57 protein-coding genes and 1 tRNA gene (1 of these 58 cut by a window edge) are annotated in these 56,455 nt (G+C 67.8%); 53 read left to right on the top strand and 5 right to left on the bottom strand.

From position 1 onward, the window contains the following. Positions 1-365, top strand: the 3' portion of a protein-coding gene (gene queD / locus AB1346_09615) for a 6-carboxytetrahydropterin synthase QueD (protein MEW6720695.1). The gene continues 16 nt to the left of window position 1, outside the view; the window shows 365 of its 381 coding nt (coding positions 17-381); its start codon lies off the left edge, out of view; it ends in the stop codon at positions 363-365. Between the two features lie 15 nt (positions 366-380). On the opposite strand, the gene AB1346_09610 is transcribed toward queD, so the two are convergent. After that, a complete protein-coding gene (locus tag AB1346_09610; protein MEW6720694.1) occupies positions 381-581 on the bottom strand; it encodes a DUF1858 domain-containing protein in 201 nt (66 codons plus the stop codon). A 42-nt stretch (positions 582-623) separates the two neighbouring features. Further along, positions 624-1,469: a menaquinone biosynthesis protein gene (locus AB1346_09605; GenBank protein MEW6720693.1), complete on the bottom strand. Its 846-nt coding sequence runs from the start codon at positions 1,467-1,469 to the stop codon at positions 624-626. 395 nt (positions 1,470-1,864) lie between these two features. On the opposite strand from AB1346_09605, the gene rsmD reads away from it, so the two are divergent. From rsmD to AB1346_09590, 3 genes are read left to right on the top strand one after another with little or no spacing between them, the layout of a single operon-like run. Next, positions 1,865-2,410 (top strand): 16S rRNA (guanine(966)-N(2))-methyltransferase RsmD, encoded by a 546-nt coding sequence (gene rsmD, locus AB1346_09600; protein ID MEW6720692.1) that lies wholly within the window; start codon positions 1,865-1,867, stop codon positions 2,408-2,410. 9 nt (positions 2,411-2,419) lie between these two features. Then, a complete protein-coding gene (gene coaD, locus AB1346_09595) occupies positions 2,420-2,914 on the top strand; it encodes a pantetheine-phosphate adenylyltransferase (protein MEW6720691.1) in 495 nt (164 codons plus the stop codon). Continuing rightward, positions 2,911-4,107 (top strand): pyridoxal phosphate-dependent aminotransferase, encoded by a 1,197-nt coding sequence (locus tag AB1346_09590; protein MEW6720690.1) that lies wholly within the window; start codon positions 2,911-2,913, stop codon positions 4,105-4,107. Before coaD ends, AB1346_09590 begins: the two co-directional genes overlap by 4 nt. A gap of 71 nt (positions 4,108-4,178) precedes the next feature. Here AB1346_09590 and AB1346_09585 read toward each other — a convergent pair whose 3' ends face one another. Continuing rightward, positions 4,179-4,592, bottom strand: coding sequence for an NUDIX hydrolase (locus tag AB1346_09585; GenBank protein ID MEW6720689.1), 414 nt, complete (start codon positions 4,590-4,592; stop codon positions 4,179-4,181). Positions 4,593-4,649: 57 nt separating this feature from the next. Between AB1346_09585 and AB1346_09580 the strand changes: the two genes are divergently transcribed. From AB1346_09580 to AB1346_09385, 40 genes are all read left to right on the top strand, one after another. Further along, the gene (locus tag AB1346_09580) at positions 4,650-5,315 is read left to right on the top strand and encodes a LysE family transporter (protein MEW6720688.1); all 666 of its coding nucleotides are present in this window, start codon (positions 4,650-4,652) and stop codon (positions 5,313-5,315) included. 33 nt (positions 5,316-5,348) lie between these two features. Beyond that, positions 5,349-7,847, top strand: a complete 2,499-nt coding sequence (locus AB1346_09575) for a sugar phosphate nucleotidyltransferase (GenBank protein MEW6720687.1) — start codon at positions 5,349-5,351, stop codon at positions 7,845-7,847. Further along, complete coding sequence (locus AB1346_09570) at positions 7,844-8,491, top strand: MBL fold metallo-hydrolase (protein ID MEW6720686.1); 648 nt, start codon at positions 7,844-7,846, stop codon at positions 8,489-8,491. Before AB1346_09575 ends, AB1346_09570 begins: the two co-directional genes overlap by 4 nt. Before the next feature lie 4 nt (positions 8,492-8,495). Next, complete coding sequence (gene coaBC, locus AB1346_09565; GenBank protein ID MEW6720685.1) at positions 8,496-9,698, top strand: bifunctional phosphopantothenoylcysteine decarboxylase/phosphopantothenate--cysteine ligase CoaBC; 1,203 nt, start codon at positions 8,496-8,498, stop codon at positions 9,696-9,698. Continuing rightward, positions 9,695-10,396, top strand: coding sequence for a uracil-DNA glycosylase (locus AB1346_09560; GenBank protein ID MEW6720684.1), 702 nt, complete (start codon positions 9,695-9,697; stop codon positions 10,394-10,396). Before coaBC ends, AB1346_09560 begins: the two co-directional genes overlap by 4 nt. Next, positions 10,393-11,586, top strand: coding sequence for a class I SAM-dependent rRNA methyltransferase (locus tag AB1346_09555; GenBank protein MEW6720683.1), 1,194 nt, complete (start codon positions 10,393-10,395; stop codon positions 11,584-11,586). Before AB1346_09560 ends, AB1346_09555 begins: the two co-directional genes overlap by 4 nt. Continuing rightward, positions 11,583-12,938 carry a nodulation protein NfeD gene (locus AB1346_09550; GenBank protein ID MEW6720682.1) on the top strand — a complete coding sequence of 452 codons (1,356 nt, stop codon included), beginning with the start codon at positions 11,583-11,585 and terminating at the stop codon, positions 12,936-12,938. The genes AB1346_09555 and AB1346_09550 overlap by 4 nt, the downstream gene beginning before the upstream one ends. Next, positions 12,935-13,711, top strand: coding sequence for a slipin family protein (locus AB1346_09545; protein MEW6720681.1), 777 nt, complete (start codon positions 12,935-12,937; stop codon positions 13,709-13,711). Before AB1346_09550 ends, AB1346_09545 begins: the two co-directional genes overlap by 4 nt. 13 nt (positions 13,712-13,724) lie before the next feature. Beyond that, complete coding sequence (locus AB1346_09540) at positions 13,725-14,963, top strand: SpoIID/LytB domain-containing protein (GenBank protein MEW6720680.1); 1,239 nt, start codon at positions 13,725-13,727, stop codon at positions 14,961-14,963. Continuing rightward, the gene (gene queA / locus AB1346_09535; GenBank protein MEW6720679.1) at positions 14,960-16,012 is read left to right on the top strand and encodes a tRNA preQ1(34) S-adenosylmethionine ribosyltransferase-isomerase QueA; all 1,053 of its coding nucleotides are present in this window, start codon (positions 14,960-14,962) and stop codon (positions 16,010-16,012) included. The genes AB1346_09540 and queA overlap by 4 nt, the downstream gene beginning before the upstream one ends. A 139-nt stretch (positions 16,013-16,151) precedes the next feature. After that, positions 16,152-17,261, top strand: a complete 1,110-nt coding sequence (tgt, locus tag AB1346_09530; protein ID MEW6720678.1) for a tRNA guanosine(34) transglycosylase Tgt — start codon at positions 16,152-16,154, stop codon at positions 17,259-17,261. Positions 17,262-17,286: 25 nt separating this feature from the next. Then, a complete protein-coding gene (yajC, locus tag AB1346_09525; GenBank protein MEW6720677.1) occupies positions 17,287-17,637 on the top strand; it encodes a preprotein translocase subunit YajC in 351 nt (116 codons plus the stop codon). A gap of 39 nt (positions 17,638-17,676) precedes the next feature. After that, positions 17,677-19,272, top strand: a complete 1,596-nt coding sequence (secD, locus tag AB1346_09520) for a protein translocase subunit SecD (GenBank protein MEW6720676.1) — start codon at positions 17,677-17,679, stop codon at positions 19,270-19,272. 20 nt (positions 19,273-19,292) lie between these two features. Then, a complete protein-coding gene (gene secF / locus AB1346_09515; protein ID MEW6720675.1) occupies positions 19,293-20,210 on the top strand; it encodes a protein translocase subunit SecF in 918 nt (305 codons plus the stop codon). A 13-nt stretch (positions 20,211-20,223) separates the two neighbouring features. After that, the gene (gene recJ, locus AB1346_09510; GenBank protein ID MEW6720674.1) at positions 20,224-21,987 is read left to right on the top strand and encodes a single-stranded-DNA-specific exonuclease RecJ; all 1,764 of its coding nucleotides are present in this window, start codon (positions 20,224-20,226) and stop codon (positions 21,985-21,987) included. Between the two features lie 38 nt (positions 21,988-22,025). Next, complete coding sequence (gene speB, locus AB1346_09505) at positions 22,026-22,910, top strand: agmatinase (protein ID MEW6720673.1); 885 nt, start codon at positions 22,026-22,028, stop codon at positions 22,908-22,910. 2 nt (positions 22,911-22,912) lie between these two features. Continuing rightward, on the top strand, positions 22,913-23,449 hold the full coding sequence (locus AB1346_09500) for an arginine decarboxylase, pyruvoyl-dependent (GenBank protein MEW6720672.1): 537 nt from the start codon (positions 22,913-22,915) through the stop codon (positions 23,447-23,449). Positions 23,450-23,463: 14 nt separating this feature from the next. Beyond that, positions 23,464-24,456 (top strand): beta-ketoacyl-ACP synthase III, encoded by a 993-nt coding sequence (locus AB1346_09495; GenBank protein MEW6720671.1) that lies wholly within the window; start codon positions 23,464-23,466, stop codon positions 24,454-24,456. Between the two features lie 34 nt (positions 24,457-24,490). Beyond that, on the top strand, positions 24,491-24,931 hold the full coding sequence (gene rimI, locus AB1346_09490) for a ribosomal protein S18-alanine N-acetyltransferase (protein ID MEW6720670.1): 441 nt from the start codon (positions 24,491-24,493) through the stop codon (positions 24,929-24,931). A gap of 299 nt (positions 24,932-25,230) precedes the next feature. After that, positions 25,231-26,046 carry a dihydroorotate dehydrogenase electron transfer subunit gene (locus AB1346_09485; GenBank protein MEW6720669.1) on the top strand — a complete coding sequence of 272 codons (816 nt, stop codon included), beginning with the start codon at positions 25,231-25,233 and terminating at the stop codon, positions 26,044-26,046. Then, on the top strand, positions 26,040-26,957 hold the full coding sequence (locus tag AB1346_09480; GenBank protein MEW6720668.1) for a dihydroorotate dehydrogenase: 918 nt from the start codon (positions 26,040-26,042) through the stop codon (positions 26,955-26,957). Before AB1346_09485 ends, AB1346_09480 begins: the two co-directional genes overlap by 7 nt. Positions 26,958-27,071: 114 nt before the next feature. Next, the gene (locus AB1346_09475; GenBank protein MEW6720667.1) at positions 27,072-27,560 is read left to right on the top strand and encodes a ribosome maturation factor RimP; all 489 of its coding nucleotides are present in this window, start codon (positions 27,072-27,074) and stop codon (positions 27,558-27,560) included. Then, complete coding sequence (gene nusA, locus AB1346_09470; GenBank protein ID MEW6720666.1) at positions 27,557-28,777, top strand: transcription termination factor NusA; 1,221 nt, start codon at positions 27,557-27,559, stop codon at positions 28,775-28,777. The genes AB1346_09475 and nusA overlap by 4 nt, the downstream gene beginning before the upstream one ends. 1 nt (position 28,778) lies before the next feature. Further along, a complete protein-coding gene (locus tag AB1346_09465) occupies positions 28,779-29,051 on the top strand; it encodes a YlxR family protein (protein ID MEW6720665.1) in 273 nt (90 codons plus the stop codon). A gap of 18 nt (positions 29,052-29,069) precedes the next feature. Continuing rightward, positions 29,070-31,640 (top strand): translation initiation factor IF-2, encoded by a 2,571-nt coding sequence (gene infB, locus AB1346_09460; protein MEW6720664.1) that lies wholly within the window; start codon positions 29,070-29,072, stop codon positions 31,638-31,640. 12 nt (positions 31,641-31,652) lie between these two features. Continuing rightward, the gene (locus tag AB1346_09455; GenBank protein ID MEW6720663.1) at positions 31,653-31,958 is read left to right on the top strand and encodes a DUF503 domain-containing protein; all 306 of its coding nucleotides are present in this window, start codon (positions 31,653-31,655) and stop codon (positions 31,956-31,958) included. Next, entirely contained in the window at positions 31,955-32,320 is a 366-nt protein-coding gene (rbfA, locus tag AB1346_09450) for a 30S ribosome-binding factor RbfA (GenBank protein MEW6720662.1), read from the top strand. The genes AB1346_09455 and rbfA overlap by 4 nt, the downstream gene beginning before the upstream one ends. Further along, on the top strand, positions 32,317-33,279 hold the full coding sequence (locus AB1346_09445; protein ID MEW6720661.1) for a bifunctional oligoribonuclease/PAP phosphatase NrnA: 963 nt from the start codon (positions 32,317-32,319) through the stop codon (positions 33,277-33,279). The genes rbfA and AB1346_09445 overlap by 4 nt, the downstream gene beginning before the upstream one ends. Next, positions 33,276-34,166 (top strand): tRNA pseudouridine(55) synthase TruB, encoded by an 891-nt coding sequence (truB, locus tag AB1346_09440; GenBank protein MEW6720660.1) that lies wholly within the window; start codon positions 33,276-33,278, stop codon positions 34,164-34,166. Before AB1346_09445 ends, truB begins: the two co-directional genes overlap by 4 nt. Positions 34,167-34,248: 82 nt before the next feature. Beyond that, complete coding sequence (gene rpsO / locus AB1346_09435; protein ID MEW6720659.1) at positions 34,249-34,518, top strand: 30S ribosomal protein S15; 270 nt, start codon at positions 34,249-34,251, stop codon at positions 34,516-34,518. Between the two features lie 37 nt (positions 34,519-34,555). Then, positions 34,556-36,730, top strand: a complete 2,175-nt coding sequence (pnp, locus tag AB1346_09430) for a polyribonucleotide nucleotidyltransferase (protein ID MEW6720658.1) — start codon at positions 34,556-34,558, stop codon at positions 36,728-36,730. A gap of 13 nt (positions 36,731-36,743) precedes the next feature. Further along, positions 36,744-37,988, top strand: coding sequence for a pitrilysin family protein (locus AB1346_09425; protein ID MEW6720657.1), 1,245 nt, complete (start codon positions 36,744-36,746; stop codon positions 37,986-37,988). Beyond that, a complete protein-coding gene (gene dut / locus AB1346_09420) occupies positions 37,985-38,440 on the top strand; it encodes a dUTP diphosphatase (GenBank protein MEW6720656.1) in 456 nt (151 codons plus the stop codon). Before AB1346_09425 ends, dut begins: the two co-directional genes overlap by 4 nt. Positions 38,441-38,455: 15 nt before the next feature. Beyond that, on the top strand, positions 38,456-39,772 hold the full coding sequence (purB, locus tag AB1346_09415; protein ID MEW6720655.1) for an adenylosuccinate lyase: 1,317 nt from the start codon (positions 38,456-38,458) through the stop codon (positions 39,770-39,772). Beyond that, positions 39,769-40,011 (top strand): phosphoribosylformylglycinamidine synthase subunit PurS, encoded by a 243-nt coding sequence (gene purS, locus AB1346_09410; protein ID MEW6720654.1) that lies wholly within the window; start codon positions 39,769-39,771, stop codon positions 40,009-40,011. Before purB ends, purS begins: the two co-directional genes overlap by 4 nt. Position 40,012: 1 nt before the next feature. Further along, entirely contained in the window at positions 40,013-40,714 is a 702-nt protein-coding gene (gene purQ / locus AB1346_09405) for a phosphoribosylformylglycinamidine synthase subunit PurQ (protein ID MEW6720653.1), read from the top strand. Further along, entirely contained in the window at positions 40,711-42,945 is a 2,235-nt protein-coding gene (purL, locus tag AB1346_09400; protein ID MEW6720652.1) for a phosphoribosylformylglycinamidine synthase subunit PurL, read from the top strand. Before purQ ends, purL begins: the two co-directional genes overlap by 4 nt. A gap of 10 nt (positions 42,946-42,955) precedes the next feature. Continuing rightward, positions 42,956-44,380, top strand: a complete 1,425-nt coding sequence (gene purF / locus AB1346_09395; GenBank protein MEW6720651.1) for an amidophosphoribosyltransferase — start codon at positions 42,956-42,958, stop codon at positions 44,378-44,380. Positions 44,381-44,417: 37 nt separating this feature from the next. Continuing rightward, positions 44,418-45,014, top strand: a complete 597-nt coding sequence (gene pyrE, locus AB1346_09390) for an orotate phosphoribosyltransferase (GenBank protein MEW6720650.1) — start codon at positions 44,418-44,420, stop codon at positions 45,012-45,014. After that, positions 45,007-45,633 (top strand): hypothetical protein, encoded by a 627-nt coding sequence (locus AB1346_09385; protein MEW6720649.1) that lies wholly within the window; start codon positions 45,007-45,009, stop codon positions 45,631-45,633. Before pyrE ends, AB1346_09385 begins: the two co-directional genes overlap by 8 nt. A gap of 10 nt (positions 45,634-45,643) precedes the next feature. Here the strand turns inward: AB1346_09385 and nadB are convergent, their stop codons facing one another. Beyond that, complete coding sequence (nadB, locus tag AB1346_09380) at positions 45,644-47,248, bottom strand: L-aspartate oxidase (protein MEW6720648.1); 1,605 nt, start codon at positions 47,246-47,248, stop codon at positions 45,644-45,646. A 96-nt stretch (positions 47,249-47,344) separates the two neighbouring features. Between nadB and AB1346_09375 the strand changes: the two genes are divergently transcribed. The 4 genes from AB1346_09375 to AB1346_09360 all read left to right on the top strand — a co-directional run bounded on the left by AB1346_09375 (position 47,345) and on the right by AB1346_09360 (position 49,856). Then, on the top strand, positions 47,345-47,920 hold the full coding sequence (locus AB1346_09375) for a lytic transglycosylase domain-containing protein (protein ID MEW6720647.1): 576 nt from the start codon (positions 47,345-47,347) through the stop codon (positions 47,918-47,920). Then, positions 47,917-48,510: a CDP-diacylglycerol--glycerol-3-phosphate 3-phosphatidyltransferase gene (gene pgsA, locus AB1346_09370; protein MEW6720646.1), complete on the top strand. Its 594-nt coding sequence runs from the start codon at positions 47,917-47,919 to the stop codon at positions 48,508-48,510. The genes AB1346_09375 and pgsA overlap by 4 nt, the downstream gene beginning before the upstream one ends. A 39-nt stretch (positions 48,511-48,549) precedes the next feature. Further along, positions 48,550-48,624 (top strand) — tRNA-Gly (locus AB1346_09365). 86 nt (positions 48,625-48,710) lie between these two features. Further along, positions 48,711-49,856 carry a threonine synthase gene (locus AB1346_09360; GenBank protein ID MEW6720645.1) on the top strand — a complete coding sequence of 382 codons (1,146 nt, stop codon included), beginning with the start codon at positions 48,711-48,713 and terminating at the stop codon, positions 49,854-49,856. Here the strand turns inward: AB1346_09360 and AB1346_09355 are convergent. Then, on the bottom strand, positions 49,786-51,108 hold the full coding sequence (locus AB1346_09355; protein MEW6720644.1) for a phenylacetate--CoA ligase family protein: 1,323 nt from the start codon (positions 51,106-51,108) through the stop codon (positions 49,786-49,788). The two genes, AB1346_09360 and AB1346_09355, sit on opposite strands and share 71 nt — an antisense overlap. A 305-nt stretch (positions 51,109-51,413) precedes the next feature. Here AB1346_09355 and AB1346_09350 point away from each other — a divergent pair, with 305 nt between their 5' ends. From AB1346_09350 to AB1346_09330, 5 genes are all read left to right on the top strand, one after another. Continuing rightward, on the top strand, positions 51,414-53,225 hold the full coding sequence (locus tag AB1346_09350) for an NAD(P)H-dependent oxidoreductase subunit E (protein MEW6720643.1): 1,812 nt from the start codon (positions 51,414-51,416) through the stop codon (positions 53,223-53,225). Positions 53,226-53,240: 15 nt separating this feature from the next. Further along, positions 53,241-53,945: a 2Fe-2S iron-sulfur cluster-binding protein gene (locus AB1346_09345; protein MEW6720642.1), complete on the top strand. Its 705-nt coding sequence runs from the start codon at positions 53,241-53,243 to the stop codon at positions 53,943-53,945. 1 nt (position 53,946) lies between these two features. Continuing rightward, a complete protein-coding gene (locus AB1346_09340; protein MEW6720641.1) occupies positions 53,947-54,495 on the top strand; it encodes an NADP oxidoreductase in 549 nt (182 codons plus the stop codon). Between the two features lie 12 nt (positions 54,496-54,507). Beyond that, positions 54,508-56,004 (top strand): Ni/Fe hydrogenase subunit alpha, encoded by a 1,497-nt coding sequence (locus AB1346_09335; protein ID MEW6720640.1) that lies wholly within the window; start codon positions 54,508-54,510, stop codon positions 56,002-56,004. Further along, on the top strand, positions 56,001-56,455 hold a 455-nt coding region (locus tag AB1346_09330), incomplete at its 3' end, for a hydrogenase maturation protease (GenBank protein MEW6720639.1). The genes AB1346_09335 and AB1346_09330, both read left to right, overlap by 4 nt.

The raw sequence follows: 56,455 nt of genomic DNA, 5'->3' as shown, positions 1-56,455 counted from the left end.
CGCTCACCATCCGGGGGTCGTTCGCCGCCGCGCACCGGCTGAAGGAATACCGCGGCAACTGCGAGCGGCTGCACGGGCACAACTGGCGGGTCGAGGTCACCGTCGAGTCCGGCGTGCTGGACGAGCAGGGGATCGCCATCGATTTCCGGGCGATCAAATCGGCGCTCGCAGAGCTGCTCGCCCGCTTCGACCACATGTACCTGAACGACGTCCCCCCCTTCGACGGGATGAACCCGTCGTCGGAGAACCTCGCCCGGCACCTGTTCGAGGAGATGGAGAAGCGGATGCCCGCGCCCGTGCGGGTCGCGCGCGTCGCCGTGTGGGAGTCCGAGGACGCCCGCGCGGAGTATTCCCGGGGAATCTGAAGGGCGGGGGCGGGGCTACTTCTTCGCCGCGAGCGCGTCGTTCAGCCCGGCCAGCAGCGCATCCAGGTCGATCCCGTGCACCTTGGCGCCGTGCTCGAGGTTTTCGAACTCGGAAAGCTGGCACTGCATGCAGTCGATCCCGAACCGCCGGAAGACGGGGATCGTCTGCGGGAACTTCCTCAGGATCTCCTCGATCTTCATTTCCTTCCGGATCATGGACGGTCTCCCTCCGGGAATCATCATGAATATTAACATGGCTTATGCCGGGCCGGGCTCAAGGAACCGGAGGGACGGGGCGAAGGGAATCCTCCCGTACTTCGCCGCCAGCCGGAAGAAGAGGGAGAGCCCCTCCGTTTCCTCGTCGAGATCGTAGGAGAGGCAGCGCCAGTAATCCTCCCGGAACTTCGCGGGGATCCATCCGGGGCCGCCCCACGGGTATTCCCCGCGGCGGATCGATTCCTGGACGGACCGCTTGGCGTCGATCAGCGCCGCGGCGAACCGGGAAAGCGGTTCCCTTGCCTGCCCTTCCCACGCCGCGCGGGAGGCGATCCACAGGGAGAAGACGAACGGCTTCCCGGTTTCCCGCGTCCACCATTCCCCCATGTCGGTGACGTGCGGCGCGGTCCCTTCGACGGCCGCGCGGATGGCCTCGTCGCCGATGGCGAGATACGCCGGGTGGGAGCGCAGCGCTTCCGCAGGCGGAAGGGACGTGGTCACGAGGGCGTTCCTGCGCCCGAGCGATTCGCCCAGCAGGATCTCGAGAAGGGCTACCGAAGTGGCGGACGCGCCCGTCACCGCGATCGGGTCCGGAGGGAGCTGCCGGAGCGGCCCGTTCGAGAGGAGGAGGACGCTCATCACGCGGGTGCGCGAAGCGACGGAGATCCCGGGGCAGAGGATGTACAGGTCGGGGCGCACGGCGTACTCGATGGAGGAGTTCGGAGAGAGATCCAGGCCGCCCGCCCGCATCAGGAGGTTCAGCTCGGAAGGGTGGCCGTCCACGAACAGGGCTTCGCCCGCGGCGCGGGAGCCCTGCAGCGCGTGGAAGATGGGTATGAGGTTCGCGTAGGGGATGCACCCGACGCGCAACGCGGTGATTTCGGCCAACAGCTCCTCGGACGGATCGCCGGATTTCCGGGCCATTGTAGCACGCGGCCGCGGAGGAGTCGCCGGCCCGCATTTCTCACCAGCGTCCGTAGCGAGGCGGTGGAGACGGGCGTGGGTCGCTCCCGGCCATCCTGGCCTCCGCGGCATACCGCCCTCCTTGGCGGCACTACAAGGCGTCGCGACCGAGCGCCCCACTCCCGGGAAAGAAACGCTCCCTGGGGTACCCCCGGACGCCGGCACCATCATGCCGTTCCCGGCGGGAGGGGCACAACGCAGTAGGTGTGCCCGTATCCGCCGCCGCAGCAGGAGGCTGGTGAGAAATGCGGGCAGGGACGCCTTGACGACCGCCGCCGAAATCCCAATAATGAGCCGAAAACGATGCGTTCGGGGCGGATTTGCGGGTCGTCGCCGGAAGGTGGAAGGGAAGGACGCTGCGCGCGCCGCGCGGGATGGCGGTCCGGCCGACGACCGACCGGGTGCGCGAGGCGGTCTTCTCGGTCCTGGGCGAGCGGGTCGTCGGGTCGAGGGTGCTGGACCTGTTCGCCGGGACGGGCGCCATGGCCATCGAGGCGCTCTCCCGGGGGGCCGCAACCGCCGTGCTGGTGGAATCGTTCCCCCCGGCGGTCGAAGCGGTGAAGGCGAACCTCGCTGCCGTCGGCGCCCCGCAGGCGGCATGCCTTTCCATGGATTACCGGAAGGCGCTGCGGAGGCTGGCGGCCGGGGGGGAGAAGTTCTCCCTCGTGTTCCTCGACCCCCCTTACGGAAAGGGGCTGCTCGAGCGGGCGGGGGAGGAGATCCGCCGGGCGGGGATCCTCGACCCCGGCGCGATCGTGGTCGCGGAAAGCGCCGCCAGGGAGGCGGCGCCGGCGCCGGGCGGATGGATCCGGGTTTCCGAGAAACGATACGGAGACACCCGCGTCTCATTTTTCGAGGTCCCTTGAGGAGGCCGGATGAGGACTACCGCCGTCTATCCCGGATCGTTCGACCCGCCGACCAACGGGCACCTGGACATCATCGAGCGCTCCTCGAGGATGTTCGCCCGCGTGGTCGTCGCCGTGGCGCTCAACATACGGAAGGACGCCATGTTCACCCCGGCCGAGCGCGTACGGATCCTCAGGACGCTGACATGCCGCTGGAAGAACGTGGAGGTCGACTCCTTCAGCGGCCTGCTGGTCGATTACGCCAGGGAGCAGGAGGCGCGCGTCCTGGTGCGGGGCTTGAGGGCCATCTCCGATTTCGAATACGAGTTCCAGATGGCGCACATGAACAAGAAGCTGGCGCCGGAGATCGACACCGTCATGCTGATGACGGGCGAGAAGCATTCGTACATCAGCTCGAACATCGTGAAGGAGATCGCGAAATTCGGGGGAAGGATCGACGACCTGGTGCCCTCCGAGGTACGGGATATCGTACTCCAAAAGATGAAAGGAGCAAGGCGCAGATGAAGCTCGCGAAGAGGGTCGGCAAGATCCAGCCTTCGGCGACTCTGGCGATCACCAACAAGGCCAAGCAGATGAAGGCCCAGGGAATCGACGTCGTCGGTTTCGGGGCGGGGGAGCCGGATTTCGACACTCCGGACAACATCAAGGCCGTCGCCAAGAAGGCGCTGGACGACGGGTACACGAAGTACACGCCGGTCCCGGGGTCCCCGGAGCTGAAGGACGCCGTCATCGCGAAGCTGAAGCGGGACAACGGCCTGACGTACCAGCGGGAGAACGTCATCGTTTCGGTGGGGGCGAAGCATTCGATCTACAACGTGGCCCAGGCGTTCCTCGAGGAGGGGGACGAGGTGATCATCCCCGCGCCCTACTGGGTCTCCTACCCGGACATCGCCCTGCTGGCGGGCGCAACCCCCGTGATCGTCGAGGCGAAGCAGTCCACGGGGTTCAAGATCACCCCGGGGCAGCTCACCAACGCCATCACGCCGAGGACCAAGCTCCTCGTGCTGAACAGCCCCTCCAACCCCACGGGCGCCGCCTACTCGAAGGCGGAGCTCGAGGCGCTGGCGCAGGTCGTCGTAAAGAACGACATCACGGTGCTGTCCGACGAGATCTACGAAAAGCTGGTGTACGACGGCTTCCGGTTCGTCTCCATCGCGTCGCTGGGCGAGGAGATCCGGAAGCGGACGATCCTCGTCAACGGCCTGTCCAAGTCCCACTCGATGACCGGATGGAGGATCGGATACGTCGCCGCGGAAAAGGACCTCGTCGCCGCGATGACCAACATCCAGTCCCAGAGCACGAGCAATCCCGTTTCGTTCTGCGACAAGGCCTCCATCGAGGCGCTCAACGGGCCGCAGGATTTCATGAAGCAGTGGATCGAGGAGTTCGACCGGCGGCGCCGATACATCGTCGAGCGGCTCAACGCGATGCCAGGCGTCAGGTGCCTGCTTCCGCAGGGGGCCTTCTACGTGTTCCCGGACTTCTCCGGCTGCTACGGGAAGAAAACGCCGTCGGGCAAGACGATCAACGGCTCGGCCGACTTTGCGGATTACCTGCTGGCGGACCACAAGGTGGCGTCGGTTCCCGGCGTCGCGTTCGGCGACGACGCCTGCCAGCGGCTCTCCTACGCCACGTCGATGAAGAACATCGAGAAGGGGATCGACCGGATCGAGGAGGCCGTCAAGGCGCTGTCGTAAGGCACGGGCGACAGAGGGGGACATACTTCGCTTCAAACGCGGGATGAAGGGGAAGTGTGTCCTCCGCCAGTTCACATCGGTCGCTTCCCGGTTTTTTTGAAAATGTAGTAATCGCGGAGAATCTTCGCGTGGTCGAAGGCGATGGGAGAGGGCAGGTCCCCCTCGCCGAACAGGCGCGCCTCCGCGGCGTCGTCGGCGCCGGCGGGGCTTCCTTCCGCCCTGCCGATGTAGACCGTCGAGATCGTGTGGAACCGCGGGTCCCGCGAAGGATCGGAGTAGACGCCGAGCAGCGCGACGAGCTCCACGGAGAGCCCCGTTTCCTCCAGGGCCTCCCGGACGGCAGCGGACTCCGCCGCTTCCCCTTCCTCGATGAACCCTCCCGGGATGGCCCATCCCTCGGGAGGGTTCTTCCTGCGGACGAGGACGATGCGGTCCCCCACCTCGATGATCATGTCGGCGGTGGGGAGCGGATTGCGAAACGCCATGAGTCCTCCCGCCTCGCGCCGATTTCGGCGCGGGTAATTTGTGTTATAAAACTTAATATGGATTTCGGCAATCCCGCAGCGATTTTCGTCTCTTCCTTCATCATCGCCTTGTCGGGGGCGCTGATGCCCGGCCCCCTGCTGGCCGTCACTGTCCGGCACGCGTCGCGCGGGAGCTTCTCCGCCGCGCCGCTGCTGGTCCTGGGCCATGCCGCGCTCGAAGGGGCGCTGGTCCTGTTCCTGCTGCTCGGCCTGACGGAATGGATCCGCGGGGAAGCGGCGACGATCGCGATCGCCCTGGCGGGGTGCGGCATGCTCCTCCGGATGGCGCTGGGGATGGCGCGGGAAGCCGCGACGCTGCGGCTCGACGCGGGGAACGCGGGTGCGGGAGATGCGGCGCCTGCCGGGAGTCTGCGCCCCTTCCTCGACGGGATCGTCACCTCCGTGTCGAACCCGTACTGGTCCCTCTGGTGGGCGACGATCGGGCTGGGCTACCTGCTGCTCTCACGCGGCCGGGGCCCGGAGGGGGTCCTCGCATTTTTCGCGGGGCACATCCTCGCGGACGCGGCATGGTATCTCTTCGTCGGGACGGCGGTCTCGGCCGGCAGGGGATGGTTCACCGACCGGGCGTACCGCGCCGTCGTCTGCGCCTGCGCCGCGTTCATCGCGTTCTTCGCCCTGTCTTTCGGCTATCTCGGCGTGACGCGTCTCATCCGTTTCCTGTAAGTCGTCGCAGACATCTCCCGGGGAGGACGGCGCATGAAGGCGGTCGTGATGGCGGGAGGCTTCGGCACGAGGCTTCGGCCGCTCACCGAGAAGCTTCCGAAACCGATGGCGTTCGTGGCGAACCGCCCGATGATGGAGCACGTCGTCCGCCTCCTCGCGAAGCAGGGGATCCGCGACCTCGAGGTGCTCCTGTACTTCTTCCCCGAAAAGATCAGCTCCTGCTTCGGCGACGGCTCCCCCTGGGGCGTCGCGATGAACCACGTCACCGCCGAGGCGGATTACGGCACCGCCGGGGCGGTCAAGGGGTCCGAGTCCCGCCTGACGGAAACCTTCCTGGTGATCAGCGCGGATATCATCACCGACTTCGACCTCACCCGCGCCGTCGCGTTCCACAAGGAGCGGCAGGCGGCCGTCACCATCGTCCTCACGCGCGTCCCCAACCCGCTCCAGTACGGGATCGTCATCACGGAAGATGACGGGCGCATCGTCCGGTTCCTCGAGAAGCCCGGCTGGGGGGAGGTGTTCTCCGACACCATCAACACGGGGATCTACATCATCGAGCCCGAGGTGCTTTCCCTCATCCCTCCCAAGAAGAACTTCGATTTCAGCAAGAACCTTTTCCCGACGATGCTCCAGCGGGGGGACCGCCTGTTCGGGTACGTCGCGGAAGGGTACTGGAAGGACGTGGGGAACCTCGACGAGTACCTGAACGTCCACCTCGACATCCTCGCGGGGAAGGTCCGGATCGACTTCGACGGAACCCGGGCGGGCGACAGGCCCGTCTGGATCGGGGAGAACTCCCGGGTCGATTACACGGCCGAGCTGGAGAACGTTCTGCTGGGCAGGGACTGCACGGTCGGCGCCGGCGTCACCCTGAAGAACGTCGTCGCAGGGGACGGCTGCGTAGTCGAGGACGGTTCGGTGATTCAGTCCTCCGTGCTCTGGCCGCGGGTCGCCGTGGGCAAGGGGGCGCGGATCCACGAGAACATCGTCGGCTCCGACGCCCGGGTCCGCAACGGCGCATTCCTCGCGGAGCGCGCGGTGATCAGCGACCATTGCAGCATCGGGACGGACGCGGTCGTCAAGGCCAACGTCAAGGTGTGGCCCCACAAGGTCGTGGAGGACGGCGCGGTCCTGTCCTCCTCCCTCATCTGGGGGGAGAAATGGGCGCGCTCCCTCTTCGGCGCCTACGGCATCGTCGGCCTCGCCAACATCGAGATCTCGCCGGAGTTCGCGGCGAAGCTCGGCGCCTCCTACGCGGCGACGTTCGGCCGGAAGGTGGTCCTTTCCACCAGCCGCGACAGCCACAAGGTCTCCCGGATGATCAACCGCGCCATCATGACGGGCATGCTCTCCGTCGGCGTCGACGTCCACGATTACGGCGTGACCCCGCTGCCGGTGGTGCGTTACCTCTCCCGGTCCCACCGGGACGAGCGGGGAGGCGTCCACACCCGGAAAAGCCCGTACAACCCTTCCTTCGTGGACCTCAAGTTCTTCGACGACTCCGGGCTCGACCTGTCCATGGGGGCGGAGAAGGGGATCGAGAGCCTGTTCTTCCGGGAGGATTTCGTCCGCGCCGAGATCGAGGAGACGGGAGTGATCACCTTCCCGGTCGGCGGATTCGACAGCTACGTCGACGGCTTCCTGAAGAGCGTGGACACGTCGGCGATCGCCGCCCGCCACTACAACATCGTCCTGGACTACTCCTACGGCTCCTCCTCGGTCATCTTCCCCCGGATCCTCGGACGGCTGGGCATCGAGACCGTGGCGCTGAACGCCATCCTCGACGCGTCGCGCATCACGCGGACCCGGGAGGAGTTCGACAAGGGGATCCATCACCTCGCGGCGATCGCCCGCTCCCTGAACGCCGACCTCGGCGTGATGCTCGACACCGGCGGGGAGAAGATCTTCCTCGTGGACGAGAAGGGGGACCTGCTCTCCGACGAGACGGCGCTCCAGGTGGTCTGCCTCCTCGCATGCCGGCAGGCGAGGCAGGGACGGGTGGGCGTCCCCGTCACGGCTTCTCGAAACATCGAGAAGATCGCCGCCCGGTTCGGGATGGACGTCATCCGGACTCGGACACTGCCGCGCTCGGTGATGGAGACGGCGGCCGGCGAAGGGATGGTCTTTGCCGGGGACGGCTCGGGCGGGTTCATATTCCCCCGGTTTCAGCCCGCCTTCGACGGCATGTACGCCATCGTGAAGATCATGGAGCTTCTCGGGGAGGGGGGGCAAAGGATCCACGATGTCCTCCGGGAGATCCCCCCCACCACGCTGATCCACCGGAACGTGCCGTGCGCGTGGGAGCACAAGGGCGCCCTGATGCGCATGCTGGCGCTGCACGCCAAGGGGAAGCCCAGCCAGTTCATCGACGGGGTGAAGGTGTTCGAGGGAGAGGACTGGGCGCTGGCCTACCCGAGCCAGGACGAGGCGTACTTCCACCTGGTGGTGGAGGCCGGAGACCGGGGGGCCGCCCTGCAGATGGCGGACCATTATGCAGAGCTGTTCCGCGCCTGGAGCGGCCAGATATGAGCGAGGAGCCGCCGCTCCGCGTCCTGGTGCTCGAGGTCGGGGCGCTCGCGGAGAACGCCTACATCGTGGGGCACCCCGCGAGCGGGCGCGCGGTCGTGATCGATCCGGGGGACGACGGGGAGGAGATCCTCCGGCTGCTGACGGAGGAGGGGCTGACCCTGGAGAAGATCCTGATCACCCACGGCCATTTCGACCACGTGGGCGGGATCCGGTTCCTGAAGGAGCGGACGGGCGCGGCGGTTTACATCCACCCCGACGAGGTCGGCCGGATGCTGGCGGCGCCGCGGCAGGGGGCGATGTTCGGGCTCGGCGTTCCCGAGCCTCCCCCGCCCGACGTGCTGGTGAACGAGGGGGACGTCGTCCGGCTCGCGGACCAGGAGTTCCGCGTGCTGCACACTCCCGGCCATTCCCCCGGGCACGTCTCCTTCGTGGCGGGGGGGATGGCGTTCGTGGGGGACCTGATCTTCGCCGGCTCCGTGGGGCGGACCGATCTCCCGGGAGGGTCCTACGCGGAGCTGATGCGCGCCATCCGGGAGAAGATCCTCGTCCTGCCGGACGATACGATCCTCCTTCCGGGGCACGGCCCCGCCACGACGGTGGAGCAGGAGAAGCGGAGCAATCCATTCCTTACCGGGGAGGCGTGAGGCCATGACCACGCTGGCGGGCAGGCAGGTCGTTCTCGGGGTGACCGGGGGGATCGCGGCGTACAAGGCGTGCGAGATCGTCCGGGAGCTCCGGAAGGAGGGCGCGAACGTCGTCGTCGTCCTGACCGCGGCGGGGAGCCAGTTCATCACGCCGCTCACGCTGCAGACGCTTTCGAAGAACCCGGTCCACACCGACATGTTCAACCTCATCAGCGAGTCCGAGATCGGGCACATCTCCCTCGCCCAAAGGGCGCAGCTCCTGCTGATCGCGCCCGCCACCGCCAACATCATCGGGAAGATCCGCAACGGCATCGCCGACGACCTCCTCTCCACGGTCGCGATGGCCACCACGGCCCCGATCCTGCTCGCCCCCGCGATGAACAGCGAGATGTACGCCTCCCCGGCGGTCCGGGAGAACGTCGAGGTCCTCCTCGATCGTGGCGTTACGCTCATCGATCCGGACGAGGGCGACCTGGCGTGCGGCACCGTGGGCCCCGGCCGGCTGGCGGACACGGGGAAGATCCTGGAGATGGCGCGGATCCTCCTGGCGGACAAGATCCTCAAGGGGAAGAAGGTGGTCGTCGCGGCCGGTCCGACGGTCGAGGACATCGATCCCGTCCGGTTCCTTTCGAACCGCGCCAGCGGCAAGATGGGGTACGCCATGGCGGCGGTCGCGCGGCGGTTCGGCGCGGAGGTGACCCTCGTGAGCGGGCCGACCCGCCTCCCGGACCCTCCATACATGAAGGTCGAGCGGGTCCGTTCCGCGCGGGAGATGAAGAACGCCGTCGAGAAGGCGGCAGAGAACGCCGACGCCGTGGTCATGGTGGCGGCGGTTGCGGACTTCCGCCCGGACGCCGCGGCCTCCCGGAAGATCAAGAAGGAGGAATTGCCGGAGCGGATCGACCTGGTCCCCACGGACGACATCCTCGCCTCCCTCGGCGAGTCGAAGCGGAGCCGGGTGCTGATCGGCTTCGCGGCGGAGACGAACGACATCGAGGAGAACGCCCTCGCGAAAATGCGCCGGAAGAACCTCGACGCCATCGTCGCCAACGACGTCTCCCGCAGCGACATCGGGTTCGATTCCGACAGCAACGAGGTGCGGGTGTACTTCTCCGACGGGACCGACCTGCACCTGGCTACGGCGGCCAAGGAGGCGATCGCCACGGCCGTCTGGCGCGCGGTCTGCCACAAGTTCCTCAAGGGATGAAAAGGACCTCCTCCCGGAAGCTCCTGGCGGCCTGGCTGCGGGAGGTCGGCCTGGATTACGTCCCGGTCAGGCCGCCCGCGGAAACGGGTGCGTCCGCGGCAGGGGGGACGCCCGCGGAAGGGGGGCAGCCCGCGGAGGGGGAGACGCTCGAGGAGATCCGGCGGGAGCTGGAGGAGTGCCGCGGCTGCCCGCTGTGCTCCGGGCGCAACACGATCGTCTTTGGCGTGGGCAATCCCCGGGCCCGCCTGATGTTCGTCGGGGAGGGGCCCGGCGCGGAGGAGGACCGGCAGGGCGAGCCTTTCGTCGGGGCCGCGGGCAAACGGCTGGACCAGTGGATCGCGCGGATCGGGCTTTCCCGCGGAGACGTCTACATCGCCAACATCGTGAAGTGCCGCCCCCCGGGAAACCGGGTCCCGACCCCGGAGGAGGCGAAAGCGTGTATGGGGTACCTGCTGCGCCAGATCCGGACAGTACGCCCGGAGGTCCTCTGCACGCTGGGGTTGACCGCGCTGAACTACCTCTGCGGCGTCGACGAGCGGATCACCCGCGCGCGCGGCCGCTGGCGGGAATGGAACGGCATCCCCCTGCTGCCGACCTACCACCCGGCCTTCATCCTCCGCGACCCGTCCCGCGAGCGGGAGGTCTTCGGAGACTTCGAGGCCATCGGGCGGAAGCTCTCCCTCCCTCTCCCGAAATGATCCTGCCCCTTCCGCCGGTGCGCGTGAGCCGGAAAGGCGAGGCCCGCCTCCGGAGCGGACATCCCTGGGTGTTCGGGGATGACCTGCGCGAAGTCCCCGAGGGGATGCCGCCCGGGCAATGGGTGCGCGTCCTCTCCCGGAGCGGCGATTTCCTAGGCACGGCCACGGCGAACCTCGGGGCGCGGCTCGCGCTACGGCGCGTGTCCCGGGGAGAGGCCGAGCCCGGGCAGCACTTCGTCATGTCGCGCATCCGCGACGCCCTCGCCCGCCGCGCCGACGCGGGGATGGGGGAGGAGCGTGCGCTGCGGGTGATGTATTCGGAGGGCGACTTCCTGCCGGGGCTGATCGTCGACCGGTTCGGCGGCGTCCTCTCCGCGCAGATCCTGACGGCGGGGATGGAGGCCGTCCGGGATGCCATCCTGGATTCCCTGGAGGAGATCCTGTCCCCGAGGCTGATCTTCGAGCGTTCCGAGGGGGGCGGCCGGCGGCTCGAGGGGCTCGAGGAGCGCAGAGGGCCGGTCCGCGGCGGCGGCCCGTTCGCCGAGGAGATCGAGACCGACGGCGTCCGCTTCCTCGTGGACGTGGAATCGGGCCCCAAGACCGGCTTCTTCCTCGATCAGCGGGCCAACCGGAACATCGTCCGCCGCCTGGCGAAGGGGAGGACCGTCCTCGACGGCTTCTGCGCCGCGGGTGGGTTCGGGCTTTACGCCCTCGCAGGCGGGGCGAAGAGCGTCCTGGCGGTCGATTCCTCCCGCGCCGCGGTGGAGGCGGCCAGGGAAAACGCCGCCCGGAACGGTTTCTCGGCCAGCTGGGGGGGCGAGACCGGGGACCTTTTCCAATCGCTCCGGGAGTTCTTCGCGGCGGGGATGCGCTTCGACCTCGTGGTGCTGGATCCCCCCTCCTTCACGAAAACCCGGGAGGGGCGGGAAGGCGCGCTCCGGGGGTACCGGGACATCAACCGGATGGGGCTTTCGGTCCTTTCCCCAGGGGGACTGCTCGCCACCTCGTCTTGCACCCAACTCGTCGATATGGCCAAATGGAAGGAAGCCCTGGCGGATGCGGCCGCGGATGCCGGCGCCGACCTCGAGCTGGTCGCCTTGGGGGGCCAGCCGCCGGACCATCCCGTGCTGCTCTCGGTTCCGGAAACCGAGTACCTGAAGTTCGCCGTCTACAGGAAGCGAGCGACGTGACGCTGCGATCCCGGTTTTTCATCATCCCGTTCCTGCTGCTGGCCCTGGCGCGCCTCCCGGCCCGGGCGTCGGAGCCGTCCGCCGTGGAGAAGGCGCCGGTTCCGAAGGGCGCGGAGGTGATGGTGGCCACGATCGCCGCGCCGATCACTCCGGTCACAGCCGATTACCTGGAAGACGTCATCGAGCAGGCGGAGGACGCGGGGGCGGCCCTCCTCGTCGTGGAGCTCGACACCCCCGGCGGGCTGGACAGCGCGATGCGCCAGATGGTGCAGGGGATCCTGAAGAGCAAGGTTCCGGTGGCGGTGTACGTATCCCCCTCGGGCTCGCGCGCCGCGTCGGCGGGGGTCCTCATCACGCTGGCTTCCGACGTCGCGGCGATGGCCCCCGGGACGAACATCGGGGCCGCCCACCCCGTCAGCGTCGGCGGCGGCCCGATGGACAACACCATGTCGAAGAAGGTGGAGAACGACGCCGCGGCCTACGCCCGTTCGCTGGCCGCACAGTCGGGCCGCAATGCCGAGTGGGCCGAGAGCGCCGTCCGGGAGAGCGCCTCCCTGTCGGCGAAGGACGCGCTGGAGAAGAAGGTGATCGACCTGGTCGCGTCGGACCTCCGGGAGCTTCTTGCCCGGATCGACGGCCGCACGGTGAAGAAGGGGGAGAGGACCTTCGTCCTCAAGACGAAGGGGGCGGAGGTGACCCGGGTCCCCATGGGGCTTCGGCACCGCATCCTGGCGGCCCTCGCGAACCCGAACATCGCCTACATTCTCCTGATGATCGGGATCTACGGGATCTACTTCGAGCTCGCGTCGCCGGGAGCGGTATTCCCGGGAGTCGTCGGGGGGATCTGCCTGGTTCTCGGGTTCTACGCGCTCCAGACCCTGTCGGCGAACTACGCCGGCTTCCTCCTGATCCTGCTCTCCATCGTCCTGTTCTTCCTGGAGCTGAAGATCCAGTCGCACGGCGCCCTGGCCATCGGCGGGATCGTGTCCATGGTCCTCGGCAGCCTTATGCTCTTCCGGGACAGCGCCGACCCGTTCCTGCGCGTTTCCTGGAGCGTGCTGATCTCCATGGTCGCGATCTCGGCGGTCTTCTTCGCCGTCGTGATCTCCCTGGCGGTGCGCAGCCAGCTCCGCAAGCCGTTCTTCGGCCAGGGAGGGATGGTCGACGAAACGGGAGAGGCGGTGACGGACATCGACGGGAGGGGCAAGGTGTTCATCGTCGGAGAGCTCTGGGACGCGCGCTCCGACCGGCCGGTGCGGAAAGGGGATCGGGTGATCGTGAGGTCCGTCGAGGGGATGACTCTGATCGTCGAGCCGGGGCATCCGGCCGACGCCGGGAGGGCTGAGAAATGACCGTATTGGCGGCCGGGCTTGTGCTGGCAATCTTCTTCCTGTACAGCGCGATCAAGATCCTGAACGAGTACGAGCGGGGCGTGATCTTCCGGCTGGGGCGCGTGATCGGAGCCAAGGGGCCGGGGCTCATCATCCTGATCCCCGTCATCGACCGGATGGTCCGGGTGGACTTGCGCGTCGTCGCCATGGATGTCCCGGCGCAGGACGTCATCACGATGGACAACGTCACCATCAAGGTGAGCGCCGTGATCTATTTCCGGGTCATCGACCCGAACAAGGCGATCATCAGCGTCGAGAACTACCTCTACGCGACGTCGCAGCTTTCGCAGACGACGCTGCGCTCCGTCTGCGGCCAGGCGGAGCTGGACACGCTACTGTCCGAGCGCGACAAGATCAACACCCACATCCAGGAGATCCTCGACAAGGACACCGAGCCGTGGGGCGTCAAGGTCGCGAAGGTCGAGATCAAGAACATCGATCTCCCCCAGGAGATGCAGCGCGCGATCGCGAAGCAGGCCGAGGCGGAGCGAGAGCGGCGCGCCAAGGTCATCGGGGCCGAAGGGGAGTTCCAGGCGGCGCAGAAGCTTTCCGACGCCGCACGGATCATCTCGGAGACCCCGGTCGCCGTCCAGCTCCGGTACCTCCAGACGCTGCGGGAAGTGGCCGCGGAGAACAACTCGACGACCATCTTCCCCGTGCCGATCGACCTGCTCACGCCGTTCATGGAGGCGGCGAAGGCGGTCAGGGAAGCCTCCGGAAAGCGGCAGGACTAAGAAAAGCATGTCCATGTATCGGCGGAGCGTCTCCGCCTTCGCGGCGGGGACGCTGTTCCCTCTACTTTTCTGCGCGGGGATCGGCCTTCTCCTCTCCTGCACCGGTGCCCGGCCTCGCCCGCCGGCGGAAGCGCCGCCCGCGAAACCTCCCGCCGTCCCGGAGCGTCCCCGGCCACCCGAAGCGACGCGTCCGCCCGAATCCGCGGGGCCCCGCTTCCTCCGGGTCCGCATCGGGGGGGACGCCGAAGCCGTCACGCTGTCCGCGGACCGGGTAAACGTCTGGGACGCCGCCGGCAGGCTGCTGGCCCAGGCGTCGGGGAACGTCCCGCTCGGCGCGGTGGGGGGGCGGATCCGGTTCGACGGAGCGCAGCTTCTCGGCGATAGCGTCGACGTCGCCGGCATCCCGGAGCTCCGGATGGATGGGCGAAAGGTCGGGGGCAGGCTCCGCCTGACGGCGCGGAACGGGAAGCTCGTCGCCGTTGCGGTGGTCCCCCTGGAAAGCTATGTGGCCGCCGTGATCAGCCGGGAGGTCCCGGAGCTGTTCCATCCCGAGGCGCTCGCAGCGCAGGCGGTCGCCACCCGGACGTACGCCGTCGACGCTGCGCGAACGCCCAGGGACCCGCTGTTCGACGTCCTCGGGAGCGTCGAGGACCAGGTGTTCGACGGGACCGACAACGTCGGGGCGGCGTTCCGGAACGCCGCGGAGGAAACGCGCGGCCTGGTCCTGCTGTACCGTGGGGCCCCGGCGCGGACGGTCTTCCACTCCACCTGCGGCGGGCGCACCGAGTCCGCCGCGAACGCCTGGGGGAAGGATGTTCCGTACCTTCGATCCGTGGCGTGCGAGGACTGCTCCGACAGCCCCGTCTTTCGGTGGGAGTACCGGATGTCCGAGGCGGAAGGGCGCCGGGTGGCGCGGGCGATGGGGATCCCTCCCGGGGGGGACCTCCGCTTCTCCGTCGCGGGGCTGACTTCCACGGGGAGGGCGGTGCGGGTCAGGATCCAATCCGGGGGTGTTTCCCGGGAGGCGAACGCGGCGGAATTCCGCCGCGTCGCGGGGTATGCGCGCGTCCGCAGCCTGAAGATGGCGATCGCGCCGGCCGCCGGCGGGTGGCTCTTCACGGGAGAGGGGTACGGCCACGGCGTCGGGATGTGCCAGTTCGGGGCGAACGGGATGGCGAAGTCCGGGAAGGGGTTCCGGGAGATCCTCGCGCGCTACTACCCCGGCACCGATCTGGCGAGGGAAATCCCCTGAAGACCTGCCTCCTGGACTACGATCTTCCGCCCGAGCTCGTCGCGCAGCGCCCCGTTCCCCGCCGGCGGGACGCGCGTCTGATGGTCCTTTCCCGTCCGACGGGGAAGACCGCCGACCGGGTGTTCTCCGATCTCCCGTCCCTGCTGCGGAAAGGAGACCTGCTCGTCGTGAACGACACCCGGGTCCTCCGCGGCCGCCTGCGAGCCGTGAGGAAGGGGGGCGGCGCCGTCGAGATCCTGCTGCTTTCCCCGAGCGGCGCGGCGGGGGGGGGCGGGGAGCGATGGGAAGCGCTGGCGCGCCCCTCGAAGCGGCTCAAGGAAGGGGATGTATTCGATATCGGCGGGCTGACGGTCCGGCTGGAGCGATATCGCGGCGGGGGGAAATGGGAGGTCGCCCTTGCGGCCGCGGGCGGCTCCCTGCTGGAGCTTCTCGAGCGGGTGGGGGAGGTTCCGCTACCCCCCTACATCCGGAGAGCTGTCGGCGATCCCGCGGCGGAGGAGGATAAGGTCCGGTACCAGACGGTGTATGCAGAGCATTCCGGCTCCGTGGCCGCCCCCACGGCGGGGCTCCATTTCGACGAGGAGATGCTCCGACAGATATCGGCCGCCGGGATCGGGATCGCCCGCGTCACGCTTTCCGTCGGCTACGGCACCTTTTCCCCTATCCGGACGGACGAGGTGGAGGAGTACGAGATCCACCCCGAACATTACCGCATGCCGCCGGAGACGGCGGAAGCGGTCAACGCCGCGCGCGCCGAGGGCGGGCGGATCGTCGCGGTGGGGACCACCAGCGTCCGGACGCTGGAGACGTGCGCCGCGGAGGACGGGCGCGTCGCCCCTTCCGAGGGGACCACCAGGCTGTTCCTTTTCCCCGGGCGCCCTTTCCGCGTCGTGGACGCGATGGTGACGAACTTCCACCTGCCGCGCTCCAGCCTGCTCGCGCTGGTGATGGCCTTCGCGGGGGTCGACGCGGTGCGTGCGGCCTACCGCGAGGCGGTGGAGCGTCGCTACAGGTTTTACAGCTACGGCGACGCAATGTTCATTTGGTAAAGCCGGTAGAGGGGGACATACCAGGCGGGGGACAGACTTAACCCTTCATCCCGTGTTTGAAGCTAAGTCTGTCCCCCTCTGCCCCGACAGGTGTGTCCCCCGCCGGCTTGTCAACGCCAGCCCGCGAAAGGAGTATCGTTTGACTCTGCGTTTCATCATCGAGGCGAAGGACGCCGCGACGGATGCGCGCTGCGGGACGATCGAGACGGAGCGCGGCTCCTTCCGGACGCCCGCGTTCATGCCCGTGGGAACGGCGGCGACAGTGAAGGGGGTGTGGCCGGATCAGCTCCGCGGCATGGGATACGGATGCATCCTGGGGAACACGTATCACCTCTACCTGCGCCCCGGGCACCTGCGGATCCGGGAGTTGGGGGGGGTCCACCGCTTCATGGGATGGGACCGGCTGATCCTCACCGACAGCGGCGGGTTCCAGGTGTTTTCCCTGAGCGCCCTCCGGAAGGTGTCCGACGAAGCGGTCTCGTTCCGGTCCCACGTCGACGGCTCCGCGCACACGCTCACGCCCGAGCTTGCGGTCGAGGTGCAGGAGGCGCTCGGGTCGGACATCCGGATGGCGCTCGACGAGTGCGTCGCGTACCCCGCGAAACGGGAGGAGGCGGAGGAGGCGGTCCGGCGGACCACCTTGTGGGCGGGCCGATGCCTGGCGGCGAGGACGCTCCCGGAAGGGGGCATGTTCGGGATCGTCCAGGGGGGGATGTTCCCCGACCTCCGGAAGCGCAGCGTGGAGGAGGTCTGCGCGATGCCGTTCGACGGGTTCGCCATCGGGGGGGTAAGCGTGGGGGAAGGGAAGGAGCTCCAGCGGGAGACCGTCGACCGGACGGCGCTGTTGCTTCCGACCGCGCTGCCGCGGTACCTGATGGGCGTCGGAACGCCCGGTGACCTGCTGTTCGCGGTCTCCCGGGGGATCGACCTGTTCGATTGCGTGCTGCCCACCCGGAACGCGAGGAACGGAATGATGTTCACTTCCGCGGGGCCGCTGAGCGTCAAGCAGGCGCGGTACAAGGACGACCCGCTTCCCCCCGACGGGAGCTGCGGCTGCCCGACCTGCAGTATCTTCTCCCGGGCCTACCTGCGCCACCTCTACGTGCAGGGGGAGATGCTGGCCTCCATGGCCATGACCGTCCACAACCTTTCGTTTTACGCCGGGCTCATGGAACGGGCGCGCGAGGCAATTTCCCGTGGAAACTTCGCAGATTTTGTGAAAAAATCACTCGATTCAGGCATCGAATGAGAACGTCGAAGGGGGAGGAGCTCCGATGATGATCGCGGGTGTGGCTTATGCCATGGGCGGCAGCCCCGGGGGAGGCACCGGGGGAGGCGGCGGGTTCCTGGGATTCGTTCCGATCCTGCTGATGTTCGTGATCTTCTACTTCCTGCTCATCCGGCCGCAGCAGAAGCAGGCGAAGAAGCACCAGGAGTTCATCCGGAACCTCAAGGTGGGTGACCGCGTGGTCACCACCGGCGGGATCCACGGGGAGATCAAGGGGCTGACCGAGACCACGCTGACCCTGGAGATCGCCGAAAAGGTGCGCGTCAAGGTGACCCGGAGCGCCGTCTCCGGCACCAGCCAGGATGCGGCGGCTCCCGAGGCGCAGAAGCCGGCCTGAAGCGAAGCGGAAGACACCGAAAGGAGCAACGGAAGCGTCATGTGGAGGAACATCACCTGGCGGATCGCCATGATCGTTTTCCTGACGGCCGCGGCCGCAGCCGTCCTGGCGCCGTCCCTTACCGAAAAGATCCCGGCCTCGTGGCGGGATCCCATGCCGAAGATCAACCTCGGCCTCGACCTGCAGGGCGGCGTGTTCCTGCGGCTCCAGGTCGAGATCGACAAGGCCATCGAGAACACGACGCAGCGCTACGCGGACGAAGCGCGGGCGGTGGTCCGCGACAAGGGGCTCCCGGTCCTCGGTTACAAGAGAACTTCGGCCGAAAGCTTCTCCCTCGCGTTCCCTCCCGGCGAGTTCGCGGGGAAGGCGCTGGAGCTCCTTAAGGAGGAGTTCCCATCGCTCGACGTCACGCTGGGCGAGGTGAAGCCCGAAGGGGCGTCCGTCGTAGCGAAGATGAAGGAGGCCGAGGTACAGGCGATCCGGATGAACGCCGTCGGGCAGGGCGTGGAGACCATCCGGAACCGGATCGACCAGTTCGGCGTGCGGGAGCCGCAGATCGTCGCCGAGGGCGACGACCGGATCGTCGTCCAGCTCCCCGGCGTCAAGGACCAGCAGCGCGCCATCGAGCTCGTCGGCAAGACGGCGCTGCTCGAGTTCAAGCTGGTGGACGAAGGCGCCAGTGTCGAGGAGGCGCTCAAGGGGAACCTGCCCGAGGACAGCCAGCTCCTGTACCAGAAATCGGCGGATCCCGCCAGCGGCCGCATCGCGAAGACCCCCATCGTGGTGAAGAAACGCTCGCTGCTGACGGGAGACACGATCAAGACGGCGAAGGTCAGCTTCGGCGGCCAGGCGGGGGGCGCGTACGTCTCCATCTCCTTCGACTCCCGCGGCGCGAGGATTTTCGACCGCGTGACCGCGGAGAACGTGAAGCGCCGGCTCGCGATCGTCCTCGACGACACCGTCTATTCCGCCCCGGTGATCCAGGAGCGGATCTCGGGAGGGGAGGCGCAGATCACCGGGAGCTTCACGGCGGAGGAGGCCTCCGACCTTGCCATCGTGCTGCGGGCCGGCTCGCTGCCCGCGCCCGTCAAGGTGATCCAGAACGTCACCATCGGGCCGTCGCTCGGGGAGGATTCGATCCGGAAGGGGATCCGCGCGGCCATCATCGGGGCGCTGCTGGTGGTGGGGTTCATGGGGTTCTATTACCGGTTCTCCGGGATGGTGGCGAATTTCGCCATGCTGTTCAACGTCCTCTTTCTGCTCGCGGGGATGGCCGCCTTCTCGGCGACGCTCACCCTCCCGGGCATCGCGGGGATCATCCTGGCGATCGGGATGTCGGTCGACTCCAACGTGCTGATCTTCGAGCGCATCCGGGAGGAGCTCCGCTCGAAGAAGGCGGTGCGCCCGTCCATCGACGCCGGGTACGACAAGGCGTTCGTGACGGTGGTCGACACCCACGTGACCACGCTGATCACCGCGATCATCCTCTTCCAGTTCGGGACCGGGCCGATCAAGGGATTCGCGGTCTCGCTCTCCATGGGCGTTGCGATCAACCTCTTCACGGCGCTGGTCTGCACGAAGGTCGTGTTCGACTACCTGAACGCGAAGAAGCCGATGAAGACTCTGAGCATATAGGAAACGGGGAAGGCGAATCGATGATCGAACTCGTGAAGAATCCGAAATACGATTTCATGGCCATCAAGAACTACGCGTTCGCGTTCTCCGCGGTCCTGATGATCCTCGGCCTCATCGGGACCGTGCAGATCTTCCGCGGGCACGCCAACCTCGGCATCGACCTGGCGGGCGGCACCTCGATCCAGGCGAAGTTCCGGAATCCGGTCTCCATGGAGCGGGTCCGGTCGCTGCTGGCCGACGCGGGGCACAGCGGGGCGATGCTGCAGGGGGTGGAGGGCGACACCGTCCTCATGATCAAGCTGCGGGCGGTCGGCGGACAGGAGGAGCGGATGGTCGCGGAGCCCGTCCTGAAGCTCCTTCGGGAGAAGATGCCGGAGAACCCGTTCGTCGTGGAGAGCATCTCCGAGATCGGCCCCGCGATCGGGCACAAGCTGCGCCAGGATGCAACCTGGGCGCTCGCCATCGCCTTCCTTGCGATCATCGTTTACCTGGCGTGGAGGTTCGAGTTCAAGTTCGGGGTCACCGCGACGGTCGCCACCTTCCACGACATCTTCGCGATGGTGGGCATCTTCTGGGCGCTCGGCCTCGAGCAGGACCTCCTGTTCATCACGGCGCTGCTCACGATCGGGGGATATTCGCTGACCGACACGGTGGTCATCTTCGACCGGATCCGGGAGAACATCCGGCTCCGCAAGCGGAACACCTTCTCCGAGACGATCAACCTGAGCGTCAACGAAGTGCTGAGCCGGTCGCTCGTGACGGGATTCACGGTGATCCTCGCCGTGGCGGCGCTGCTGGCCTTCGGCGGCGACGTGCTGCGCAACTTCGCCCTCGCGCTCCTGATCGGCCTCGTCATCGGGAGCTATTCGTCCATCTTCGTCGCGGGCCCGATGCTCGTTCTCTGGCGCGGCGAGAAGATGGCCGACGTGAAGAGGTGACGGAGGGGATGGCTTGAGGGGGCCGGTCGAACGGGAATGGACCCTCCTTGCGCCCGATCCCGGTCTCGTACGTGACATCTCCTCCCGCCACGGCCTCACCGGCGCCGCGGCGAAGGCGCTGGCGAACCGGGGGATCGTCGATCCCGGCGACGCGGAATTGTTCCTGCGGGGGACGTTGTCGGACCTTCCCGATCCCTCCCTCCTGAAGGACATCGACAGGGCGGCGGACCGGATCGTCTCGGCGGGCATCCGCGGGGAGCCGGTCCTGGTGTACGCCGACTACGACGCCGACGGCGCGACCGGAGCCGCCTGCATCTACCTCTTCCTGAAGGAATTGTTCCCCGGCCTGCCGGTACGGATCCACCAGAACGACCGGCGCGAGGACGGGTACGGGCTCCAGGCGCGCATTCTTGCCGGGGCGGTGCGCGAAGGATACCGGCTGGTGATCACGGTGGATTGCGGGATCACGGACCACGGGCCCATCCGGGAGCTTACGGCCGACGGCGTCGAGGTCATCGTCACGGACCATCATCTTCCGGGGGACACGCTTCCCGAGGCGTACGCCGTGATCGATCCTCACCGGCGCGACTGCCCGTTCCGGGAAAAGGATCTTGCGGGGGTGGGAGTCGTATTCCTGCTCGCGTGCGGGATGCGGAAGCGGCTGCGCGAGACGGGCTTCTTCGCGGACCGGCCGGAGCCGGCGATGCGGCAATACCTCGACCTGGTGGCTCTGGGAACGGTGGCGGACATGGTTTCGCTGACCGCGTCGAACCGGCCGCTGGTGCGGGAGGGGATCCGCGAGATCCGGAGGTCCGCGCGGCCAGGGATCGAAGCGCTCTTCTCGGTCTCCGGCGTCTCCACGGCTCTGGCGACCGAGGCGGATCTCGGATTCCGGGTCGGCCCCCGCCTGAACGCCGCGGGCCGGATAGGGGATTCGTCCCGAAGCTCGAGGATCCTCGTCTCGAGCGACCGGGAGGAGTCCGCCCGGCTCGCCCGGGAGCTCAACGAGGACAACATCCGGAGGCAGCGGGAACAGGAGCGGATCCTCTCCGACGTGGAGGCGGGGATCGACATGCTCGAGGAGCTTCCGCACGCCATCGTGCTGTCCGACCCGGGGTGGCACCAGGGCGTCCTGGGTATCGTCGCTTCGAAGATCCTCGACCGGTACGGCCGGCCCGTCGTGCTGCTACGCGAGGAATCGGGGCAGGTCACCGGCTCCTGCCGCAGCGTCGACGGGTTCCCGATCGTCTCGGCGCTCGCCGAGCTGTCCCACCTGCTCACGCGGTTCGGCGGGCACACCCAGGCCGCCGGGGTGGCGATGTCGCTGGAGAACCTGGAGCCGTTCCGCAGGGGGTTGTCGGAGATCGCGGCGCGCCACGCGGAAGCGTCGCCGTTCGTCCCGCGCCGGTTCATCGACGCGGAGATCCGGCTCGACGAAATCGGGCCCGCGCTCCTGGCCGACCTCGAGCTGCTCCGCCCGTTCGGGGCGGGGAACCCGGAGCCGGCGTTCCTGCTCCGGAACGCCCGGATCTCCCGGGCTTCACGCGTCGGCGGAGCCGGGCAACACCTCCGGTTCGAGCTGGAGGACAACGGGCGGCGCGTCGAAGGCGTGGCGTTCCACCGCGGGGAAATTCCCGCCGATCCGTCCGGGCGGTCCGACCTGCTGGTCGCCATTCAGGAGAACGTGTACCGGGGCGTCCGCACGGTCCGCCTTCTTCTTCAGGACGCAAGGCCCGCGGGAAGGCCGCTATTGTGCGCCGGAATGCGGGCGGGGTAGAATCGGGCCACCGGCGGCCATTTCAGAGGAGGTTCCCCTTGATTCCATACTCCGTGACCTTCGGCGGGATTTCCGGAAGGTACGCCTCCTGGAAGCAGTCCCAGTTCGCGATCATCCCGTTCCCCGTGGACGTGACCACCACGTACCAGGCCGGCACGCGCAACGGCCCCCGCGCCATTCTCGACGCCTCCGCCCACATGGAGCTGTTCGACGAGGAGAACAAGATCGAGCCGTACCGCGCGGGCATCTTCGTCTCCACGGAGGTCCCCTTCACGACGACCGGCCCCGCCGCGCTGAAGGAAGTGGAGCGCAGGGTGAAGGCCGTCTCGAAGGCCGGGAAGCTCCCGATCCTCCTCGGCGGGGAGCATTCGGGCACACCCGCCGCCGTCGCGGCGCTCAAGAAGAAGTACGGCCAGCTCACGGTGCTGCAGTTCGACGCGCACGCGGATCTCCGCGAGGAATACCTCGGCACGAAGCACAATCACGCGTGCGTCGGCCGCAGGATCGTCGAGCACGGCGTCCGCCTGGTCCAGGCGGGCGTCCGGAGCATGTCGGAGGAGGAGGACCGCTTCCTCAAGAAGACCGAGGACGTGAAGACCTTCTACGCCTCCGAGGTCCGGGACAACCTCGCGGACGTGACGAAGGGGATCGTCAGCTCCCTCTCCGGGAACGTCTACATCACCATCGACCTCGACGTGTTCGACCCCGGGATCATGCCATCGGTCGTCACCCCGGAACCCGGGGGCCTCACCTGGTTCGAGGTGACCGACATCCTGCGGGACGTGCTGCGGGGGAACTGCAACCTCGTGGGATTCGACGTCATGGAGCTCGCGCCCATCGCGGGGATGGCCGCTCCGGATTATCTGGCCGCGCGCCTCTGCTACCGGATCATGGGGTGGGTCGTGGCGCGGCAGGGGGAATAGCCATGACCGTTCCCGCGAAGGTCTTCTTCACCAAGGGTGTCGGCCGGCACCGGGAGCAGCTGACCTCGTTCGAGCTGGCCCTCAGGGACGCAGGCATCGAGAAGTTCAACCTCGTCCAGGTGTCCAGCATATTCCCCCCGCAGGCCCGGATCGTCTCGAAAGAGGCGGGATTGAAGCTGCTTTCGCCGGGCGAGATCGTCTACGTGGTCATGAGCCGCTGCTGCAGCGACGAGCCCCGCCGGCTGGTGGCCGCCTCCGTGGGGTGCGCCCTCCCGTCCGACCGGTCCGTCTACGGGTACCTGAGCGAGCACCACGCCTTCGGCCAGACCGAGAAGGTGGCGGGAGACTATGCGGAAGACCTCGCGGCGGCGATGCTGGCGTCCACACTGGGCGTCGAGTTCGACGAGGACAGGAGCTGGGACGAGAAGCGGGAGGTCTGGAAGATCAGCGGGAAGATCTACAAGTCCTTCAACATCACGCAGTCCGCGATCGTGAAGGACGAGTACACCACGACCCTCGCTGCGGCGGTGCTGATATGAAAAATGGCGCTTCGATGCGCGGCGCGCGGATCATGGGCACCGGGAGAGAGCTGCCTCCCCGCGTGGTGACGAACGAGGAGCTCACGAAGCTGATGGACACGACGGACGAGTGGATCGTCCAGCGGACGGGGATCCGGGAGCGGCGCTACGCGGAGGCGCCGGTCGGGAACTGCCACATGGGGGCCGCTGCCGCCCGGAAGGCGATCGACAAGGCGGGGATCTCACCGGAGGACATCGACCTGGTGATCTTCGCGACGCTCTCCCCGGACATGTACTTTCCGGGCGTCGGCGTCCTCGTGCAGGACATGCTCGGGCTTCGGACCGTCGGGGCCATCGACGTGCGCAACCAGTGCAGCGGGTTCGTCTACGGCATCTCCGTCGCGGAGGCCTACGTCAAGGGGGGATTCCACGACCACGTCCTCGTGGTCGGCTCCGAGCTCCACAGCAAGGGGCTCAACTTCTCCACGGCGGGGCGCGACGTGACGGTGATCTTCGGGGACGGGGCCGGTGCGGCGGTGGTCGGCCCGGCGGAGCCCGGCAAGGGGATCCTTTCCACGCACATCCATTCGGAGGGGAAGCACGCGCGGGAGCTTTGCGCCGCGGAGCCGGGCTTCCTGCAGAGCCCCTGGCTGACCCACGAGGTCATAGACGCCGGCAGGCATTACCCGAAGATGAACGGGAAGTACGTCTTCGCGCACGCCGTCCGCCGGTTCCCGGAGGTGATCCGGGAGGCGCTGTCGGAGAACGGGCACACGGTCTCCGACCTGTCGCTGCTCATCCCGCACCAGGCGAACCAGCGGATCACGCAGGCGGTGGGGGCGGCGCTGGAGCTGCCGGAGGATAAGGTGTTTTCGAACATCGAGCGGTACGGGAACACCACCGCCGCGTCGATCCCGATCGCGCTGGACGAGTGCCTCGAGCAGGGGCGGATCCGCGAGGGGGACCTGGTATGCCTCGCCGCGTTCGGCGCGGGGTTCACCTGGGCGTCGGCGCTGATCCGCTGGTAGCGGGAGGTCCGGGCTGAAGTTCCGGATCCGGAACATGGCCCCCTGCGACCTCGACGGGGTGATGGCGATCGAGGAGGCCTCCTTCCCGACGCCCTGGTCCCGCGGGATGTTCGCCGAGGACATCGACCGTCCCTTCTCCCGGCCGTTCGTCGCGGAGGGGGCCCCGGGGGAGATCCTCGGCTACGCCGTCTGCTGGAACGTCGCCGGCGAGTCCCATCTCCTGAATATCGCGGTGCACCCGCATTTCCGGGGACAGGGGGTGGGGGAAGCCCTGGTCCGGGAGTGCATCCGCAGGGGGGCCCTGGCGGGATCGGAACGGATCCACCTCGAAGTCCGGGCCGGGAACGAGGAGGCGCAGCGGCTTTACGGGCGGCTGGGCTTCGCGTTCCAGGGGATCCGGAGAGGGTACTACACCGACACGGGGGAGGACGCGCTGCTGCTCTCCCGGGAGATACGGGACAGGGATGCCACATAGCTCGCATTTCTCACCAGCGTCCGTAGCGAGGCGGTGGAGACGGGCGTGGGCCGCTCCCGGCCATCCATGGCCTCCGCGGCATGCTGCCATCCTGGCAGCACTACAAGGCGTCGCGACCGAGGGCCCCGGAGGCGCACTTGACAGTGCGTCGAGGAGCCCGACCGAGCGCCCCACTCCCGGGCAAGAAACGCTCCCTGGGGTACCCCCGGACGCCGGCACCATCATGCCGTTCCCGGCGGGAGGGGCACAACGCAGTAGGTGTGCCCGTATCCGCCGCCGCAGTAGGAGGCTGGTGAGAAATGCGAGCTAATCCGCGGTTCGTCGGCGGCAGGATCCTGCGGAACGTGGGGCACGGAATCTTCTACCGGATGGAGGTGGCGGTCCCCGACCGGGTCGAGTTCGTGCCCGGACAGTTCGCCATGGTATCGGGGTGGCCCGGGAACGACCCGCTCCTCCCGAGGCCGCTCGCGATCTTCCGGTCGGGAGGGACCCGGGTGTCAGGAACGGTCGAGTTCGTCTACAAGGTGGTCGGGCGCGGCACGGCGCTGCTGTCCGGCCTGCACGAGGGCGACCCCCTGTCCATCACCCTGCCGCTGGGGAACGGCTTCCGGCTCGACGATCCCGACCGGACCTGGTGGCTCGCGGGGGGCGGTGTCGGCTTCTCCACGGTGTTCCCCGCCGGGATGGCCCTCTCGCAGGGACGGAGCGATTTCGAGATGTTCCTCGGCGCGCGGACCCGCGAACAGCTTCCCCCGCGGGATTGGACCCCGGGGGGGAACGTGCCCGGCAGGGTGCACCTGTGCACCGACGACGGGACCGCCGGCTTCCACGGGACGGTGGGCGCCGCGCTCCGCGCCCGCCTCGAGGCCCTGAAGCCCCCCGAGGCCGGGCGGCTGTCGATCCTTGCGTGCGGCCCGAGGGAGATGCTCCGGGAGATCGCGGAGACGGCCGGCTCCCGGGGCGTTCCCGCGCAGGTGTCGCTCGAGAACCATATGGCCTGCGGGTTCGGCGTCTGCTGGGGATGCGTGACCGAGGTGCGGGAAGGGGACGGGACCGCCTATCGGCGCGTCTGCAAGGAGGGGCCGGTGTTCGATGCCCGGGAGGTCGTATGGTGACCCCGGACCTGACCGCGCGGGTGGGGAGCCTGCTCCTGAAGAATCCCGTGATGAGCGCTTCGGGGACGTTCGGATACGGGCTGGAATTCGCGCCGTTCTACGACATCTCCCGCCTCGGCGCGGTGATCGTGAAGGGGCTCTCCCTCCTCCCGACGCGGGGGAACGCGCCGCAGCGGATCGTGGAGACTCCGGCGGGGATGCTGAACGCCATCGGCCTGCAGAACATCGGGGTGGAGAGGTTCATCGGCGAAGTCGCCCCCCGGCTGGAGGACGCGGGGGCCGTCTTCGTGGCGAACATCTACGGGCGGACGGAGGAGGAATACGAGGAGGTCGCGCGGCGGCTGTCCGCGGTTCCCGCCCTGGCCGCGGTCGAGCTGAACGTCTCCTGCCCCAACGTGAGGGAAGGCGGCATCGCGTTCGGCTCCACCGCGAAAGGGCTGTACGGGCTGACCCGGAGGGTCCGCGCGGCCACCGCGAAGCCGCTCTGGGTGAAGCTGTCCCCGAACGTCACCGACATCGGGGAGATGGCCCGCGCGGCGGAGGACTCGGGCGCAGACGCGGTCTCCCTCGTCAACACGCTGCTGGGGATGGCGGTCGATCCGCGGACGCGGCGGCCGCGGCTGGGCAACGTGACGGGGGGGCTTTCGGGGCCGGCGATCAAGCCGGTGGCGCTGCGGATGGTGTGGGAGGCGTGCAAGGCGGTGAAGATCCCCGTGATCGGGATCGGCGGGATCCGGAGCGCGGAGGACGCGCTCGAGTTCCTCCTCGTCGGGGCGGCCGCGGTACAGGTCGGGACGGCCAATTTCCGCAACCCGAACGCGTGCATCGAGATCGTCGAGGGGATCCGCGATTTCCTGGCCCGGGAGGGGATCCGCGGCGTGAAGGAGTACCGGGGGAGCTTCCTCCCCTGACAGGGCGGGGAGGGAGAAAGAAATGTGTTGTGGTCGCTCGCGTTTTCCCTGTAATATAATCGGGGTGTTGGGGAGGATAAGTGGGCCGGTGCCCACTTTTTTTTTCTGTCTTCGATGAAAGCGGATACCGAAAAGATCGAGGCGATCGCCCGGGAAGTCGCGGGGGATCTCTCCCTTTCCCTGTTCGACCTCGAGGTCGCGCGGGAGGGGCCGCGGATCGTCCTGCGGGTTTTCGTCGACCGGGAAGGCGGCGTATCGCTTTCGGAGATCCGGTCCTTCAGCCGCAGGTTCGGCGCGATCCTCGACGTGGAGGATCCCGTCGAGGGAACGTACCTGCTCGAGGTTTCCTCCCCCGGACTGAACCGCAGGCTGCGCAGGCCGGAGCATTTCGCCCTGTCCGTGGGCAGCCGGGTGCGGCTGACGCTGTCGGAGATGAAAGAGGGCCGCCGGAACTTCGTGGGGATCCTGGCCGGGTCGGACGACGGCGGGATCGATCTCAAGACGGAGGACGCGGTGATCCGGATCGCCTACGGCGAGATCCGGAAGGCGAACCTGGACGTTACCCAGGAAGAACTCTTCGGGAAGGGAAAGAAAAAGCGATGATCCTGGACGTCGGACAGATCATTGCCCAGCTGGGCAAGGAAAAAGGGATCGACAAGAACATCATCATCGAAGCGATCAAGGAGGCCCTCGAAAGCGCCGCCCGGAAGAAATACGGGGCGAACAAGATCCTCGAGGCGACCTACGATCCCGAAACCGGAGAATTCGAGATCCTGGCCTTCCGCACGGTGACGGACAACCTGACCGACCCGGACACCCAGATGTCGCTCGCCGAGGCGCAGGCGCTGGACCCCGAGGCCCAGGTGGGGGACAGCCTGGGCGACCGGCTCAGCACCAAGGACCTCGGCCGGATCGCCGCCCAGACCGCGCGCCAGATCATCATGCAGAAGGTCAAGGACGCCGAGCGGGAGGTCATCTACAACGAGTTCATCGGCCGCAAGGGGGAGATCATCAACGGCATCGTGCAGCGGTACGAGCGCGACTGCCTCGTCATCGACATGGGCAAGGCGGAGGCGATCATGCCGCCGTCGGAGCAGATTCCCCGGGAGCGGTACCGCCAGACCGACCGGATCCGCGCCTACATCAAGGACGTGACGAAGACTTCCCGCGGGCCGGAGATCCTGCTGTCCCGGGCCGATCCCCGGATGATCATCAAGCTGTTCGAGCAGGAGGTCCCCGAGGTGTACGAGGGGGTGGTCAGCATCCTGAGCGTGGCGAGGGAGCCGGGCTTCCGGACGAAGATCGCCGTCCGCTCGAGGGACCGCGACGTGGACCCGGTCGGGGCGTGCGTCGGCATGAAGGGATCCCGCGTGCAGAGCGTCGTCCAGGAGCTGCGCGGCGAGCGGATCGACATCATCGCCTGGGACGAGGATCCCGCGAAGTTCGTCTGCAACGCCCTCCAGCCCGCGGAGATCATCCGGGTCCTCGTGAACGAGTCGGAGAAGACCATGGAGGTGATCGTCCCCGAGGAGCAGCTCCTGCTGGCGATCGGCAAGAAGGGGCAGAACGTCAAGCTCGCCTCCAAGCTGGTGGGGTGGAACATCGAGGTCCGCGCCGAGGGGCAGGTCGAGGACGCGCTGAAGCGGGCGGAAGGTCTCTTCGCGAAGAAGCCGGAGGCGGAGGCCCCTGCGGAGGCGCCGGCAGACGCCGGGACGGCTGATCCGCCTTCGGCGGAACCCGCGCCGTCGGAAGCGCCTTCCGCGGAACCGGCGGCGGAAGAACCGGCCGGGGGAGAGGGAAGCGGCCCCCGGAAGGAGTAGCATGAAAGAAACAAGGCGCACCTGCGTTCAGTGCGGGGCCGTGACGGGGAAGGAACGGCTTCTCCGGATCGCGGGGAGGCCCGGGGCGGGGTGGACCCCCGACCCGGCGGGCAGGCTCCCCGGACGCGGCATCTACCTGTGCCGCGACGGCGAATGCATCGGGCGGTTCGCCGCCAGACTCCGGACGCGGAAGGGCGGCGCGCGCTGGAAGATGGGCGAGTCGGGCACGGAACTGGCGGACCGGCTGGCCGCCGCGAGGACGCACGAAGCATAACTTCGGCAGGGGGAGTGGATGGACAAGGTTCGGATTCGGGATCTGGCGAAAGACCTGGGCATGGAGACGAGCAGGGAGATCATCGCTTTCCTGGAGAGGATCGGCGCGAAAGGGAAGTCGGCCTCCAGCAACCTCGAAGGCGACCTGATCGACCGGGTCAAGGGGCACTTCAAGAAGCCGCCGCAGGCTCCTCCTCCGCCCCAGACCACCGTGCTGACCCGTTCCGACGGCGTGATCGAGCGCAGGTCGCAGAAGGTCATCCTCCGGCGCGGCGTTCCCGCTCCTCCGCCCGCCCCTCCGTCCGCGAAGGAGGAGGCGGCCGCCGCCGAAGCGCACCGCGCGGAAACCGTCCCTCAGCCCTCCGCCGCCGAGACCGCGCCGCCGACCGCCGGCGAAGCGGGCGCCCTTCCCGTAGAGATCCCATCGGAAACCCCCGCGGCCGCGCCGCAGGCGGAGGCCGCCGGAGCGGCGCCGCAGGCCGCGGTCCCCGCCTCGGGGGCCCAGCCCGAGGCGACCGCGGAGGGCGAGACGCCGCTGCGGGTCGTCGAGAAGCCCGTGGCCGCCGTCAAGCCCGAGGACGCCAGGAAAGACAAGGACAAGAAGTGGAAGAAGAACAAGCCTCACGAGCGGAAGGTGCAGAAGGGGGTCCTGAAGCAGACGATCATCAAGGAGGTCCTCGAGGAGCCCGAGGCCGAGGCGAAGAAAGCCGAGGGGGCCGCTCCGGCGCCCGAAGCCGAGCCGTCGGTCGTGCGGCAGTTCCAGCCCACCCGCATCTCGAAGAAGCGCGGCCGGCCGGTCAAGGAGAAGAAGGTTCCCTCGACGCTGCCGCCCAAGGCGAGCAAGCGGCACCTGAAGATCGAGGAGGTAGTCACCGTCGGCGACCTGGCCCACCGGATGGGGATCAAGGCGGCGGACGTCATCAAGAAGCTCATCGAGATGGGGATGCCCTCGACGCTGAACCAGCTCCTCGACGCCGAAACGGCCGGGATCCTGGCGCAGGAGTACGGCTTCGAGGTCGAGAACGTCGCCCCCGAGATGGAGAGTCTCATCGACCAGGAGGTCGACAAGGAAGAGGATCTCCGTCCCCGCGCGCCCGTCGTCACCATCATGGGGCACGTCGACCACGGGAAGACCACGCTGCTCGACGCCATCCGGGAGAGCAAGGTCACCGAGACGGAGGCGGGCGGGATCACGCAGCACATCGGCGCCTACGAGGTGGAGCACAACGACCGGCGCCTCGTCATCCTCGACACGCCGGGCCACGAAGCGTTCACGGCGATGCGCGCGCGCGGCGCGTCGGTGACGGACATCGTCGTCCTGGTGGTCGGAGCCGACGACGGGGTGATGCCGCAGACGATCGAGGCGATCGACCACGCCAAGGCGGCGAACGTCCCCATCGTCGTGGCGGTGAACAAGATCGACAAGCCGGGCGCCCAGCCCGACCGGATCCGCCAGCAGCTCTCCGACCACGGCCTGATCCCCGAGGAGTGGGGCGGCACCAACCTGTATGCCAACGTGTCCGCGAAGAAGCGCATCGGCATCAACGAGCTTCTGGAGCTCATCCTCCTGCAGGCGGACGTCCTCGAGCTCAGGTCCAATCCGACGAAGCTCGCCCGCGGCACCGTCCTCGAATCGCGCCTGGAGAAGGGGCGCGGCCCGGTGGCCACCGTCCTGGTCCTCGACGGCACCCTGAAGGTGGGCGACGCGATCGTGACGGGGAGCCACTACGGGCGCGTGCGCGCGCTGATCAACTACAAGGGGAAGCGGCTCGACGACGCCCCCCCAGGCACGCCCGTGGAGATCCAGGGGCTGACGGGGCTGCCCGATGCGGGGAACAAGTTCGCGGTCCTGAAGGACGAGCGGACCGCGCGGCAGATCGCGCTCCACCGGTCCGAGAAGGAGCGGGAGCGCGTCATCGCCCGCCCGCGGATGAGCCTCGAGGACCTGCACCGGAAGATCGACGCCGGGGAAGTGAAGGACCTGAACATCGTCATCAAGTCCGACGTCCAGGGCTCGATGGAGGCGCTGCAGTTTTCCCTCGGGAAGCTCGGGACGGACAAGGTGAAGGTCAAGATCATCCACTCGGGGGTCGGCGGGATCTCCGAGTCCGACGTGATGCTCGCCTCCGCGTCATCGGCCGTCATCATCGGGTTCAACGTCCGGCCCGAGGCGAAGGGGGCGGAGCTCGCGGAGCGGGAAGGCGTCGACATCCGCCTTTACTCGATCATCTACGACGTGGTCGACGACATCAAGAAGGCGATGGAAGGGCTCCTCGAGCCCACCCTGAAGGAGATCGTCCAGGGGAGGGCCGAGGTCCGGAACACCTTCCACATCTCCAAGATCGGGACGATCGCGGGATGCGGGGTCATCTCGGGGAAGATCACCCGGAACTCCAACGTGCGCCTCCTGCGGGACAACGTGGTGGTGTTCGACGGGAAGCTCTCCTCCCTCAAGCGCTTCAAGGACGACGTGCGGGAGGTCCTCGAGGGGTACGAGTGCGGCCTGGGGATCGAAAACTACAACGACATCCAGGTCGGCGACCAGATCGAGGCGTACACCATCGAGAAGATCGCCGGCACCCTGGTGTAGCGGCGGCCTCCCTTGGTCGTCGCGGTGCTCACCGCGGACCTTCTCTTCCCCGGGGCGCTGTCCCTGAAGGACAAGCGGCGCCGCATCGCGGGACTCACGGCGAGGATCCGCGCGGGATACCCCGTTTCCGTGGCCGAGGTGGCGCACCACGACAAGTGGCAGCGAGGTACGATCGGCGTCGCCCTCGTCACCACGGACACCCGGCTCGCCCGGTCGATGTTCGACCGGATCGCGGACGGGATCGGCAGGGACGGGGAGGTGGAGCTGTTGTCCGCCCGCATCGAATTCTTCCGGCCCGAGGGGGGCGATTCCGAATGAGAGGTCGAGGCGACCGACCGGCGCGCGTCGCGGAACGGATCCGGGAAGAGCTCTCCGTCCTCCTGCAGAGGAAGGTGAACGACCCCGGGCTGTCGGGCGTGACGATCACCTCGGTCTCCATCACCCCCGATCTGAAGCTCGCCCACGTGCGCTGGACCGCGCTCGCGGACGAGGCCGCGCGGAAGGAGGTCGTGAGGGCCCTGCGGCGCGCCGAAGGGTACCTCCGGCGGGAGGTGGGGACGGCCCTGGGGCTGCGAAGCGCGCCGGAGCTGCAGTTCCACTACGACGATTCGTACGAGCGCGGGGCCCGCATCGACTCGCTCCTCCGGGACATCTCGAAGGAAGGGGGGGAGCGGGAATGAGGGGAGACCTGTCCGCCATCTGCAGGGTGTTCGCGGAGAAGGAGCGGTTCCTCATCGCGTGCCACGAGAACCCGGAGGGGGACGCCATCGGGTCGGAGCTGGCGCTGGCGCTGGCGCTCCGGAAGATGGGAAAGACCGCCGCGGTGCTGAACGCCGACCCCGTCCCGGAGAACCTGCGGTTCCTCCCCGGCGCCGACACGGTCCGGATGGAGGAGGACGGTTCGAAGTACGAGGTCGCTGTCGTGGTCGACTGCGGCTCCCCGGAGCGGACCGGGAGGGTGGAGGCGGAGCTCCGGAAGCCGCCGCTGCTCGTCAACATCGACCATCACCGCACCAACGGCGTCCGCGGCGACCTCGCCCTTGTGGACCCCGACGCCGCGGCGGCGGGGCTCCTGGTCTACCGCGTGCTCGCCGCCATGGGATGCCCGATCGACCGCGACATCGCGGAGAACATCTACGTCGCCGTCCTGACGGACACCGGCTCGTTCCATTACGGGAACTCCTCGCCGGAGGCGTTCGAGGTGGCGGGGGAAATGGTCCGCCTCGGCGTGGACCCGTGGTCGGTGGCGGAGCAGGTCTACGAGACCCAGAGCCTCTCCCGGCTGCGCCTCCTCGGGAGGGCGCTCTCCTCCCTGGAGATCGCCCTGGAGGGGAAGGTGGCGTCCATCACCACGATGCTTTCGGACCTGGCGGAGGCGGGGGCGGGGAAGGACCTCATGGAAGGATTCATCAACTACCCCCGGTCGGTCCTGGGCGCGGAAGTGGCGGTATCCTTCAGGGAGGAGCAGGGCGGCGCGTTCCGGGTGAGCTTCCGCTCCAAGGGGCGGGTCGACGTTTCGGAGGTGGCAGCGCGGTTCGGCGGAGGCGGCCACCGGAACGCCGCGGGCTGCACGGTCCAGGGGTCGATCTCCGAAGTGAAGCGAAAGGTCTTCGACGCGCTCGGAGCCGCGCTTTCGTGACCGGGGGCGTGCTCGTCCTCGACAAGCCCGGCGGCATCACCTCCTTCGACGCCGTCCGGCTCGCGGGAAGGATCCTCGGGGAGAGGAAGTGCGGCCACGCCGGGACGCTCGACCCGATGGCGACGGGCGTGCTTCCCATCTGCGTCGGGAACGCCACGAAGATCGCCGGGTACCTTGCGGACGAGGAGAAGGAGTACGAGGCGGCGTTCGCCTTCGGCATCGCCACGGACACGGGGGACGCGACCGGGAAGCCGGTGGAGACGCGCCCGGGAGCCGCGGCGGACGAGACGGCCGTCGCGTCGGCGCTGGCGACGCTGGTCGGCACCTTCCTCCAGGTCCCGCCGTCCTACTCCGCGGTGAAGGTGGGCGGGGTGCGCTCCTACGCGCTGGCGCGGAAGGGGAAGGAGGTTCCGCTGGCGCCCCGCCGGGTGACGGTGTCCGCGGCGCGCCTGCTGTCCTGGGACGAGCGGGGATTCTCCGCGGCGATCGCCTGCTCGAAGGGGTTCTACGTCCGGGCGCTGCCACGGGACCTGGGGGAACGACTCGGTGTTCCGATGACGGTCTCCCGGCTGCGGCGTCTCCGGGTGGGGCCGTTCCAGATCGGGAGCGCCGCGACGCTGGAAGAGCTGCGGGAGCTCGCCGCGGCGGGACGGGCCGGCGAGCGGATGATCCCGATCGTCGACGCCCTTTCCCGCATGCCGGCCTGGGTGGTGCCGCCCGACGCGGTGAACGCCGTCCGGAACGGGCGGCTTGCGGGATCCTGGATCGCCGGGCGCGCCTCCGGGGAGCGCGGGGATACGGCGCTGCTCGTCACGGAGCGGCGCGAGCCGCTGGCGATCGTCGGCCGGGACGCTTCGGGGCTGTGGAAGATCCTGAGGGGCATGTAATTTACATCCCCGAATGGATGTGATATAAAGAATTCTTCAATAAAACCGGGAATATCTCGGCGAAAGGGAAGGGCGCAAGGACATGAGCCTGGTTACGGAAAAAAAGAAGGACATCATCGGCAGATTCCGCACGCACGACACCGACACCGGTTCCCCGGAGGTGCAGATCGCGCTCCTGACCGAGCGGATCAACATGATCACGGATCACCTGAAGAGCCACACCAAGGATTTCGGCTCCCGCAGAGGATTGCTGAAGCTGGTCGGGCAGCGCCGCCGCCTGCTGGACTACCTGAAGGCGAAGGAGTCGCTGCGGTACAAGACGGTGGTCGAGTCCCTCGGGCTGCGCAAGTAGTTCCTACACAAGAAGGGAATAAAAAACAGTGGGAAACGTGTACGAAGCGGAAATCTCCGGACGGGTGTTATCCATCGAATCCGGGCGCTGGGCCAAGCAGGCCGGGGGCGCCGCGGTCGTATCCTACGGCGGGTCCGTCGTCCTGGTGACCGCCTGCGTGACGGACACCCCCCGCCCCGGGATCGATTTCCTCCCGCTGGTCGTCGACTACGTCGAGAAGACCTTCGCCGTGGGCAAGATCCCGGGCGGGTTCTTCAAGCGCGAGGGGAAGCTCTCCGAGTTCGAGGTGCTGACCTCCCGGCTGATCGACCGGCCGTTGCGGCCGCTGTTCCCGAAAGGGTTCTACAACGAGATCCAGGTCATCGCCACGGTGCTCTCCGCGGACAAGCAGAACGACACGGGGATCCTGGCGATGATCGGCGCCTCGGCGGCGCTTTCCATCTCCGACATCCCGTTCGGCGGCCCCATCGCGGGAGCGCGGGTCGGCCGGATCGACGGCGAGCTGGTCATCAATCCGCTGCTGCAGGACATCGAGCGCAGCGACATGAACATCTTCGTCGCCGGCAGCCGCGACGCGATCCTGATGGTCGAGGGGGAGGCCGGCGAGATCCCCGAGGAGGAGGTGCTCGACGCCATCTTCCACGCGCACCGGTCGCTCGTGCCCGTCCTCGAGATGCAGGAGAAGATGGCCCGGGAGATCGGCAAGGAGAAGCGCGCCTACGAGAAGAAGGAGCTGTCCGAAGAGGACGCGGGGAAGATCGGGGGAATCGCGGGCGACGCGCTGACCGAGGCATACTCCATCCTGGCGAAGCAGGAGCGCCGCAAGAGGATCGAGGAGGTCGCCGAGGCCGTCCGCGGCTCGTTCTCCGAGGAGGAGCGGCTGGAGAAGGGGATCCTGATCGCCGACGCGTTCAAGGGGCTCGAGAAGAAGATCGTGCGCGGGAAGATCCTGCGGGAGAAGAAGCGGATCGACGGCCGCGGCCTGTCCGACATCCGGAACATCTCCTGCGAGGTCGGCGTGCTCCCCAGGACGCACGGCTCCGCCGTGTTCACGCGGGGCGAGACGCAGGTCCTGGCCACCGCGACGCTCGGGACCAAGCAGGACGAGCAGCGGATCGACTCCCTCCTGGGCGACACGACCAAGGCGTTCATGCTGCACTACAACTTCCCGCCGTTCAGCGTCGGCGAGGTGAAGATGCTCCGCTCCCCGGGGCGCCGCGAGGTCGGCCACGGGGCGCTGGCGGAGCGCGCGGTGTCGAAGGTGCTCCCCCAGAGCGCCGACTTCCCCTACACGGTCCGCGTGGTCTCCGAGGTGCTCGAGTCGAACGGCTCCTCCTCGATGGCCACCGTGTGCGGCTCCTCCCTTGCCATGATGGATGCGGGGATCCCCACCACCGGCGCCGTCTCCGGGATCGCGATGGGGCTGATCAAGGAAGGCGGCGATGTCGCCGTCCTGTCCGACATCCTCGGCGACGAGGACCACCTGGGCGACATGGACTTCAAGGTCGCGGGCACGAAGAACGGCGTCACCGCGATCCAGATGGACATCAAGATCGGCGGCGTCGACCGCGACATCATGCTCACCGCGCTCCGGCAGGCGCGGGAGGGGCGCCTCTTCATCCTCGAGCGGATGAACGCCGCCCTCTCCGGGCACCGGCCCGAGCTCTCGCCGTTCGCCCCGCGGATCTACGTGATGATGGTCAAGCCCGACAAGATCCGCGAGATCATCGGCCCGGGGGGAAAGATCATCCGCGGCATCCAGGAGCAGACCGGCGTCAAGATCGACATCGAGGACGACGGGACGGTCAAGATCGCCGCCGTGGACGCCGACTCCGCCCGCGCGGCCATCTCCATCATCGAGGGGATCGCGCAGGTCCCCGAGGTCGGGAAGGTCTACCAGGGACGGGTCCGGAAGATCATGGATTTCGGGGCGTTCGTCGAGATCTTCCCGGGGACCGACGGACTGCTGCACGTCTCCCAGATCTCCAAGCTCCGGGTCAACACGGCCGAGTGCTTCAAGGAGGGGGACGAGGTCACCGTCCGCGTCCTCGAAGTGGACCGGGACGGGAAGATCCGGCTCTCCCACAAGGAGTTCGAGGAGGAAGGACGCTTCAAGGCCGCAACCGGCCCCCCGCCGGCCTCCGACAGGGATAAGGAGGCGGGCCCGGGCCGGGACCGCGAGCGGGGCCGGGGACCGAGAGGTAGAAGGTAGCCGGCGGAACCCGATGACGGTTGCCGGCACACTCCTCGAAAACGGAATCGCGATCGTCACCGAGCAGGTGCCCTGGCTTCGGTCCGCCACGGCGGGAATCTGGGTCCCCGTAGGCTCCCGGGCGGAGACGCAGGCCGACAGCGGCATCGCCCACTTCATCGAGCACATGCTCTTCAAGGGGACCGCCCGCAGGAAGGCGGTCGACATCTCCCGGGCCATCGAATCGGTCGGCGGAACGATGAACGCCTACACGTCCCGCGAATTCACCTACTTCTTCGCCAAGGCCATGGAGAAGGATTTCCCGCTGATCGTCGACCTCCTGGCGGACATCTACCGGGACTCCGTCTTCGACGAGGAGGAGCTCGCCCGCGAGAAGAGCGTCATCCTCCAGGAGATCCTGATGGTGGACGACACCCCGGAGGAGTTCCTGAACGATTTCTTCAACCTCTCCTACTGGGGGGGGCACCCGCTCGGGCTGCCGGTGCAGGGGACAGCGGAAAGCGTGGGGCGGTTCGACCGGGGCGCGGTCGTCGGCTGTTTCCGCGACCGTTTCCGCAGACGGGGGATCGTCGCGACCGTCGTGGGGAACCTTCCGCACGAGGCCGCGGTCTCCGCGTTCCGGGAGGCGCTGTCCCCGCTGGAGCTGAAGGAGGCGCTGGCCGTCTCCCCGCCCGCGGAGCCGGCCGGCGGGACGTACCTGAAGCCCAGGGAGCTCGAACAGGCGCACCTGTGCCTGGGCGCGCCCGCGGTGGCCCGGAAGAGCGACCGGATCTTCGCGATGGACGTGATCAACGCCGTCCTCGGCGGGAGCTCCTCGAGCCGGCTCTTCCAGGAGGTGCGCGAGAAGCGGGGGCTGGCGTATTCCGTGGGTTCCACGGTGTCCGTCTACGCCGACGCGGGGATCCTCGAGATCTACGCCGGCACGGGGAAGGAGCAGGTCGAGGAGGTCCTCGAGGTGGCGGGACGCATCGTAGACGACCTCCGGGAGGGGGGGATCACCGACGACGAGGTGGCATTCGCGAAGGATCTCATCAAGGGGAACACCCTCCTGTCGCTGGAGAGCACGATGTACCGCATGTCCCACCTCGCGATGAACGAGATGTTCCTCGACCGGAGGGAGCCGCCGGAGGAGGTCCTGGCGCGCGTGGACGCGGTGACGCCGTCCCAGGTGCGCGACCTGGCGGCGGAGCTTCTCCGCAGGGACCGGTTCACGCTGGCCGCCGTGGGGGATCTCCCCGAAGGGGGGCTCGGGTTTTGAGCGGCGGCGCGGTCTGCGACGTCCGTGTTTCCCTGGTCCGGGGAGGGGAGGAGTTCCTGCCCGCATACCAGACGCCGGGCGCCGCGGGGATGGACCTGAAGGCGGCGGTGGACTCCGACGTGGTCATCCCGCCGATGGGGCGGGCCTCGATCCCGACCGGCGTGGCGGTCTCCATGCCGCCGGGGGTGGAGGCGCAGGTCCGGCCGCGCAGCGGGCTGGCGATCCGCCACGGGGTGACGTGCCTGAACAGCCCCGGGACGATCGACGCGGACTACCGCGGGGAGATCCAGGTGATCCTCGCGAACCTCGGCGGGGAGCCGTTTGTCGTGCGGCGGGGCGACCGGATCGCCCAGGTCGTGTTTTCCGCGGTGCTGTCGGCGCGACTGACGGTCGTTCCGGACCTCGACGGGACGGCGCGCGGCGCGGGCGGCTTCGGACACACGGGAAGGTAAGGCAAGGAGGGCGTCGTGATCGAACGGTACACGCGGCCCGAAATGGCGGCGATCTGGCAGGACGAGAACCGGTTCCGCATCTGGCTCGACATTGAGATCCTGGCGATGGAGGCGATGGTCCGGCGGGGGCTGATCCCGAAGGAGGCGCTTGCCAGGGTCCGGCGGAAGGCGGCCTTCGACGTCGCGCGGATCGACGAGATCGAGAAGAAGGTAAAGCACGATGTCATCGCCTTCCTCACCTCGGTGGCCGAACACATCGGGGAGGATTCCCGCTTCCTCCACGTGGGGATGACCAGCTCGGACGTGCTCGACACGGCGTTCGCGGTCCAGATGCGGCAGGCGCTGGCGCTGCTGATCGAGGAGGCGGAAGGGGTCTTCGACGTGCTGAAGGCCCGGGCGGTAGAGCACCGGGGGACGGTGATGATCGGCCGCACCCACGGCGTCCACGCGGAGCCGGTGACATTCGGGTGGAAGATGGCGCTCTGGGCCGACGAGGTCCGGCGGGACATCGCGCGGCTCGAGCGCGCCCGCGACGTCATCTCGGTCGGCAAGATCTCCGGGGCGGTGGGGACCTTTGCCAACATCGACCCGTTCGTCGAGGAGCATGTCTGCCGGAAGCTGGGGCTCTCGCCGGCGCCCGCATCCACACAGGTCATCCAGCGCGACCGGCACGCCGAGCTGTTCTCCACGCTGGCGATCGTCGGCTCCTCCCTCGACAAGTTCGCGACGGAGATCCGGCACCTCCAGCGAACCGAGGTGCTCGAGGCGGAGGAGTTCTTCTCCGAAGGGCAGAAAGGGTCTTCCGCTATGCCCCACAAGCGGAACCCGGTCCTGTCCGAGAACATCTCGGGGCTGTCGCGGCTTTTGCGCGGCTACGCCGTCACCGCGCTGGAGAACGTCGCCCTGTGGCACGAGCGGGACATCAGCCACTCCTCCGCGGAGCGGGTGATCGCCCCCGACGCGACCATCGTCCTCCACTTCGCGCTGGGACGGTTCCGGGGGATGATGGAGAAGCTCATGGTGTATCCCGACCGGATGATGAAAAACCTGCAGAGCACCAACGGCCTGCTCTTCTCCCAACGGGTGCTGCTTGCGCTGGCGGCGAAGGGGTTCTCCAGGGAGAAGGCGTACGAGGTGGTCCAGCGTTCGGCGATGAAGTCCTGGAAGACGGGGCGGCAGCTCCGGACGCTCCTGTGGAAGGACCGGGACGTGCGTTCGGCGCTGACGAAGGAGGAGTTCGAGGAGCTGTTCGACATCGGCTATTACGTCAAGAACATCGACGGGGTCATCGACCGCGTGTTCGGGGCGGATGGAAAGGGGAGGAAGGCGTGAAGGCGAAGATCTACGTTACCCTGAAAAAAGGGGTCCTCGATCCGCAGGGGAAGGCGATCCTCTCCTCGCTGAACCATCTGGGGATCGCGGGGGTGGAGGACGTCCGGGTCGGGAAGTACATGGAGCTCGCGCTGGGGGACATCGGGAAGGACGAGGCGGCGCGGCGCCTCGACGACGCGTGCCGGCGGCTTCTCGCCAACACGGTCATCGAGGATTACCGGATCGAGATCGGGGAGTGAGATGAAGACGGCGGTACTGGTGTTCCCCGGCTCCAACTGCGACCACGACGCGTACCATGCACTGAAGCACGTGGTCGGGCTGGACGCCCGGTTCGTGTGGCACAAGGAGTCCTCCCTCGAGGGGTACGACGCCGTCGTGATCCCGGGCGGCTTCACCTACGGGGACTACCTGCGCACCGGCGCGATGGCGAAGCTCTCCCCGGTGATGGAAGCGGTCCGGCGGTTCGCGGAAGGCGGCGGCCCGGTCATCGGCATCTGCAACGGGTTCCAGATCCTGCTGGAGGCGGGTCTGCTCCCGGGAGCGATGATCGTCAACGAGTCGCTCCGGTTCGTATGCGACTACGTCCACCTCAAGACCGAGACCGCCCGCACCCCCTTTACGCGCGGGTTCTCCCCGGGGACGGTCCTGCGGATCCCCGTCGCGCACTACCAGGGGAACTACTTCGCTGACGCGGGGACGCTGGCCGCCCTCGAGGAGCGGGGGCAGGTGGTGTTCCGGTACTGCGACGCCCGCGGGAACGCGACGGCGGAGGCCAATCCGAACGGCTCCGCCGGGAACATCGCGGGGATCTGCAGCGAAGGGGGGAACGTCCTCGGCATGATGCCCCACCCGGAGCGTTGCGCGGAGGAGGCGCTGGGAAGCGCGGACGGCCGGCGGCTGTTCGATTCCATGGCGGCATGGCTCAAGGAGAAGGGGAGATGAAGGAGAAGCCGGTCACCCTCGAGCTTGCGAAGGAGCACGGTCTTTCCGAGGAGGAGTACGACCGCGTCCGCTCCATCCTGGGCCGGACGCCGGGCTTCACCGAGCTCGGCATCTTCTCCGTCATGTGGAGCGAGCACTGCTCCTACAAGAGCTCCCGGATCCACCTGAAGAAGTTCCCGACGAAAGGGCCGCGCGTCCTCCAGGGGCCGGGGGAGAACGCGGGGATCGTCGATATCGGGGACGGCCTCGCTGTGTCCTTCAAGATGGAGAGCCACAACCACCCGTCCTTCATCGAGCCGTACCAGGGGGCCGCCACTGGAGTCGGCGGCATCCTGCGCGACGTCTTCACCATGGGGGCGCGCCCGATCGCGTCGCTCGACTCCCTGCGCTTCGGCCGCCCCGACCACCCGCGGACGCGGTATCTGGTCACGGGCGTCGTCGGCGGGATCGCGGGGTACGGCAACTGCATCGGCGTTCCCACGGTAGGCGGAGAGATCTACTTCGACGAGTGCTACGACGGGAACATCCTTGTAAACGCCTTCACGCTCGGCGTGGTGCGTAAGGAGTCCATCTGGCGAGGGTACGCGTCGGGGGTGGGGAATCCCATCGTCTACGTCGGGTCGAAGACGGGCCGGGACGGCATCCACGGCGCGACGATGGCCTCCGGGGAGTTCGACGAGAAGTCCGAGGAGAAGCGCCCCACCGTGCAGGTCGGCGACCCGTTCACGGAGAAGCTGCTGCTGGAGGCGTGCCTCGAGCTGATGCGCACCGACGCGATCGTAGGGATCCAGGACATGGGCGCGGCGGGGCTGACCTCCTCCTCCTTCGAGATGGCTTCGCGCGCCGGCACCGGCTTCACGATGGACCTCGACCTCGTCCCGCAGCGGGAGGAGGGGATGATCCCCTACGAGCTGATGCTCTCCGAGTCCCAGGAGCGGATGCTTCTGGTGGCGAAGAAGGGGCGGGAGGACGAGGTCCGCGCGATCTTCGAGAAGTGGGACCTCGACGCGAGCGTCATCGGGGAGGTGACCGGCGACGGCATCGCGCGGATCCGCTGGCGCGGGGAGACGGTGGCCGAGATCCCGGTCGCCCCGGTGACGGACCAGGCGCCGCTCTACGACCGGCCGGCGGCCCGCCCGGAATCCCAGGACGCGCTGCAGCAGGGGCTCGATCCGGCTTCGCTGCCCGCCCCCGCCGACCTGGCGGAGACGTGGACGCGGCTGATGAGCTGCCCCGAGATGGCGGACAAGAGGTGGGTCTTCCGCCAGTACGACCACATGATCCGGACGAACACGCTCGTGCTCCCCGGGTCCGACGCCGCGGTGCTGCGGGTCAAGGGGACGCGGAAGGGGATCGCGCTGTCGGTGGACTGCAACAGCCGTTACTGCTACCTCGATCCGTACGTCGGCGGAATGATCGCCGTCTGCGAGTCGGCGCGCAACGTGGCCTGCTCCGGGGCGGAGCCGATCGGCCTCACCGACTGCCTGAATTTCGGCAACCCGGAAAAGCCCGAGATCATGTGGCAGTTCCGCTCCTCCATCGAGGGGATGGCGAAGGCGTGCGGGGAGCTCGAGATCCCCGTGGTCTCCGGCAACGTCTCCTTCTACAACGAGACGATGGGGAAGGGGATCTATCCCACCCCGACCGTGGCCATGGTCGGCCTGCTCGAGGACGCGGATCGCCGGCGGGTCCAATGGTTCGACGCCCCCGGCGACGCGGTGTTCCTCGCCGGCCCGGAACGCCTCGGGATCGACCTTGGGGGATCGCTGTACCTGAAGGAGGTCCACGGAAAAGTGGCGGGCACGCCGCCTCCGGTGGACCTCGCGCACGAAAAGCGGCTGCAGCGGTTCCTGGCGGCCGCAGCGGCGGAGGGGGCGCTGTCCTCGGCGCACGACCTGGCGGAGGGCGGATTCGCCTGCGCGCTCGCGGAGTGCTGCATCACGAGGCCGGCCGGCCCGATCGGCGTGAAGGTGGCCAACCCGTTTCCGGAAGCCGTTCGGCCGGATTTCGCGATGTTCGCGGAATCCCAGGGGGCGGTCCTGCTTTCCTGCCCTTCCGCGAAAAAGGAGGCGCTGATCGACGTCGCCGCCCGTTTCCGTATTACAATACGGGAGTTGGGGGAGGTCGGCGGGGAGCAGATCGAAATCGGCGTCGTCGCGGCGGTCAACGCGGCGGGGCTGCAGGCCTGCTGGCGGGAAGGATTCGCCAAGGCGTTGGGGCTGGAGGGCTGAAGGGGCGCTCATGGCGTTGGACGGCTGGCATGAAGAGTGCGGCATCTTCGGGGTCTACGGGTACCCCGAGGCCGCGAACCTCACCTACCTCGGGCTCTACGCCCTGCAGCACCGGGGGCAGGAAAGCGCCGGGATCGCATGCTCCGACGGCGATGTGATCACCTTCCATCGTGAGATGGGGCTGGTCGCCGACATCTTTTCCGAGGAGACGCTCTGCCGCCTCCCCGGCAGCAGCGCCATCGGCCACGTGCGCTACTCGACGACCGGTTCCTCCGAGCTGAAGAACTGCCAGCCGCTGGTGGTCGACTTCGAGTCCGGCTCCATTTCCGTGGCGCACAACGGCAACCTCGTCAACGCGCACGAGATCCGCAGCGAGCTGGAGGTTTCAGGGTCCATCTTCCAGTCGTCGATGGACACCGAGGTCATCATCCACCTCATCGCACGCTCCCGGAAGGAGCGGATCGAGGACCGGATCGTTGACGCGCTGAAGCAGGTGCGCGGCGCCTACTCCCTGCTGTTCCTGACCCGGGACAAGCTGATCGCCGTCCGGGATCCGCACGGCATCCGCCCGCTGGTGATCGGGAAGCTCAAGGGGACCGGCGGCGGGACCGTCATCTGCTCCGAGACGTGCGCCCTCGACCTGATCGAGGCGGAGTTCGTCCGGGACGTGGAACCCGGTGAGATGATCGTGGTGAGCGCCCGCGGGCTGGAGGCCCACAAGCCTTTCCTCCCCGCCGTGGAGCGGTTCTGCATCTTCGAGCACGTGTACTTCGCCCGTCCCGACTCGATCATCGGCGGGAAAAGCGTCTACGAGGTCCGCAAGGAGCTGGGGCGCCAGCTCGCGCGGGAGCATCCCGCCGACGCCGACATCGTCATCCCCATCCCCGACTCGGGCGTCCCGGCGGCGCTGGGATACTCGGAGGCGTCGGGGATCCCGTTCGAGATGGGGCTGATACGGAACCACTACGTCGGCCGCACCTTCATCGAGCCGCAGCAGTCGATCCGCCACTTCGGAGTGAAGGTGAAGCTGAACGCGGTGCGCGGCGTCGTGGGCGGGAAGCGGGTCGTCGTGGTGGACGATTCCATCGTCCGCGGCACGACGGGTCGCAAGATCATCAAGATGATCCGGGCCGCCGGCGCGCGGGAGATCCACGTGCGCATCAGCTCGCCGCCGACCTGCTACCCCTGCTTCTACGGGATCGACACCCCCTCGCGCCGCGACCTGATCGCCGCCACCCACACGCTGGAGGAGATCAACACCTACCTGACCTCGGATACCATCGGATACCTGAGCATCCAGGGGCTCCACGCCTGCGTGCCGAACGGGAAGGCGACGTACTGCGACGCCTGCTTCACCGGGAATTACTCGATACCGCTGGAGCTGGAGGAGGCCGGGGAGCAGCTGCCGCTGTTCCGGAGGTCGGTCAGCGTCTGACCGGGGGGAAAAAATCCAAGCGTCACCGGGGGAAGCGATGAAGGTCGATGCCGGCCGGTCCGCACGGTTCCCGTCCGAGCTTGCCGCGGACAGGAACCGCTTCCTGTCCATCCTGAGGGAAAAGAGCTACGAGAAGCGGAAGGTCGTCCTGTCCTCGGGGAAGGAGTCCGACTTCTACATCGACTGCCGGCAGACCACGCTCGACGCGGAAGGCGCCGTGCTCACGGGGCGGCTATTCTGCGCGATGCTGGAGGTCGGGGAGCGGCCGGAGGCGGTGGGCGGGATCACCCTCGGGGCCGACCCGATCGTCACGGCGGTCTCGATCACCAGCGCGATGCGGGGATGGCCTGTCCCCGCGTTCATCATCCGCAAGGAGCCGAAGAAGCACGGGACGGCGCAGTGGATCGAGGGGACGAAGAACCTGAGGCCGGGGATGCGCGTCGCGATCCTGGAGGACGTGGTCACGACGGGGGCATCGACGCTGCGCGCCATCGAGCGGGCCGCCCTGTCCGGGCTCGTCGTCGCGCGCGTGCTGTGCCTTGTAGACCGGAACGAAGGCGGAGCGGAGGCCGTGGCCGCGGCGGGGTTCCGGATCGAGCCGATGTTCCTGAAGGAGGAAGTGGAGAATGCCTGATTTCCGCAGGAGCGCGGCGGCGCTGCTGCTTGCGGCGCTGGCGGCGATCGCGGCCGGCTGCGGATCGCGGTCGGTCGCCCTTTACGAGAAGGTCGCCGGGTCCCCGGCGTACGCGCGGGTGACGGAGGACGCCACCCGGACCCGCGAGGTCCACGACGGTCTGGACACCCGGTTCATCATCACCGCGACCTGGCTCTCCGCGCCGTGGCTCAAGGCCTTCTCGGAGGAGTACTCCCGCATCTATTATATCGACCCCGCCCGGAGGGACCGGACGATCGCGCAATGGCGCGCCGAGTCGGAGCGGTACGTACGGTTCTTCGTCGCGCTGTGGGTCCCCGAGGAGAAGGAGAACGACCTGGACAAGCCGGAGTCGCTTTGGAGCCTCCGGCTGGTCCGGGCCGACGAAAAGGACTTCGGGCCGGTCTACGTACGAAGGACCGCCCTGCGTCCCGAGGAGATGGCGCGCTTCTTCCCGTATTCGGGGACCTGGTACCGGGGATACGAGGTGGCGTTCCCGAAAGAGGCCGAGCCGTCCGCGGAGGACGCGAAAACGAGCGCCCCGCGCCTGAAGCTGGTGCTGGCCGGAGTGCAGGGGCGCGCCGTCCTGGCCTGGAGATAACGGGCCTCCTTCATTCCCGGAAGCGGCGAACCAGCGTGTCTCTGCGGCCGTGCTCGTCGTCCTGGTACGGGTAATCGATCGTGGTGTGCAGCCCCCGGCTCTCCCTCCGCTGCAGGGCGCAGCGCACGATCAGCTCCGCGACGGTGCAGATGCTGCGCAGCTCGAGGAGGTCCCCCGTCAGCCGGAAGTTCCAGTAGTACTCCGAGATTTCCCTCTGCAGCATCTCGATCCGGTCCAGGGCGCGCGACAGCCGCTTGTTCGACCGCACGATCCCCACGTAGTTCCACATGGTGCGGCGCAGCTCCTCCCAGTTGTGCGAGACGACGACCGCCTCGTCGGGCTCCTGCGCCTCCCCCGGATCCCACTTCGGGATGTCAAGACTTGGGCGGGGCGTCCCCGCGTACCGCTCCGCCGCGCGGCGGAACGCCCGGTCGGAGAAGACCAGCGCTTCGAGGAGGGAGTTGGATGCGAGCCGGTTGGCCCCGTGAAGCCCCGTGCATGCGCACTCCCCGACGGCGAACAGGCGCGCGAGGTCCGTTTCCCCGTTGAGGTCGGTGAGCACCCCGCCGCACTGGTAATGCGCCGCCGGAACCACCGGCAGCGGCTCCTTCGTCATGTCGATGCCGAAGGACAGGCACGTCGCGTGGATGTTCGGGAAATGCTTCCGGATGAACGCCTTCCCCTTGTGCCGGATGTCGAGGAAGACGCAGTCCGCGCCGGTCCTTTTCAGCTCCGCGTCGATCGCGCGCGCGACGATGTCCCGGGGCGCGAGCTCCTTCATGGCGTGGATCCCCTCCATGAAGCGCTTCCCCTCCCGGTTGACCAGGATCGCGCCTTCCCCCCGGACCGCCTCGGAGATGAGGAACGACTTGGCGTGGGGGTGGAAGAGGCAGGTGGGGTGGAACTGGACGAACTCCATGTTGGCGATCGTCGCTCCCGCCCGGTACGCCATGGCGACGCCGTCCCCCGTGGCGACATCGGGATTGCTCGTATACAGGTACACCTTGCCGGATCCGCCCGTCGACAGCACCGTCGCGTCGGCCGTGAACCGGTGAACTTCCCCCTTCAAGCCGTCGAGCACGTACGCCCCCAGCACCTCGTCGGGATGTCTCCGGTCGGGGGCGATCTTCCGGCGGGTGATGAGGTTGACCGCCGCGTGGTGCTCGAGCAGACGGATGTTCCGGTTCTCCCGGACCCGCTCCAGCAGCGCCCGCTCCACTTCCCGCCCCGTAAGGTCCTCGGAATGGAAGATCCGGCGCTTCGAGTGCCCCCCCTCGCGGTGAAGGTCGTACTCCTCCTTCCCGGTCCGGCGGGTGAACCGTACCCCCCAGTCGATCAGCTCCCGGATCCGCGCCGGCGCGTCCCGGACGACCAGGTCCACGGTGTCCGGGTGGCACAGCCCGGCGCCCGCCCGGTGGGTGTCCTCGATGTGCGATTCGAAGGTGTCCTCGCCGCTCCAGACGGTCGCGATCCCCCCCTGGGCGTAGTTGGTGCTCGATTCGGACGCCTTCTTCTTGGTGATGACCGTTACCGTTCCCTTTTTCGCCGCCCGCAACGCGAAACTCAATCCGGCGATTCCGCTGCCGATCACCAGGAATTTCGAAACCCGCTCCATTGGGACTCCCTCGTCCGCAGACCCGTCCCCGGTTTGACTTCCCCGGGGGGTTTCCTTAAGATAGTATGAATTATGGTTTATTTACGATGCGTTTTCATGGTTTCCCTCCTCCTCTGGCCGATGGCGGCCCGCGGAGACATATACAAGTACGTGGATGGAGAAGGGGTGGTTCATTTTACCAACGTCCAGCCGGACGGGAAATACCGGCTTTACCTCCGGGAGGGACCCAAGGCCCGCCCCGCCCCGGTGAGGGCCGTCGGGCGCTCCGGGTACGACGATACCGGCTGGATGGCGAATTACGTGGAGCGGTACTGCAAGGCGAACCGGATGGAGCCCGCGCTCGTGCATGCCATCATCAAGGCGGAATCCGACGGCCGGCGGAACGCGATCTCCCCGAAGGGGGCGGAAGGCGTGATGCAGCTTATGCCGTTCACTTCACGGCGGATGAACGTGAGCGACCCGTTCGACCCGATCGAGAACATCGAGGGAGGGGTCCGGTACATCAAGGAGCTGCTCGCCGCCTTCGACGGGAACATCGCCCATGCCGTGGCGGCATACAACGCCGGACCGGGGGCTGTGAAGAAGTACGGCGGGGTGCCGCCCTTCAAGGAGACCCGCCTGTACGTCGAACGCGTTCTCACCCTGTACCGCCGGTACTCCCAGAGCGAATGAACAGCCCCTCCCGGCTGAATATTCCCAATTTTCTCACACTGTTGCGGATCGTCGCCATTCCCGCTGTGGTGCTTCTGCTGCTGCCGGGCGCCCGCCGGGAGATCTCCTTCCAGAGCTCGTTCGCGGCGTTTTCGATCTTCGTCGGCGCTGCGGTGACGGACCTGTTCGACGGCTACATCGCCCGCAGGTACCGGATGGTCACCGACGTGGGAAAGCTGCTCGACCCGCTGGCGGACAAGCTGCTGGTGTGCGCCGCCATGATCATGCTCATCCCGCCGGAACGGGTCCCCGCGTGGATGGCCGTCATTGTCGTGGCGCGGGAGATCGGCGTCACGGCCCTGCGCGGTATCGCTTCGACGGAGGGGGTGGTCATCGCCGCGTCGCGCCTGGGAAAATGGAAGACGCTCCTGCTGAACATCGGGGTGGCGATGCTGATCCTGCATTATCCTCTCTTCGGCCTTCCCGTCCACTCGATGGGGCTCGGGGTCCTTTCCGCCGGGCTCGTGCTTACCACATGGTCGGGGCTGGACTACTTTTTCCGGTTCGTGGGGGAGCTTTTCAAGCATGGTCCGGCCGACGGTCCTCCTTGACAACCTCTCGCCGGTTCGCCTAAAATCGTCCCTTACCGCGCGGGCGTAACTCAGCGGTAGAGTGCGACCTTGCCAAGGTCGAAGTCGCGAGTTCAAATCTCGTCGCCCGCTCCATCGCAACACGCAGGCCCCCGGATGCCTAGAGGTTTCCGGGGGCTTTTCCGTTTTTCGCCGATAGACGGACGGACAGGAGGATTCCCATGGACGCGCTGGCCTGCAGGTCGTGCGACAGGACGTATTCGATGGAGGACCCGGTATGGCGCTGCTCCTGCGGGGGACTCCTCGAGATCCGCTTCGAGGCCCGGTTCGACCCGGAGAAGATCGCCCGGCGGAAGCCCACGATGTGGCGGTACCGGGAAGCGCTGCCGATCCGGGACGACGCCAACATCGTCTCCTTCGACGAGGGGATGACCCCGCTGATCCCGGTGGACCTCGGCCCGGGGGAGCTTCTCCTCAAGCTCGAGCAGCTCTTCACGACGGGCTCGTACAAGGACCGCGGCGCCGCCGTGCTCGTCAGCAAGGCGAAGGAGCTCGGCGTCGGGCGGATCGTGGAGGATTCGTCGGGGAACGCGGGCTGCGCGATCGCGGCGTACGCGGCGAAGGCGGGGATCCGGTGCGGGATCCTGGTCCCTGAATCCGCATCGCCCGGGAAGCTGGCCCAGATCCTGATGTACGGGGCGGAGCTGACGCGTGTGCCCGGGAGCCGGGAAGACACCGCCGAAGCGGCGCTTGCGGCGGCCGCGACCGATTACTATGCGAGCCATTCCTGGAACCCGTTCTTCTTCCACGGGACGAAAACCTTCGCCTACGAGGTCTGGGAGCAGATGGGGTTCCGGGCGCCCGACACGCTCCTGCTGCCCACGGGCAACGGCACCCTCCTGATCGGCTCCTATATCGGATTCCGGGAGCTGAAAGGCGCCGGGCTGATCGACAGGATCCCGAGGCACGTGGTGGTCCAGTCGGCGCGGTGCGCGCCGCTTTACGAGATGTTCCGGGACGGGCTCGACTCCCTGCCGGCGGTCCGCGGCGGGGACACGATCGCCGAGGGAGTCGCGATCGCCGCACCGGTCCGGTGGGCGGAGATCCTGGAAATCGTGCGGAGCACCGGGGGGGAGATCGTCGCGGCGGACGATCCGGAAGTGGAAGAAGCGCTTCTCCTGCTGGGGCGCAAGGGGCTGTACGTGGAGCCGACCTCGGCTCTCCCCGTCGCGGCGTTCCTTTCCCGTCCCTCGCTCCGGACCGGCGTCGTGGCCGCCCCCCTGACGGGGCACGGGCTCAAGGCGACCGAGAAGATGTTGAAGATCGCTCGACGAGGAACGAGCGGGTCTTTCCCCCCGACGGATTGACCTGCGGCCGCTCCTCCGACCGCTCGATCGATACCGCGCCGACCCCCACGGAGGACAGGTAGGCCCGGAGACGGCGCTCCGCCTCCGCTCCGACCTGCGCGCGGTCCAGCCCCGGCGCTTCCTCGAAGCGCAGCCGAAGCGCGCTCGGCCCCGCCTGGAGGAGCTGGTACCTCGAAAGCCCCGTCGTTTCCTCGATCACCGTAGCCAGCACCAGGGGGAGCAGCGGCACGCTCGTGCCGTCCTCCCGTTCCACGCGCAGCGTTTCGTCGCGCCGCCCCTCGGGCCGGACGACGGGAAGCGGGCTGCCGCAGGGGCACCTTTCCGGCATCGTCGTGACGCTGTCGCCGAGGTCGTACCGGATGAGCGGCTGGAGCCGGTTGGCAAGGTTCGTGAGGAGCGTCGTGCGGGAGGGCTCTCCCGGGAGGGACGGCCGCCCCTCCGCGTCCACGGGCTCGAGGACCACCCAGTCGGCGTTGACGTGCATGCGACCGAGCCGGCAGTCGAACGCGATGCCCATGAATTCCGAAGCGGCGTAGGTGTCGCGCACGGGGCAGCGGAACGCGGCGGAGATCCGCTCGGCGAGCGGTCGGGAGAGCCGCTCGGCGCCCGAGAGCAGCAGGGCGGGGCGGATCCGCAGCCGTCCCGCCGCCTGCTCCTCCGCAAGGACGGCCAGCGCCGTGGGATAGGTCCCCACGACGGCCGGCCGGTAATCGTTCAGGGCGTCCACCAGCTCCGGCATGGGCGACATCAGGGAAAACGTGCGGTTGCGCCCGTACAGCCGCGGCCAATGGACACGGGCGCGGGCGTCGACCACCGAGCTGGCGAAATGGCCCCCCGTCGCGATGATCGTCGCGATGCGCACGTGGCACTTGAGAAGCGGAAAAAGGTCCCGGGCGGAGAGCAGTGACGGGATGCGGCGCTCCAGGAAGAGCGCCTGGTAGACCGTCATCGCCGCGGAGTCCTGCAGCAGGATGACGGGGGAACCGGTCGTTCCGGAAGAAGAGAAAGCGACGTAACGGTCCAGGTAGAGCTGCCCGATGCGGGAGGGATCGGCGACGAACGCGTCCGCCGTTTCCCTTCGAACCGCGGGATCGGTCGCCCAGGCGTCGAAATTCTCCATCAACTCCCGTTTGGAGACGGAAGGGAGAATCCCGATGTCCCGGATCTCCCGCGGGAGGGAGGCGTATTTCCCGCGGTAGAAGGGCGATCGGAGCCTCGCGTGGCGTACCGTTTCCTCGAGACGGGCCCGCATCCGGCCCGACCATCCCTCCGAAGATTCCCTCCCTGTCCGGCGAAGGTCCTGCAGCAACCGGAACAATGAAGGAATTTCGGGAGGTTGGCGGTTGGCCCTATCCGCAGTCCACGCGATCATGGCGGCCTTCCTCCCGGGTGTCCCCATTATAAATCCCTATAAATATGATAAATCGCATCCGCTCTCCCGGGGAGCCTCCGGGGCGTACGAGAAATGTGGATTGCCGGGAGCGTTTGCGGTAATCTGCGTTGGGCGTTTTATAACGAACGCGCCCCATGCGAAACGGGAGGGCCGGGGAGGCACGATTGAAACGGGGAACGGCGAGTGTAACCGCCGAAATCTGCAGGAAGTTCGGAAACGACCGCTCCCGCCTGATGGACATCGCCATCGCGGTGCAGGAAAGGTTCGGGTGCGTTTCGCACGAAGCCATGGAGGAGATCGCCCGCGCGGTCGGGTCGCACCGGGTGGAAGTGGAAAGCCTCGTGTCGTTTTATTCCTTCCTGTCGGTGAAGCCGCAGGGGAAGGTCGTCATCCGCCTCTGCCGCGACATCGTGGACTGGATGAAGGGGTACGAGGCCGTCGCGGAGGCGATGTCCAGGGAGCTCGGCGTCACGATGGGGGAGACGACGCCGGACGGCGCCATCACCCTGACCCACACCCCCTGCATCGGCATGAGCGACCAGGCGCCCGCCGCGCTGATCAACGGGGTGGTGGTGACGCACCTGACACCCGAACGGGGGCGGCAGCTCATCCGCGACCTGAGGAAGCACCTCGATCCGCAGCAGCTCGTCACGATGGTCGGGGACGGCAACAACGAGCATCCGCTCGTGCGGTCGATGGTCCGCAACAACATCCGGATGCGCGGGCCGGTCCATTTCGCCCCGTTCGACCCCGGGAGCGGTCTCCGGAAGGCGTTGGCGCTCGCACCCGCTGAGGTGATCCGCGCGATCAAGGACTCGCGGCTGCGCGGGCGCGGAGGGGCGGGCTTCCCCGCCGGGCTGAAATGGGAGATGGCCGCCGGTTCCCCCGGCGAGAGGCGTTACGTCCTGTGCAACGCCGACGAAGGGGAACCGGGAACCTTCAAGGACCGCGTCCTACTGACCGAGTGCGCCGACCAGCTTCTGGAGGGGATGGCGATCGCCGGCTACGCGGTCGGCAGCGACACGGGGATCGTCTACCTGCGGGGGGAGTACCGGTACCTCCTCGCGTTCCTCGAAAGCAGGATCGAAGAGCGTCGCCGGAAGGGGCTTCTCGGGCGGGACATCCTCGGGAGGAAAGGGTTCCACTTCGACATCCGGGTCCAGCTCGGCGCCGGGGCCTACATCTGCGGCGAGGAGACCGCGCTGATCAGCTCCTGCGAGGGGTTCCGCGGCGACCCGAAAAACCGCCCGCCGTTCCCGCCGCAGCAGGGATACCTGGGCAGCCCCACCATCGTCAACAACGTCGAGACGCTCTGCTGCGTATCCCGCATCCTGGTCGAGGGGAGCGACTGGTTCGCCTCGATGGGGTCCTCGCGGACCACCGGGACGAAGGTGCTGAGCATCTCCGGGGACTGCCGGAAGCCCGGGGTGTACGAAGTGCCGTTCGGCATCACCCCCGCCGAGCTGCTCGAGATGTCGGAGGCGGAAAACACGGGCACCCTGCTGATCGGCGGCCCCTGCCGGCAGATGATCGGGCCGGACCGGCTGGAGGGGCGGATCTGCTACGACGACCTCGCCACGGGCGGGGCGATCGTCGTCTTCAACCGCGCTCGCAACAGGCTGGAGATCGCGGAGCATTACCTCGACTTCTTCATCGAGGAGAGCTGCGGCCACTGCACTCCGTGCCGCGTGGGGCTGATCCTCCTGAAGGATCTGGTCCACAAGGTGATCGAGGGCGCCGGCGCCCCGGCGGACCTGGCGGAGATGCGCAGCCTGTCGAACTTCATCATCCGCACGAGCCGCTGCGGCCTCGGGCAGGCCGCCCCCAATCCCGTGCTGGGGGCCCTGGAGATCTTCGGGGACCTCTCGGCGGGGTTCGTCGCGGAGCGCAGGCCGGGACTGCTCCCGGAGTTCGACCTGTCCAAGGCGGTCATCGACGCCGAGCTGCGGGTCGGCAGGCAGTCGAAATACGTCTAACCGCCGGAGGAAGCGATGAGCCGCGTCACGTTCACGATCGACGGGAAGACGGTCAAGGCGATCCGGGGCCAGACGATCCTCAAGGCCGCGGAGGCGGCCGGGATCTTCATCCCGCGGCTGTGCGCATACCGGGACCTCACTCCCCACGGGAGCTGCCGGGTATGCTCGGTCCGGGTGAACGGACGCATCCAGGCCGCCTGCGTGCAGACCGTCGCCGAGGGGGCGGTCGTCGAGAGCGAGACCCCCGAGCTGCAGGAGTTCCGCCGGAACCTCGTCGACATGCTTTTCGTGGAGGGGAACCATTTCTGCATGTTCTGCGAGAAGAGCGGCTTCTGCGAGCTGCAGGCACTGGCCTACCGGTTCGGCATCGCGGCGCCGAGGTACCGGTACCTCAACCCGAAGCGCGACATCGACCTTTCGCATCCCGACGTCTACATCGACCACAACCGCTGCATCCTGTGCGGCCGCTGCGTCCGGGCCTCCCAGGACATGGACCGGAAGAACGTGTTCCAGTTCGTCGGGCGCGGCTCCAGGAAGCGGCTGCAGGTCAACGGCGATTCGCTGTCGGAGACCGACCTCAAGGCAACGGACGAGGCGGTCTCCGTCTGCCCGGTCGGCGCCCTGATGCGGAAGCGCGTCGGCTACGAGGTGCCCGTCGGGCAGCGGAGGTACGACGGGCAGCCCATCGGCGAAGATATCGAGACGAGGGAGGACAAATAGGATGTCGCCCAAGCCGCGCATCGCGACGGCCAGCCTGGCGGGCTGCTTCGGCTGCCACATGTCCGTCCTCGACATCGACGAGCGGATCCTCGAGCTGGCGACGAGGGTCGAGTTCGACCGCTCCCCGATCAACGACTTCAAGGAGTTCCGGGACCGCTGCGCGGTCGGCATCGTGGAGGGGGGGTGCTGCAACGAGGAGAACGTCGAGCTGCTGGAGAAGTTCCGGAAGCAGTGCGACGTGCTGATCTCCCTCGGAGACTGCGCGATCAACGGGGGCGTTCCCGCGATGCGGAACAACATCCCGCTGCGCGAGTGCCTCGAGCAGGCCTACCTGAAGTGCCCGGGAACCTACAACCCGCTGAACGTCCTGCCGAACGACCCGGAGATTCCCCTTCTGCTGAACCGGGTCTATCCGTGCCACGAAGTCGTGAAGATCGACCGCTTCATTCCGGGCTGCCCTCCGCCGGCGGACGCCATCTGGGCCGCCCTGACGGCCCTGCTGACCGGCAGGAGCGCGGAGCCGGTCTATGAGCACCTCAAGTACGATTAGAAGGATTTTTCGATGACGGCCGACGGCGGCAAGGGGAAACGGTACACGATCCTTCCGGTGACCCGCGTGGAGGGACACGGGAAGGTGACGATCCATATGGACGATTCGGGCGTGGTGGACCACGCGCGCCTGCACATCGTCGAGTTCCGCGGCTTCGAGCGGTTCATCCTCGGAAGGCCGTTCTGGGAAGTGCCGGTCATCGTCCAGCGGCTGTGCGGGATCTGCCCCGTGAGCCACCACCTGGCGGCGGCCAAGGCCATGGACCGGATCGTGGGGGGGGAGCGGCTCACCCCCACGGCGGAGAAGGTGCGCCGGCTCATGCATTACGGCCAGATTTTCCAGAGCCACGCGCTGCACTTCTTCCACCTGGCCTCCCCGGATTTCCTTTTCGGCACGGACGGCACGGCGGCGAGCGCCTTCGGCGCCCCTCCGGAAAAGCGCAACATCCTCGCGGTGGCCGCGAAGTTCCCGGACCTTGCGGTCCAGGGCGTGATGATGCGCAAGTACGGGCAGGAGATCATCCGGAGGACGGCCGGGAAGAAGATCCACGGCACCGGCGCCGTCCCCGGGGGCGTGAACAAGAACCTCTCCCTCGCGGAGCGGGACGATCTGCTCAAGGACGCCGACAGGATGCTGGCGTGGGCGCGCGAGGCGGTCGGCATCGCGCGCGACTTCACCATGGAGCATCTCGACGAGCTTGCGCCCTTCGGCTCGTTCGACTCAAACCACCTGTCGCTGGTGCGGGAGTCCGACGGGGCGCTCGACCTGTACGAGGGGGTGCTGCGCGCCGTGGACAAGGACCGCAACATGATCCTCGTCGACGTGAACCCCCAGAGGTACCTCGACGTGCTGATGGAGGAGGTGCGCCCCTGGTCGTACATGAAGTTCCCCTTCCTGAAGGAGCTGGGCCCCGAATACGGCTGGTACCGGGTCGGGCCGCTGGCGCGCCTGAACACGGCGTCGTTCATCGACACCGAAGAGGCGAACGCCGCGCACGGGGAGTTCCGGGAGCTGCACAAGGACCGGGCGAACAACGTCACCATGTGCTACCATTGGGCCCGGATGATCGAGCTGCTCCACGCGATCGAGAAGATCCGGGAGCTGCTCCTGGATCCGGACCTGCAGGGGAGGGAGCTGCTCGCCTCCGGGCCGCGCCGGGAGGAGGCGGTCGCCGTCGTCGAGGCGCCCCGGGGAACTCTCTTTCACCATTACCGCGTGAACCGAAACGACGAGGTGACGATGTGCAACCTCATCGTGTCCACGACCAATAACAACGAGCCGATGAACCGCGCCGTCACGAAGGTGGCCAAGGACCATTTCAGCGGGCGGAAGGAGATCTCCGGGAAGCTGCTGAACTGCATCGAGGTGGCCATCCGCGCCTACGATCCCTGCCTCTCCTGCGCGACGCACGCCGTGGGGGAGATGCCGCTGGACGTCGAGCTGGTCGATGCTTCGGGGGAAGTCATGGCGAAAATGGTGCGCGACGCGGGGGCCGCGGGAGAGGGATGAGCGGAGAGCGGATCCTGGTCATCGGGTACGGCAATCCCGGCCGCGCGGACGACGGGCTCGGGCCGGCCCTGGCGGAGCGGCTCGAGGCGCTGGGGCTGCCGGGCGTCACCGTCGAGAGCGACTACCAGCTTTCGATCGAGCATGCAGCGATGGCCGCGGAGCACGACATCGTGGTGTTCGCCGACGCGGACGGCTCCGCGGGAGAGCCGTTCTACCTGAGGCCGGTCGAGGGGAGGGCCTCCGGAAGGTTCACGACGCACGGCGTCGATCCCTGCGAGGTCCTTCACCTCGCACGCGCCTGCTTCGGCGCCGCGCCGAGGGGATATCTCCTGGGGATGCGCGCCGCGGTCCTCGACCGTTTCGGGGAAGGAATGAGCGATACGGCCCGGGAAGGGCTCGAGGCGGCGCTTGAATTCCTGCCGCGGTTCGTCGAGGTATCCCGGCGCGGACC

Source organism: Thermodesulfobacteriota bacterium (assembly GCA_040758155.1).
In the GTDB taxonomy this organism is placed as follows: Bacteria; Desulfobacterota; Deferrimicrobia; order Deferrimicrobiales; family Deferrimicrobiaceae; genus UBA2219.
Note: the sequence above shows the minus strand (reverse complement) of the source record. Positions and strands in the feature narration are given on the sequence as shown.

Coding starts and splice junctions, on each gene's coding strand:
- AB1346_09610 (MEW6720694.1), bottom strand. CDS start 581: ATGATCCGGAAGGAAATGAAGATCGAGGAGATCCTGAGGAAGTTCCCG.
- coaD (MEW6720691.1), top strand. CDS start 2,420: ATGAGGACTACCGCCGTCTATCCCGGATCGTTCGACCCGCCGACCAAC.
- AB1346_09590 (MEW6720690.1), top strand. CDS start 2,911: ATGAAGCTCGCGAAGAGGGTCGGCAAGATCCAGCCTTCGGCGACTCTG.
- AB1346_09585 (MEW6720689.1), bottom strand. CDS start 4,592: ATGGCGTTTCGCAATCCGCTCCCCACCGCCGACATGATCATCGAGGTG.
- AB1346_09580 (MEW6720688.1), top strand. CDS start 4,650: ATGGATTTCGGCAATCCCGCAGCGATTTTCGTCTCTTCCTTCATCATC.
- AB1346_09575 (MEW6720687.1), top strand. CDS start 5,349: ATGAAGGCGGTCGTGATGGCGGGAGGCTTCGGCACGAGGCTTCGGCCG.
- AB1346_09570 (MEW6720686.1), top strand. CDS start 7,844: ATGAGCGAGGAGCCGCCGCTCCGCGTCCTGGTGCTCGAGGTCGGGGCG.
- coaBC (MEW6720685.1), top strand. CDS start 8,496: ATGACCACGCTGGCGGGCAGGCAGGTCGTTCTCGGGGTGACCGGGGGG.
- AB1346_09560 (MEW6720684.1), top strand. CDS start 9,695: ATGAAAAGGACCTCCTCCCGGAAGCTCCTGGCGGCCTGGCTGCGGGAG.
- AB1346_09555 (MEW6720683.1), top strand. CDS start 10,393: ATGATCCTGCCCCTTCCGCCGGTGCGCGTGAGCCGGAAAGGCGAGGCC.
- AB1346_09545 (MEW6720681.1), top strand. CDS start 12,935: ATGACCGTATTGGCGGCCGGGCTTGTGCTGGCAATCTTCTTCCTGTAC.
- AB1346_09540 (MEW6720680.1), top strand. CDS start 13,725: ATGTATCGGCGGAGCGTCTCCGCCTTCGCGGCGGGGACGCTGTTCCCT.
- yajC (MEW6720677.1), top strand. CDS start 17,287: ATGATGATCGCGGGTGTGGCTTATGCCATGGGCGGCAGCCCCGGGGGA.
- secD (MEW6720676.1), top strand. CDS start 17,677: ATGTGGAGGAACATCACCTGGCGGATCGCCATGATCGTTTTCCTGACG.
- secF (MEW6720675.1), top strand. CDS start 19,293: ATGATCGAACTCGTGAAGAATCCGAAATACGATTTCATGGCCATCAAG.
- AB1346_09500 (MEW6720672.1), top strand. CDS start 22,913: ATGACCGTTCCCGCGAAGGTCTTCTTCACCAAGGGTGTCGGCCGGCAC.
- AB1346_09495 (MEW6720671.1), top strand. CDS start 23,464: ATGCGCGGCGCGCGGATCATGGGCACCGGGAGAGAGCTGCCTCCCCGC.
- rimI (MEW6720670.1), top strand. CDS start 24,491: ATGGCCCCCTGCGACCTCGACGGGGTGATGGCGATCGAGGAGGCCTCC.
- AB1346_09485 (MEW6720669.1), top strand. CDS start 25,231: ATGCGAGCTAATCCGCGGTTCGTCGGCGGCAGGATCCTGCGGAACGTG.
- AB1346_09480 (MEW6720668.1), top strand. CDS start 26,040: ATGGTGACCCCGGACCTGACCGCGCGGGTGGGGAGCCTGCTCCTGAAG.
- AB1346_09475 (MEW6720667.1), top strand. CDS start 27,072: ATGAAAGCGGATACCGAAAAGATCGAGGCGATCGCCCGGGAAGTCGCG.
- nusA (MEW6720666.1), top strand. CDS start 27,557: ATGATCCTGGACGTCGGACAGATCATTGCCCAGCTGGGCAAGGAAAAA.
- AB1346_09465 (MEW6720665.1), top strand. CDS start 28,779: ATGAAAGAAACAAGGCGCACCTGCGTTCAGTGCGGGGCCGTGACGGGG.
- infB (MEW6720664.1), top strand. CDS start 29,070: ATGGACAAGGTTCGGATTCGGGATCTGGCGAAAGACCTGGGCATGGAG.
- rbfA (MEW6720662.1), top strand. CDS start 31,955: ATGAGAGGTCGAGGCGACCGACCGGCGCGCGTCGCGGAACGGATCCGG.
- AB1346_09445 (MEW6720661.1), top strand. CDS start 32,317: ATGAGGGGAGACCTGTCCGCCATCTGCAGGGTGTTCGCGGAGAAGGAG.
- rpsO (MEW6720659.1), top strand. CDS start 34,249: ATGAGCCTGGTTACGGAAAAAAAGAAGGACATCATCGGCAGATTCCGC.
- AB1346_09425 (MEW6720657.1), top strand. CDS start 36,744: ATGACGGTTGCCGGCACACTCCTCGAAAACGGAATCGCGATCGTCACC.
- purQ (MEW6720653.1), top strand. CDS start 40,013: ATGAAGACGGCGGTACTGGTGTTCCCCGGCTCCAACTGCGACCACGAC.
- purL (MEW6720652.1), top strand. CDS start 40,711: ATGAAGGAGAAGCCGGTCACCCTCGAGCTTGCGAAGGAGCACGGTCTT.
- purF (MEW6720651.1), top strand. CDS start 42,956: ATGGCGTTGGACGGCTGGCATGAAGAGTGCGGCATCTTCGGGGTCTAC.
- pyrE (MEW6720650.1), top strand. CDS start 44,418: ATGAAGGTCGATGCCGGCCGGTCCGCACGGTTCCCGTCCGAGCTTGCC.
- AB1346_09385 (MEW6720649.1), top strand. CDS start 45,007: ATGCCTGATTTCCGCAGGAGCGCGGCGGCGCTGCTGCTTGCGGCGCTG.
- nadB (MEW6720648.1), bottom strand. CDS start 47,248: ATGGAGCGGGTTTCGAAATTCCTGGTGATCGGCAGCGGAATCGCCGGA.
- AB1346_09375 (MEW6720647.1), top strand. CDS start 47,345: ATGGTTTCCCTCCTCCTCTGGCCGATGGCGGCCCGCGGAGACATATAC.
- pgsA (MEW6720646.1), top strand. CDS start 47,917: ATGAACAGCCCCTCCCGGCTGAATATTCCCAATTTTCTCACACTGTTG.
- AB1346_09360 (MEW6720645.1), top strand. CDS start 48,711: ATGGACGCGCTGGCCTGCAGGTCGTGCGACAGGACGTATTCGATGGAG.
- AB1346_09355 (MEW6720644.1), bottom strand. CDS start 51,108: ATGCGGGCCCGTCTCGAGGAAACGGTACGCCACGCGAGGCTCCGATCG.
- AB1346_09345 (MEW6720642.1), top strand. CDS start 53,241: ATGAGCCGCGTCACGTTCACGATCGACGGGAAGACGGTCAAGGCGATC.
- AB1346_09340 (MEW6720641.1), top strand. CDS start 53,947: ATGTCGCCCAAGCCGCGCATCGCGACGGCCAGCCTGGCGGGCTGCTTC.
- AB1346_09335 (MEW6720640.1), top strand. CDS start 54,508: ATGACGGCCGACGGCGGCAAGGGGAAACGGTACACGATCCTTCCGGTG.